Source organism: Paenibacillus sp. FSL H7-0716 (assembly GCF_038002705.1).
GTDB classification, from domain to species: domain Bacteria; phylum Bacillota; class Bacilli; order Paenibacillales; family Paenibacillaceae; genus Paenibacillus_AQ; species Paenibacillus_AQ odorifer.
Window position 1 is genome coordinate 173014 of the sequence record NZ_JBBODA010000009.1, and the last position, 57671, is coordinate 230684.

The window sequence follows — 57671 nt, forward strand, 5'->3', positions numbered from 1 at the left end:
TGAGAATAGACGAAGAAGAAATTGCCGCAATGGTGAAAGACAAGATCAAGGCTGTATTTTTGGATCGGCCGCTTAAGAACGACACAATGGGAAGCGTGATTTTTGATTCCTTTGAAGCGGGGTTTGAAGCGACCAAATATTTAATCAGTCTAGGGCATAAAAAGATTGCTTACATATCTGGTGTGGATGAGATGTACGACAGTGTTCAGCGGAGAGAAGGATACTTAGCTGCTTTGCGTCAGTACCAGCTACCCACGCATGAAGAGTATATTATACAAGGATATTTTGAAGAAGAAAGCACTTACAATGCTATAAAATCTTTCCTTCATTATAGTCCTGATAAAATACCTGATGCCTTCTTGGCAGGGAACGACTTGAGTGCGATTGGATGTATTCAAGCTTTGAAATCGCATGGATACGAAGTTCCGCTAGATGTTAGCGTTATGGGGTTTGATGATATTGATATTGCGCAGTATTTCTCACCGCCTTTAACTACTGTAAGAAATCAAATTGCTAGACAGGGTATTTTGGCTATTAATCACCTAGTTCGCATGATCCAGAAGAAGGAACAGGGCGAGATGATGAAATTGGCGGGTGAATTAGTCGTAAGAGGTTCTAGTCAAGTAAAGATTGGTCGGTAAGAACACATATATGTAATGGGTTCAAGATTTCACCCGATCATTTTTTAAAATTTTGTTGTTTTGGGAGGGTTTTTTTTTCAAAAAAATAAAAACGTTTTTATTGTTTGGGGATCATGATTTGGAGGGGAGAAGAAAAAGTGGATAAATTAGCCGTAGTGCCAACAAACGGAAAGAATCCAATGAGCGGGAAAAAGCCTATGGGGCAGAGGGTCAAAGAATTTGTAATTGATTACAAGAGACAATGGGAAATTCAATCCATGGTCATCCCGGGAATTATTTTTATGATTATCTTTTGTTTTATTCCGATTTACGGATTGACGATTGCTTTTAAAAGCTACACCGTAATTGATACGCTCGATTCTGCACCTTGGGTAGGGCTCGATAATTTCAGAATTATTTTATCTGATAAATATTTTTGGGACGCTGTAGTCAATACATTAGGGATCAGCTTTCTGAAATTAGCCATAGGGTTTGTTATTCCTATTATTTTATCCGTAATGATTTACGAGTTAAGTGGTGGACGCTTTAAAAAGATAGTGCAAACCATCTCTTATTTACCACACTTTTTGTCCTGGATCGTTCTCGGCGGGATGCTGATTGCCTGGTTTTCCTCATCCGGTATGTTTAATGAGATTATGCTCAGTCTGGGACTGATTTCGAAACCGGTAAATATTTTGCTTGATGCGAATAAATACTGGTGGATTGCAACGTTATCCGATATTTGGAAAGAGGCTGGTTGGGGAACGATTCTCTACTTAGCCATTATGTCGAAAATTGATCCTACTTATTATGAGGCTGCCAAAATAGATGGCGCAAGCCGTATGAGACAAATTTGGAATATCACACTTCCTAACATGAAACCGATTATCAGTTTAAATCTGATTCTCACTGTAAGCGGTTTATTAGGATCAAATCTGGATCAAACCCTGGTATTGATGAATTCTCAGAACCGCGTTAAGGCGGAGGTCATTAATTCTTATGTATATCGTATGGGTATGACGCAAGGTGACTTCTCTTATGCTACTGCTGTTGGTTTAGGTGTCTCCATCGTTTCAGTCATCCTACTGATTAGCGCCAACAAAGTATCCAGTAAATTAAATGATAATCAATCAGTTCTGTAGAAGGAGGCATTTCAGTGAATCGTACGGTGGCTAAAGAAGATCTTGATAGTCGAATCTTTAATACCTTAAATATTATCCTGCTCTGTATTTGTACAATCATTATTGTCGTTCCTTTATGGAATGTAGTCATATCCTCTCTAAGCTCGGGCAAGGCGCTTGCAGAAGGCGGATTCATATTTTGGTCTCCAGAGTTCTCCTTGGAGAATTATCGTGCTGTATTTCAAGATGAGACCATTGGTTTAGCATTCGTAGTATCGCTTGCCAAAACATTTATTGGTGTCATTACCCACGTATTCTTTTGTGCCATGATCGGTTATGGCTTGAGTAAGAAATACATACGTGGACGTAAGCTGTATGTTGCCATGGGTGTAATCACTATGTTTTTCTCTGGTGGAATGATCCCTACGTATTTATTGATTAAATCATTAGGCCTCTTAAACAGCTTCTGGGTTTATATTATCCCGGCCTTGTTCAGTTATTATGATGTAGTTATTCTAATGAACTTCTTCAGAAATGTACCGGATTCACTTGAAGAGTCAGCCAAAATTGATGGTGCAGGTGATTGGCGCATTTTCCTAAAAATCTTTATCCCTCTTTCCATGCCGGCTATGGCCACCATTGCGTTATTTAACGGGGTTGGGCAGTGGAACGACTTTATGACTACCAAGTTATATATTACCGATCAATCGCTCTACCCGCTGCAGATGAAGCTCTATGAAATTATTGTTCAGTCGCAAACACAATCCATGCAAAATGTGGGTGGATCTGCGATTATCGAAACTACGACTAAAGGGGTTCAACTAGCAACAATTGTCATTACAACTTTGCCGATTGTTGTGATGTATCCAATATTACAGAGGTACTTTATCTCAGGCATGATGATGGGGGCGGTGAAGGAATAGTAAGTAAATCTCCAAGTAGTGAATGCTTACAAAACATTTTAGGGGGAAACAAAAGATGAACAAAGCATTTGGGAAAAAAGGACTCAAACTTTGTACGGCACTTATGGCTGTTGTATTAGTATTTACAGGTTGTGGATCGAAAGGTAATTCTGACAGCTCCAGTAAAGAGTTAAGCTCCATTGAAGGCCGTTATACTATAGATCCGGAAACACCGGCATGGAAGTTGGATACAAAAAAAGAGACAACAGATCTGACTTGGTACGTGAATGCAGACTGGTGGAATACTGATTTCGGAAAAGACCTTGTCACCAAGAAAATTAAAGAGGATTTAAACATCAACATTAAATTCATTACAGGCGATGACACTAAGCTGAACACGATTTTTGCCGGCGGTGAAATGCCAGACCTGTTGACTATTTTTGATTCCAACTCTCCAGTCGTACAAAAAGCTGCTACATGGGCATTGCCTTTAAATGATCTGGCAGATAAATATGATCCGTATTTCAATAAAGTTGCAGAAAAAGATACGATGAACTGGTTCCAGTTAGCAGATGGCAAGACCTATGGATACCCTAACTATTCCAATACGCAAAACGATTATGATAGCGGTAACATCCCTGCTAAAACAGCCTTTGTCATCCGTAAGGATGTTTACGAGGCCATTGGAAAACCAAGCTTTGGAACTCCTGAAGAATTCAAGAGCGTTATGCAACAAATCAAAAAACAATTCCCGGACATGATTCCTTTTGGTTTTAACTCCATTGGTTCAGGCACTGGTTCTTTGGGAGATGTATTGGAGGACTTCATCGGAGTGCCGATGGAAACTGAAAATGGCGAATTCTACAACCGTAATCTGGATGAGGATTACTTGACTTGGTTGAAAACGTTAAATGAAGTCTACAGAAATGGTGACATCAGTGATGACAGCTTTGCTGATGACGGTACTGCCTTTGAAGAAAAAGTGAAATCCGGTAAATATGCAACAATACTTTTGGATGGAACACCTCAACAAAGTGGTAACCTGCAAATCTTCATGACAGAAAATCCAGGCAAGGAATATATCGCTATTGATGGCCCACAAAGTACTGTTGGACATGAACCAACGTTGAATCAATCAGGAATTACAGGTTGGATGATTAGCTATGTTACTAAAAAGGCTAAGGACCCTGCCAAAGCGATTCAAATTTACACTTATTTGCTCAGCGACGAAGGACAAAAGCTCATGAACTACGGTATTGAAGGAGAAACCTATAAAGTTAACGACAGCGGTAAAATTGAATTCTTGCCTGAAATCAAAGACCTGCAATTAAATAATGCCGATAAATTCAAAAAAGATTACCGGATGGGCGAATTTATGTTCTTTGGACATGACCGTGATAAGGCGCTGAGTAACGACGCATTTGCAGATTCCATTAAACAAATGCAAGAGTGGGGCAAAGGAAAGCTAAAACCACACTTTATTCTTGAAAACATTAACCCGGCTCAAGGAACGCCTGAAGCTCGTAGTCTTACTGCAATTGATACTACTTGGAACACTACGCTTGTAAGTATGATCCGCGCTAAAGACGATGCTACATTCGACAGCACCTTGGCTGCTTACAAAGCATTTTTGAATGATAACAACTGGGATAAGATTGTAGAAGTTCGTTCTGAAAAAATGAAAAATAACAAAGAAAAATTAGGTCTTAAATAAGTTAGATAATAGAATGTGGCCCCTTCACTGGGGCCTCTTCATAGAAAGATGGAGGGAAACAACATGCCAGAGCTTAAAATTTATCAATCCACCGGGGAGAATACATTGTTTGTAGAGCAAAGTCTGCAACAATTAACTCCAATTGCTGATGCAGAGGCGACCACTACTGTAACTATTGACGAGAATCAAACCTTTCAGGAAATGGATGGCTTTGGAGCATCCTTTACGGATTCATCCGCTTATTTGATTAATCAAGTCCTGGACAACGAACAGAAAGAGGAAGTCATGAGCAAGCTTTTTGACGCACAAGATGGAATTGGTTTGTCCGTATTAAGAAATCCAATGGGGGCATCGGATTATGCTAGAGATATTTATAGCTATGACGATAGACCTGCACAGGAAACGGATACGGAATTAACCCACTTCTCTATCGCACATGATGAAGCAGACATTATCCCTTTGTTGCAACAAGCTCTGGAAATTAACCCTGAGATCAAACTGATGGCTTCTCCATGGAGTGCACCAGGTTGGATGAAGACTAGCGGATCGATGATTGCTGGAGAACTTAAACAAGAATATTATCAGGCTTATGCCGATTATTTTGTTCGATATATTCAAGCTTTTGAAGGGCACGGATTGCCAACTTATGCTGTAACACCACAGAACGAGCCTTTATTTGAACCAAAACACTACCCTAGTATGTTAATGTTGCCTGAGGCGCAAAAAGATTTCATTAAAAACTACCTGAAGCCAAGCTTTGTTAAGCATAACATCGCTACAAAAATTCTCTGCTACGACCACAACTGGGATCGTCCAGACTATCCGTTAACCGTGCTCGATTATGCAAAAGATGAAGTGGATGGTGTAGCTTGGCACTGGTATGGTGGCAATGCGTCAGCACAATCAGAGGTTCTGAAAGCTTTTGCTGATAAAGAAGTGCATTTTACAGAAGGTTCTGGTGGAGAATGGATTCCTCCGTTTGAACAAGCCTTCTCCAATGTAATGAGAACAGGGATTGATATTCTTAGAAATCATAGTAAATCCTTTGTGTTATGGAATATGGCCTTAGATGAAAAGAACGGCCCAACCGTACCGGGTTTTGGCAAAAGTACTTGTCGTGGTGTTGTGACAGTTAACCAAGAGACCAAGGAGCTTACGTATACGCTCGACTATTATGCGCTGGCACATTTCAGTAAATTTATTCGTCCGAAGGCTGTGCGTATTGACGCTTCAACCAATCAAGAAGTGATTCGTTCCGTAGCTTTTAAGAATACAGATAACTCTATTGCAGTTGTTCTGTTCAACGATAGTGAAAAGGCTGAGAATGTGGCTTTGAACTTGCCGGGAGCGGATGAATTATCTTTCCGTTTGGCGTCAAAAAGTGCTTTATCCATTCTGATAAAATAATTAGAGGACCAAAAAGACCAACTGCAATCCTAATAGGAACAGTTGGTCTTTATTGATTATTTATTTTACATTGTCGAAGTTTGGTTGTTTGAAGAAGTGAAGTGTTCTTTTTGTTTGTGAACAACTAAGGCAAGGATTAGAGTTAAGTTAAATAGAATAGCAAATGAAGCAAGAGTTAGAATGCAAATTGTGAAGACATTAGAGCCTTGGCTGGAGTATACCGTCTGACGGAATCCTTCAACAGCGTATGTCATCGGTAAATAAGGATGAATAACGTTGAAAAAGCCATTGGTAAGCTCCATTGGGAACGTACCGCCACTAGCTCCGAGTTGGAGTACGAGTAGAGCCATGGCCAAGAAGCGGCCCGGATTCCCAAGTGCAATCGTAAGAAGCATGACAAGGGACATAAATGTTATGGAAATCATGATGGAAAGTAGAATGAATTGCCCGATATGATCCACTTGGAGCCCCATACCTAGAATCATGATAACATCAAGCACTAATGCTTGAAATATGGCTTGAGCTAAACCAATGGAGAACTTACTGCCCCACCATGCGAAACCAGAAGTAGGTCGTATGGAAGGTGTATCTATTGGGAAAATCAAGTTAAATGCGAGACACCCCACAAACAATCCAAGAGCTAATACATATGGAGCTAATGAATGTCCATAATTCGGTACTATGCTTATCTGTTCTTGAGTTAAGTTAATAGGAGATGCTATCATTTCATAATTTGCAGTGGTTAATTGGTTATCCCCAATTTTTGCCGCGCCATCACTAAGTTTGGCAGAGAGTTCGGTAGAACCTGATTTTAAGGTTCCGAGACCTTCTTCAATCTTAACAGAACCCTCAGCAAGGGATTTAGAACCCTCACTAATATGAATAGCACCGTTTGAAAGTTGCCCTGCTGCTTCATTTAGTGCTGGAAGATTATTTGCTAGTGCACCTGTTCCTGCAACAAGAGTCTCAGCGCCAGCTTTAAGGGAGTTCGAATTTGCAGAAAGTTGTTCCGCTCCCGTAGTGATATGAACAGCACCATTGTTCAACTCGGTAATTCCAGCTGAGTATTTACTCACACCCTCAACAAAAGATGCGGAGCCAGTTTGGAACTGCTTTGTAGCATCAGATAGCTGGCTTGACCCTGCATTTATTAAGGTAAGACCTTCTGTTAATGATAGACTACCAACGTTTAATTGTGTAATTCCCTTAACTAAAGGCAAGATCTGTAGATTCAAGGTTGTAGTTCCTGTCATTAATTGAATGCTGCCCTGATAGATGTTAGTAAGCCCCGTATTCAAACCTGTTGCTCCAGGGATGAGTTGTAGCTCCAGACCTTGCTTAATCGCAGTATAGCCATTTATAATATCAATTGCTTTGGGATGAACTATGTTTACTGTCTGATTCAACTGATGTACCTGATCAGGAAGTGTGCCAAGTCCTCTTGCTAATGGGATCAGGTTATCCATTAATTGCGTTGATAAATTATTAAGATCTGTGGAAAGGCTCATGATGATTTGTTGTTGCGCAGTAGCTTGTTTGGTAAGTTCTTGTCCTACACTTTGTATAAGCTCCGTTTGTTCAGTGCTACTCAGTCCATTTTTAAAAGCATTCGTATCCTGAATAACGTTTATTGTACTTTGGTTATTGGTTGGAATAGTAGCACTTAAAGCGGAGATTGCAGACTGCATATTCGTAGAATTGCTACCCAAATCGGCAATCATAGCAGATATATCACTTCCGGCAGGAATCGATTTAGCAAGTTGATTTATAGCATTTTGAATATTGGTAAGTCCGTTAGTAAGCTGGGCAAGTTGCTCTTCAGTAGGAAGACCTCTATTCATTTGCTGTAAGCCTTGTTCTAATTCGTTACTACCTGCTGATAATTGTTTAATACCTTCGTTTAGATTATTTTGCCCAGTAACTAGCTTAGGGACACCATTTGCTTCATCTGTTAATTTTGCTGCATTAACCTGCAATTGCTTCAGACCATCACTGAGTGTTGTACTGCCCTCTAATGAAGCAGCTAAGCCATTATGCAAGCCCTCAATTCCAGGGGTGATTTTAGTAACTCCCTCACTTAGAGCGGTTGAACCACTAATAAGAGCTGAAGAACTATTGGATAACTGTGTCGCTCCGACTGAAAATTTATCCACCCCTGTTTTCAACGCATCAACACCAGCTGTGTATTCGTGAATGCCGTCATTCAACTGCAGAGCACCATCATTTAAAGCATTCGCGCCAGTCAGTACTTCACCAACAGCGATCTTCATTTGCTCTACACCGTCCTTGAAGGTCAATGAGCTGGAGGCGAGTTTTTGTAGATTGATGGATATATCCCCGCTACCCTGTTCTAATTGATCAATGCCTTCCGTAAGCATGTTTGATCCATCAGCAGCTTCGCTGAAACCATCTCCAAGCGTAGTGATTTGTGCAAAGATAGCTTTTGCATACTCTTGGGTAAGACTTGTTGCTACTGAAGATCTTATATTTGTTGCACCCTGTTTGGAAACTGCTTCGGCAAAAAAACTACGGCCCGGATTCGTTTTATAGATAAGATTCATTTCCTTTGGACTCTCGTCAAGAACAGTAGAAGCTCTATGGGAGAAATCTTCAGGCACAGTGATGACCATGTAATAATCGCCATTCTCTAGTCCGTTATCGGCATCCTCTTGAGTTACAAAATGCCACTGAAGATCATGATTATCCTTTAGCTCAGCCACAAGTTTGTCGCCAAGAGCTAAAGTTTGGCCTCCATACTCAGCAGGATTATCGAGATTAACTATAGCTACAGGCAGGTCCTCGGTTCTAGAATAGGGATCCCATACAGAACTGAGGAAGATGCCCCCATACATAATCGGAATAAACAGCATAACCACTATACTGACAAGTAATATTTTATTAGAAAAGAAATTTTTCCACTCATGTTTAATCATCTGCATGTTCTTTCATCTCTTTCGCTAAGAAATCTTTTAAGGATGTATTATTCCAGTCTAGGGAAGGAATCTGGGAAAGAGACATACTTTTCTTCAGAAGATCTGCAACGGTAAATTTAGAGAAATATGCTCTTAAAACATCGTTTGCTCCATTAAAGAGGTCATTAAGAACTTCTATCCCTTTAGAAGCATGTATACCATCTTCAAAAGCTTTCGTTAATAAATCATTGTCCGAGTAGATAGAGATTCGGCCTTCCATGGCTTCAATGATTTCAAGCCCTGTAATTTCCTCTGGACTTTTAGCAAGTGAAAATCCGCCGTTATTTCCGGGGATTGAGGTAACTAATTGTTTTACAACTAGTTTACGCATGATTTTCTTTAGATAAGATGGAGATACATCCAATCTTGCACTAATATGATCAGAAGCAAGTGGAGCTTTATTATCCTGAGTTGACAATAAAACAATGATACAAATGGCTTGTTCAACGCCTGCTGTTAATTTCATTTGATTATTCACCTCCTAAACTTAATAAATTTTAATGGGGATGTTAAATATCCATGATGGATATCGTTTATCTACAATAAAACATTTGGTGAAAAAATGCAACTATTAGTGTACAGAGAAATAAAAATGGCAGTCCAGAGCTGATGTTCAGCGTCTGGACTGCCATTTATTTTTTTGTGTAATTGGATTGCGAGTTCTAACGTTCTAAACGGTAACCACCGTGAAATACAGGACCCACATATTCATTAAACGCAAATCCATTACGAATGGCTGCGGAGACAAAATCTTTAGCTTTTGCAACAGCTTCATGAACCGTTAAGCCATTAGCTAGACCGCCTGTAATTGCTGCGGCAAAAGTACATCCAGCTCCATGATTGTGAGCGGGTTCGATTTTGGCTGTTTGGAATACAGTGTACTCAGAACCGTCGTAGAAGATATCAATCGCTTGATCACCGCCGAGTGCTTTGCCGCCTTTAACCACGACATTACGTGCACCGAGCTTATGAATCAGATGAGCAGCTTCTTTCATTTCCTCAAGGGTAGTAAGTTTGCCAAGACCTGAAAGAACACCTGCTTCAAACAAGTTTGGGGTGACCACAGTTGCTAGTGGTAGCAATAAGTCACGAATAGCCTCAGCGCTGTCAGGGTTCAAGACTTCATCTTCACCCTTGCACACCATAACTGGATCAATAACTACATTAGTCTGAAGATTTTCTTTGATCGCTTGCTCAGCAACGCGCACAATTTCAACACTTCCAAGCATACCTGTCTTCATGGCATTAACCGGGCCACCAGCGAAAATAGTTTTTAACTGCTCAGCAACAATGGAGGCATCAATTGGATAAACATTATGGTGCCAGCCGTTGTCCGGGTCCATAGTAACGATAGTGGTCAAGGCACTAAAGCCGTAGGTACCATACTCTTCAAATGTTTTTAGATCCGCTTGGATGCCTGCGCCACCACTGGAGTCGCTGCCTGCAATAGTTAGAGTTTTAATAATTTGAGTCATGGTTACGTCCCCTTTATATATGTCTGAATTCATAAACAACGCATTGCATTGATTATAACAAAAAATAGCACCTACGTCTTTCTAAAAGCAAGAGCAAGGTTGAAAATACCTTCCTCTAAAAATTCCCACCCTTAGTCCAGCTTCTCTGCGTTTGGGTCAGCAATGAAGAGCGGTCCATGATTATCTGTAAAGAACTTCATGAGGGTCTCCACTACTTCCTGCTGTGGGGATGTTTGAGCTTGATGTATTCCGATACTGCGGAATAAATAACCCCATTCTCCCTTATCGTAATAGGCAGCACCCTCGTCTTGATAGCCATTCGCGTCTGCTTGAAGCGTATATCTCACCGTTCTTGCTTCAGCTCCTGCAGTACCTAAAATATGCTGTTCGCTAAACTTAAGCGGATTATTAATGGTAAATCCCAGCGCGTCAGCCCATTGGGCTTTTTCCGGGAAATAGGCTCCGATTGCAGTGATAGCACAGCCTATACAAGTCCAAGCCGTATCTGAATAGTTCATGTTTTGTTCCGGATGGTTCGGATCCTGAAAGGTAACTCCATAAGAACCGTTAGCGCCGACAACCGCGGTAGCCTGCCATCCGGCAGGAGCGAGTAGAAGATAACCTCCACCGATATCAGGGCGGTAGACCAGCGTTGCTTCTACTTGGTTTTTCATGTCTTGAGATAAAGCAAAGGTCATTTCAGGTATGGGGGGTATTTCTGTGTTTACATATTCGCTGCCACTATCAATATTTAGCTGCGCGAGCGTGGTATGCAGTGGAATGATGACCTGCCCATTATCGGGATCACTGCTAGGAAATTCGAGCATTTTTTGAGTGGAGCTGGGTTCGTTATCTGCTTCATTATTAGTTTGTGCGTTGGTGGACGGGGGTGGTGTGGTGGGCGTTCCCCAGTCGAGCCCTTTATATCCAATCAGCAGCACTAGTACAATTACGACGCACAATATTGAAGTTAAGATCCAGCTGTTTCTAACACCTCTTCGTTTGGATTTCATATATTTTGTACCTCCTTTGATCTTACTTATATAGACCTAAGAATGGAGTGGAAAGTTTCTTACATAACCTTTATATTTCTGAAGTTCTTCATGATCGGGCGGGATAGAGAGGGAGTCCGTTTCTTAAACCCTGCATATCAATATAGAAAGAATTTCAAACAAAGCGTGTAGGAGGGCGAGTATGGTTACGATTAGTTTATGTATGATAGTACGAAATGAAGAAAAAAGCTTGCACCGATGTTTATCTACCATTGCAAGTCTCGTAGATGAAATTGTTATCGTGGATACAGGCTCGACGGATAAAACAAAAGAGATTGCGTTGTCCTTCGGAGCTGTAATTTATGATTTTGAATGGATTGATAATTTTAGTGCCGCACGTAATTTTGCCTTTAGCAAAGCTACTCAGGAGTACATTTTGTGGCTTGATGCGGATGATTATATAAAGGAAGAGGATCAGATTCTTTTAAAAAAACTAAAAGAAATCCTGCCGGGACATATTCACAGTGTGAACATGCAATATAATCTGGCTTTTGACGAAGCGGGAAATGTCACAGCTAGTTTACGCCGCAACAGGCTGGTTCGGCGCAGCTGCAACTTTCAATGGATCGGGCCTGTTCATGAGTATTTAGAGGTAAGTGGTCCTTCTTTTAGTAGTGATGTCTGCATCACACATGAGAAAGATAAGGAATACACAGATCGTAATTTGCGGATTTATCAAAAACGTGTTGCACAGGGTGAAGTATTTTCGCCGAGAGACCAGTATTATTATGCGAATGAATTAAGGGATCATGCTATAAATGAAGAGGCTTGCAAATACTATGAGATTTTCTTAGCGGGTGGGCAGGGCTGGATTGAAGATAATTTCCAGGCTTGCCTAAAGCTTGCCGAATGCCGGGAACGGCTGGGGGATAAAGAAGGTGCATTTGAAGCGTTATGTAAAACCTTGCAGTATGATAAACCACGTTCAGAGTTCTGTTGCCGACTGGGGTCACTTCTGCTGGATAAAGGCCAGTTGCATCCAGCCGCATACTGGTATGAGCTAGCGATTAAGCTACCGCGGGATAACGATTCGATGGGGATGAAGAATGGGATCTTTTATACCTGGCTGCCGCATCTTCAATTGGCACTTTGTTATGATCGTCTCGGCCAACACGAGAAGGCGAATCATCACAATGAAACGGCGTTGAGTTTTTATCCATCCCATCCTAGTATGTTATACAATCGCACCTATTTCAAAAATCGGCTTGGTGATAAATATGTAGCGCTTCAGGCTTAATTTAGTAAAAGAGATGCCCCGGCCGTTCTGATTATGACTGCTGGGGTATTTATGTGTTTTTTGGAGCTTGCAAGATTACTGGCGGTGGGGAAGCTTCCCGTGATCCCCGGCAAGCTTCGCTGATTGGCTACAGATTTCCGCGTACGAAGTAGCTATCGGACCCAGCTGACCTTAAACGCTGCTTTATGGCACATTTGGAATTCTAACGGACCGCATAGTCGCTATTGACCAGAAACACACTCGATTTGGAGCAATATCTCAGGAATAGCTGCACTGGAGTCCGAAACTGTGCTCAAAAGGCGATAAATGGGCAAACAGCGTCATCTGGGTCCGGAAGCACCTGGGGCGGGTGGTTACTGGATGTAAGAGTGAGGCGGATAGTTACTGGTGGTCTTGGGATTTTCTATGATCCCCGGCAAGCTTCGCAGATTCGATTAGATTTCCGCGTACGAAGTAGCTATCGGACTCAGTTGACCTTAAACGTTGCTTTATGCCACATTTGGAATTCTAACGGACCGCATAGTCGCTATTGACCAGAAACACACTCGATTTGGAGCAATATCTCAGGAATAGATGCACTGGAGTCCGAAACTGTGCTCAAAAGGCGATAAATGGGCAAATAGCGTCATCTGGGTCCGGAAGCACCTGGGGCGGGTGGTTACTGGATGGTTACTGGATGTAAGAGTAAGGTCGGGGTAAATGATTCCCGGTAGTGTAGGAGTAAAGGCGTGGCGGATGATTACTGGGTGTAAGAGTAAGGTATGAGGGGTAAGATTCCCGGTAGCGTAGGAGTAAAGGATTGGCGGATGATTACTGGGTGTAAGAGTAAGGTATGAGGTGTAAGATTCCCGGTAGCGTAGGAGTAAAGGATTGGCGGATAATTACTGTGTGTAAGAGTGAGGCGGATAGTTACTGGTGGTGTTGGGCTTTTCTTTGATCCCCGGCAATCTTCGCGGATTGGCTCCAGATTTCCGCGTACGAAGTAGCTATCGGACCCAGCTGACCTTAAACGCTGCTTTATGCCACATTTGGAATTCTAACGGACCGCATAGTCGCTATTGACCAGAAACACACTCGATTTGGAGCAATATCTCAGGAATAGCTGCACTGGAGTCCGAAACTGTGATCAAAAGGCGATAAATGGGCAAATAGCGTCATCTGGGTCCGGAAGCACCTTGGGCGGTGGTTACTGGATGTAAGAGTAAGGTCGCCGGTAGTGTAGGAGAAAAGGCGTGGCGAATAATTACTGGATGTAAGAGTAAGGTCAGGGGTGTAAGATTCCCGGTAGCGTAGGAGAAAAGGCGTGGCGAATAATTACTGGATGTAAGAGTAAGGTCAGGGGTGTAAGATTCCCGGTAGCGTAGGAGTAAAGGCGTGGCGGATGATTACTGAGCGTAAAAGTAAGCTCGGAGTAAATGACTCCGGCAGCGTAGGTGTAAAGGTGCGGTGGATGATTATTGAGCGGAAGAGTAAGCTCGGCGTAAATAACTCCGGTAGCGTAGGAGTAAAGGCGTGGCGTATGATTACTGGGCGCAAGAGTAAGCTCGTAGGTGGAGCATTATCAGCAGCGTAGGAGTAAAGGTAGACAGTAATTAATATGCAGAAGATATCCCAAATAGGGTAACCCAGCATCCATGAACTAGATGCCGGGTTACCCTATTTTAGTAAGCTGGATTGAATTGTTGTTCCTTTTTATAATCGTTTGGAGGGAGACCTACCTCTTGTTTGAAAAGCTTGGAGAAATAGGAGTAGTTGCTATAGCCGACTTTGTTCGCGACGGTATATACAGACATATTTGTGGTTTCCAATAGATGTTTTGCAGCCGCGATTCGAACGTGGATGACGTAGCTTCCTAATGAAACCCCAGTTTCTCGTTTGAATATCCTTGCCAGGTAATCAGGATTGAGATAAACAATTTCAGCCAAATCATTTCGGGTCAGGTCATCGCCGTAATGTGAATGAATGTATTGTTTGATTTCTTCTGCAACGGACTTAGGTTGGGCAGCAAAGTCACGATATTTCATGGCTGTAGTGACAAGGTATTTAAGATATTCTTCCATATCCTCGATTGAATCCAAAGAGTGCATAGATAATTTATCATTAGTTTTGCCAGAGTATAATTTGTGCGATCGTATCCCTTTCAGGTTGAGAAATGAATAGACTAGCTGAACTACATCTAAACGGAACAAGCTAAGGACAGAGGTCTCAAGTGTTCTATTGTTAAGCATGACCTTTAAATATTGTGTAACTTCTTCAAGAAAAGCAGTGAATTTATTCTGGTTCAGCAGCTCTTCCAAATAGGCAAGATCCGGTGGTGCATAGCCCGGTTTATTTTGCTGCAGATAAGCCTCCACCAAAAAGGTCTGATTTCTACATCTCGTAATTTCTTCATCCATAGTCAGGGATTGTTTTAGAACATTCCCTACATTACTCAGTTTATCGTATAAACCAATATTGCAGCAGACGTCACATTTTAAATAGGGATTCGCCTTTTGAATAAAAGAAGAACATAATGCTTCAAGCAGTTGCGTGTCTGGTGCCTGGTTCCATTTTAAAATGGCGATCCAGTTATAATCTTTGTATTCCAGAATGCTTTCGATGGTAAAACAAGGGTGCTGAAACAATTCGTACAATACATTTAGCAGGGCAAAATCAAACAGATCCTTTTCTTCTTTTCCCATGCTGCCATTGTAAGGGAATAAGTTAAAGATCAAAGGCTGTAGAGTATCGCTCATTTGATAGGAAAGGTTTTGTTCTTCAATGGCATGTGTGATGTCTGCCAGCTTAATCGGAAATGATGTGCTGCCACTAACTAGCTTTCGCCAAAAATGCTCAAGAATCTTCGCCTGATTTTTTTGCCAAAAGTAACCGCCCTGAATGGCTTTTTCGTTTTTTTGCTGCTCTTTTGCTTGGGTGACCGCCTTTTGGATGATCAACATCAGCTTGTCAAATTCAATGGGCTTAAGGAAATATTCAAAGCTCTGCAATTCGATTGCTTTCTGCGCATAGTTGAAATCTGCATAATTGGTAAGAAGAATAGTCTGAATACTATAATTTCCCTCGCGAATCCATGCTAGTAATTCCAGTCCGCTGCCCTGCGGCATTTCAATATCTGAAATCAGAATTTGAACAGAATGCTTTTCTATTATTTCACGTGCTTGAGCGACATTATTAGCCGTATAAACAGTATCAATGTGGAGTGATTCCCAATCTATTTTCTTTTGCAATGCGGCAATAACATAAAAGTCATCATCAACAAGCAGTACATTCATAGTTTGCTCTCCATTCATTTAGATTTATTAGGAAGCTTCGGAAGATATAAGATTACACTAGCGCCGCCGCCCTCCAAATTGGAGAAGGTGATGGTTGCTCTTTTTAAATATAGATACTCTAGTCTTTTAAGCGTATTCATAATGCCGATTTGCGTACCTTTACTTTGATCCAAGGGCTCTCCAAGATTAAGTTTATCTAACACCTGAGATGGAAAACCGGGACCGGTATCGGTGAGCTGGATAACGAGCATTTCTTCTTCCTGCTCCATCTGTAATCGTTGTACTGTAAGTCTGATCTCGGCTTCATGTTCGCGTGAAATCGCATATTTAATTGAATTTTCGATAAAGGTTTGCAGCACTAACGGTGGAATTTCCACACTGCCTGCCTGATCCTCTTGTTCGATGTAATAAATAAATGCGTCCTGATAACGTTGCTTTTGAATCTCCAAGTAGGTTCGGACATGCTCGATTTCATCCTCCAACCGGACAAAATTCTCTCCATTCTGAAAAATGTAACGGAAATACTTAGAGGTAGACAACGTCATATTTTCAATTTCTTTATACATATGAATTTGCGCCATGCTATAGATGCTAGTCAGACAGTTTAAGAAAAAGTGTGGTTTGATCTGTAGCTTCATATAGTCCAGCTGTATTCTTTGTTTCTCCAGTTCCTGCTCGTACATAGCGATTTTAAAGGTTTTGATTTGTTCAACCAAGCCTTTAAACTGAGTGTTTGCCTGTTCCAGCTCTATAATCTCACTGCTTTTGAAATCTGCGGGTTGCCCAGACTCATTAATGAAAGCAAGGTTATCGGAGAAGCTTTGAATCGGACCTAACACTCTTTTTTTGAAAAAGAGCAGAACAATGCATAACGTGGAGGTCACAATGAAGAACAATAACATAATAAGCAGCTGGGCAATCATGATTTTTTCGAATATGCCATATTTAATGACCATTTTGGTGCTGAAGGTGGTGTCTGAGAATGCGCTGTTGATTGTTGTACGCGATTGCAAAAGATTAGTGAATCCCCCATTTTCCGTTATTAACGTTCCGCTATTGGAGATCGGACTGGTTAAAGGCTGTTCATTCTCATCTACTAGAGAAACATAACCATTGGCGCCAAGATTAATTTGGCGTAGCGGCCGGATCAGATTATCTGCGGAGATCAGTCCAATTAAATAGCGATTGTAATAGGGCACGATATTAATTACATAATAATGGTTGTTCACAAGAATAGGCGTCCATTTGGAATAAAACTTCTCATACATCTCCTTATCATCAATATAAGAAATAATCTTCTTTTTCAGCTCCCTGTAATCCGTATAGGTTACGCTGATCGGCGCGCAATTCAAAAAATAGGTCTCATTTTTCAAATAGTAGAAGAAGTTATACTCATGCCCGTAGTTTTTTTGCAGCTCGGTAAAGCGTTTGAACAGATTATCATTTGCCTTTAAGAACTCGATACTGTTGACCCCGTAAGTATTCATCGTTAGTAAGCTCTCATCGTTCCCAAGCGTCCAGCCCATATAGTGATTAATGTAGGCAAAATCATGATTAATACGATTGATGTAAAGCGCCGCAGTATCCTGCAAGTTTCGAGTGGACTGCTGCTTAACGATGGAAATGGAAGCGATGCTGATTCCTAAATCCAGAATAAGGACTGTGAATGAAACCAACATCATGACTTTTATATAATGGCGAATGGGGTAGGTTTTGTGTTTCGCTGTTTTTTTGATCATAAAGTCATTATAAAACCTCTGCGTGAAAAAAACATAAGAACTCGCTATCGATTTCCCTCAAAGTCCGGATAGCACATACAGAAGTCGGGATACTGTTATTAAATCTCCCCAAGCAGAGCATTTAGCTTTTGCATTTTTTGTAAGCGAATTCAAAGGTCTGGATAACCGTCTTAATGTGTCCGGAATACGAAAAAATAAGAAGTTATTATAAAGCTATTCAGATGCATTTTGATAAATTGAAATGGGGGATTAAGAGATGAGTCAACACAGTAAGAAAAAAACTGCAAAGAAATGGACTGTGGGTCTGCTGGCGGCTGCGATGGTATTTGGAATTGCTGGCTGCGGCGGTAACAACGGGAATAATGCAGCGACAAATGAAACAAGCAGCTATAACAAAGAAGGTCTGCCGATTGTGAATGAGCCTGTGACACTTAAAGTGCTGACTGTCCGTTGGGGGAGTATGGGGGACACCTTTACGCAAAACCAATGGCTGAAGGATCTGGAGAAAAATACGAATGTCAAAATCGATTGGCAAGTAATGTCCTCCAATGACTGGGGTGAGCAGAAATCGATTATGCTGGCAAGTGGCACGCTTCCGGATATCGTCTTGGGAGATCAAACCTTTGGGGATGCCGATATCGTAAATAATCTGAGCTTTTTCCGGCCGCTTGATGATTATATCGAGCAAAATATGCCTAATCTCAAAGCAGCTATGGAAGAAACCCCAGAAATGAAAAAAATCAGCACGTTTCCTGACGGGAAAATCTACTCCCTGCCAACAAGACTTCCTGCACGTCCAAAAAGCTCACGTCAGCCTGTGATTAACAAGACCTGGCTGGACAAATTGGGCTTGAAGGTGCCTGAAACGATTGATGAGCTTTATAACGTGCTCAAAGCTTTTAAAGAACAAGATCCGAACGGGAATGGAAAACAAGATGAGATTCCTTTTATTGAAATTGGTAATGACTTGATCAGTCCTTTCGGAATTGCCGATTTGAATAACAATAATATGATCATCAAGGACGAAAAAGCGGTATATTTCCCTGTTTCGGAGGAGTTCAAAGAAGGTCTCAAATGGGAAAATAAATTGTATGCGGAAGGCTTGCTAGATAAAGAGGTATTCACTCAGGACGATACGATGAGATCGGCTAAGTTCCAGAATCCGGATGCTCCAATTGTAGGCTTTACGTACCAGTGGACTCCAGACGCCGTGTTTGGAAAATGGAGCGATCAATATGTGACGATTCCACCGATTGCCGGACCAGATGGTAAACGTTATACGATCGGGAATCCGATTGGGATGAATCTTAACCGTAATGAGCTGCTGATCACCACATCCTGCAAATATCCTGAGGTTGCTGCACGTTGGGCAGATCAGTTCTACACTGACGAAGCGAGCATTCAGAATTTCTGGGGCGCGATTGGAACGGTTATTAAGAAAAACGATGATAGCACTTATACATTGATGGATCCACCAGCTGGAACCAGCGCAGATGCTTGGTATTGGGATCAATCCCTACGTGATTTTGGACCGAAATATGTAAGCCCATCCTTCGAGTCGAAAATCGTCCTGAACCCTGAAAGTGGAGATGGACTGAAGCTGCAGCTGGATAAGCTGGGCAGTGAATATGTAACCACACCTTTCCCTAACGTAATGTACACTTCTGAGGAGTTCGAGGAGCTGCCAACCTTGACTACGGATATCGACAGCTATGTGAATACTATGCGGGCGCAATTTATTAGCAAAGGTGGAATTGACGAGGGCTGGGATGCTTATGTGAGTAAGCTTAATAAAATGGGACTTGAAAAGTTAGTTAAGATTCGCACGGATGCTTACAGCCGTTATATGAACGTGAAATAACCTATTCGTCTTTCGAAAAAGGTGCTGCCCTACAGGATAGCTGTGGGGTAGCATTCTCTATTTTAAATAAGGAGGGGATGTCATGAAATCTGGTCCACTTCATTTCGGGCGGAAATTCGGACAAATCAAACAAAATTGGGGTCTCTATCTATTGCTTTTTCCTGCTGTAGTTCTGACGTTATTATTCGCGTACAAGCCAATGTACGGGGTGCTGATTGCCTTCAAGGACTATAGCCCGGCGTTGGGAATTGGAGGCAGCCCATGGGCTGGATTCAAATACTTCGAGAAATTCTTTCATTCCTATCAATTTTCATCAACGATTAAAAATACATTGATCATCAGTGTGTACAGTCTGATTACCTTTCCGATTCCAATTATACTGGCGCTGATGGTTAACCAGATGAGACCTAACCGGTTCAGACGTTTTTTCCAGACGGTGTCCTATATGCCGCACTTTATCTCCACGGTAGTAATGGTGGGTTTAATGATGATTTTGTTCTCACCTAGCACCGGACTGCTGGGCAATATATATAGTCTTTTTGGAAAAGAGGCTCCTGATCTGATTGGCTCCGCTGGATTATTCAGCAGTGTATATGTTTGGTCGGATGTGTGGCAGCATGTCGGCTGGGACAGCATTATCTTTATCGCTGCGCTCTCCGCAGTTGATCCTAGCTTGTACGAGGCGGCAACCGTAGACGGAGCAAGCCGGATGCATAAAATTCGTTATATCGATATTCCGATGCTGATGCCAACAGCGATAACCTTGCTGATTTTGCGGGTTGGAGGATTGCTTGGGGTTGGGTTTGAAAAAGTATACTTAATGCAAAATGACTTGAACATCACTTCAAGCGAAATTCTTTCTACTTATGTCTACAAAATTGGCCTGCTCAGCAGTCAATACAGCTTTTCCTCGGCGATCAACCTGTTTAACACCGTTATTAATTTTATTTTATTGATCATGGTCAATCAGATTTCTAAAAAACTAAGCGAAAATAGCTTGTGGTAGAAGGGAGGAGAATTGAAATGGGAGGTTTAGAGACAGTTACTAAAGGGAATGTGGGGAAAATAAAGAAGAATCGTTCCTCGGATACTATAATGGAAATAGTGATGTATGTTATATCAGCACTTTTTCTAATTATCTTGATCTATCCGCTGTATTTTATCGTCATTGCTTCGTTCAGTGATCCTTCCGCGGTGGCGGGGGGGCAGGTTTGGTTATTTCCTAAAGGGTTCACCTTCGATGGTTACAAAGAGCTGCTGCGTCATGAAAATATTTGGATTGGTTACTGGAATACCATCATGTATACGGTGGTAGGGACGGTAATCGGTTTAATTGTAAATATTTCTGCGGCCTATGCGTTGTCCAGAAAGGATCTTGTGGGACGAAAATATCTTTCCCTGTTTTTCATCTTTACGATGTTTTTTAATGGAGGGTTAATTCCGACTTTTCTAACGATCCGTGATTTCCATCTGTACGACACATTTCTGGTGATGGTACTGCCTTTCTCCGTTGGGGTGTTTAACATTATCGTTGCCCGCACCTTTTTTCAGTCGAGTATTCCGGGAGATTTATGGGAAGCTGCACAGATCGATGGATGTGGAAATCTTCGTTATTTTCTACAGATCGTTTTACCACTGTCGAAGGCGATTATTGCCGTGCTGGGTCTATGGATCGCCGTTGGTTACTGGAATTCATATTTTAATGCCTTGATCTATCTGAAAAATCCTAATATGTATCCTTTGCAGCTGATCCTGCGAAATATTCTGATCACCAATCAGATGCAGTCGGGGATGGGAACCGGTGAAGCTGCGCAAATCGCACTACGACTCGCCAATATGATGCGGTATTCTGTTATTATCGTGGCAACGGTTCCGATCATGTGTGTGTACCCCTTTGTACAAAAATACTTTAACCAAGGGGTTATGATCGGTGCAGTGAAGGAATAGTACATTCAGCTATTCTACTAACATTCGTAAGGGAGCAAGAACGTTATGAAAAAGCAACAAAAAAACAGGATATATAGAACAATCACCGTCATTCTTTTAGTGACAACGTTGCTTGCTAGCCTTACAGCTTGTAAAGGGAACAGTGGGATTAATTCTGTTGAACCTGAACCGGGTGAATTTAACAAAGAAGGATTGCCGATAGTGGAAAAGCCTGTGACGCTGAAAGTACTCACTGTCAGGTGGGTCAGCATGGGAGAGTCTTTTACCGAGAATCAATGGCTCAAGGATTTGGAGAAGAACACGAATGTCAAAATCGAGTGGCAGGTGATGTCCTCCAATGATTGGAGTGAACGGAAGTCTATTATGCTGGCCAGCGGCACACTTCCTGATATCATTTTAGGGAGTCAGACCTTCGGAGATGCGGATATCGTCAATAATTTAAGCTTATTTCGGCCGTTAGATGATTATATTGAGCACAACATGCCTAATCTCAAAGCAGCTATGGCAGAAACACCGGAAATGAAAAAAATCAGCACCTTTCCTGACGGGAAAATCTACTCGCTGCCTGCAAGATTACCCTCACGTCCTAAAAGCTCACGTCAGCCTGTGATCAATAAAACCTGGCTGGACAAATTGGGTTTGAAGGTACCGGATACGATAGACGAGCTTTATAACGTGCTAAAAGCATTCAAAGAACAAGATCCGAATGGAAACGGAAAACAGGATGAGATTCCTTTTATCGAATTAAGTAATGATCTGATCAGTCCCTTCGGTATTGCAGATTTGAATAATAACTTCATGGTGGTCAAGGACGGAAATGCGGTTTATTACCCGATTTCAAAGGAGTACAAAGAAGGGCTCAAATGGGAGAGTAAGTTGTTTAAAGATGGATTACTTGATAAAGAGGTATTCACTCAAGACGAAACGATGAGATCGGCAAAGTTTCTAAATCCGGATGCCCCAATCGTAGGCTTCTCTTATCAGTGGACTCCAGACGCTATGTTTGGCAAATGGAGTGATCAATATGTGACCATTCCGCCAATTGCTGGACCAGACGGGAAGCGCTACACCGTTGGGAACCCATATGGGATGAATCTGGAACGCAACGAGCTGTTGATCACCACATCCTGCAAGTATCCAGAAATTGCTGCACGCTGGGCGGATCAGTTCTATACCAATGAAGCCAGCATTCAGAATTTCTGGGGTGCCATTGGAACGGTGATTAAGAAAAATGACAATGGTACGTATACATTGATGGACCCTCCAACCGGCACCAGTGCGGATGCTTGGTATTGGGAACAGTCACTCCGGGATTTCGGGCCGAAATATGTAAGCCCAGCTTTTGAAAAGACCATCTTTCTAAATCCTAAAACCGGAGATGGGCTGAAGCTACAACTCGATAAGCTGGGAAGTGACTACACAACACCACCTTTCCCCAACGTAATGTACACTGCAGAAGAGTTTCAGGAGCTGCCGACCTTGACCACCGATATTGACAGTTACGTCAATACAATGCGTGCTCAATTTATAATCTCAGGTGATATTGACGAGCAGTGGGATGACTATGTGAAGCAGCTGCGGGGGATGGGCCTCGAAAAGATGGTGAAAATTCGGACAGATGCTTTCAGCCGTTATATGGGCGTTGAATAACAAGAAATGAGGTTTTTACTTGATGGGAAATACGATGAAAGAGCCAACCCCTTTGGCGGCCCAATTAAAGCTGCATTCTGAACCAAACAGTAATGCTGACGCGATTATTCAGGGGGAGTGCTATCGGTTCACTGTCTTAACTCCGGAGCTTATCCGGATGGAATATAGTGAGAAAGGTTATTTCGAAGATCGGGCGTCACAGACCGTTGTGAATCGCAATTTTCCGGTTCCAGAGTTCCGTGTAATTGATCTGGGGAATAAACTTGAGTTGATTACGGAGCGCCTGCATTTAACTTATGACAAGCAGCCTTTCTCCCGGCATGGTCTCAGTGTTCGGGTGAGAAACGAAGCGGGTCACCTAATGAGTGTCTGGAATTATGGAGATACAGTCCAAGATTTGGGAGGAACAGCACGTACACTGGATAATGCAGATGGTGCAATTCCGCTGGAGCACGGACTACTTTCACGTAGGGGGTATACGTTAGTTGATGATAGCACCTCCCTAGTACTGGAAGAGGATGGACGGGTAGAGCTACGGGCGTTGGCTGGCCTCGATGTTTATTTTTTTGGATACGGTCATGATTATTTGCACTGCTTGAAGGATTTCTATCACCTTTGCGGTCGTACGCCCCTATTGCCACGTTATGCCCTTGGCAACTGGTGGAGCCGTTATTACCGATATTCAGAAGAAGAATACAAAGCGTTAATGGAGCGGTTTGAACTCGAGCGAATTCCGTTTTCCGTCGCTGTTATAGATATGGATTGGCATCTCGTCGATATTGATCCGCAGTACGGCAGTGGTTGGACGGGTTATACCTGGAACCGGGAATTGTTTCCGGAGCCTCAAAGATTTTTGGCATGGCTGCATGAAAAAGGCCTTCGAGTAACGCTCAACGTACATCCAGCAGACGGTGTACGGGCCTTTGAAGATCCTTATCTGGCCATTGCTGCAGAGATGGGTATGGACCCGGAAAAAGGAGATGCTGTGGAATTTGATATCACGGATCCGAATTTTTTGCGGGCATACTTTAAGTTTCTGCATCATCCGCTAGAGAATGAAGGTGTGGACTTCTGGTGGATTGATTGGCAGCAGGGTGGAGTGACTAAAGTACCGGGACTAGATCCGCTCTGGATGCTGAACCATTATCACTATCTGGATAGCGGCCGGCGAGGCAACCGGCAGATTACTTTCTCCCGTTATGCAGGTCTTGGCAGCCATCGTTATCCTGTGGGCTTCTCTGGAGATACCATTGTCACTTGGGAGTCGCTGGATTTCCAGCCTTACTTCACAGCCAACGCCGCTAACGTGGGATATGGTTGGTGGAGCCATGATATCGGGGGCCATATGAATGGTTATTTAGACGATGAGTTAGCAATGCGCTGGGTGCAATTCGGTGTGTTTTCGCCTATTCTGCGGTTACATAGTTCTGCTAGTGCCTTTAACAGCAAGGAGCCATGGCGATTCAATAAGATTGCGGAGGATGTGATGAAGGATTGCCTGCGCTTGCGGCATAGTTTACTTCCCTATCTGTACACCATGAATCGCTACGCCAGCCGCGAAAGTCTTCCGCTAATCCGACCGATGTATTATCATCATGCGTTGTCGAATGAAGCCTATGAAGTGCCCAATGAATATTATTTTGGAACGGAACTTATTGCCTGTCCGATTACACAGCCGGTCAATCCAAAGGTAGGCGTTGCCGAATTTAAGGCTTGGTTACCTGAAGGGGTTTGGATAGATTTTTTTAACGGAAGAGTGTACGACGGTGGCAGAAAGCTTTCTCTTTATCGCAATCTTGAGAATATCCCTGTATTAGCTAAAGCGGGTGCTATCGTGCCTATGGCAGATCTGACGCAATATACCTCTTCAGTGGATAATCCGGGGCATATGGAGGTCCGTGTATTTGCGGGAGGAAGGGGTCATTTTCATCTCTGGGAGGATGAGGGCGATACTGCGGAGGATCAGGACGATCAATGGTGTGATACAGAAATGATCCTGGAAATGGGGGATAGAGCCAGCTTCAAGATTCTCTCTGCTCAGGGAAATACAAAGGTTGTGCCTGAGCGGCGATCATGGAAGCTGTCCTTTGTCGGTTTTGCTGATACGAAGGTACAGGTATTCGCTGGCGGCACAGAAATCGAAGCAAACATGGACTATGATGAGGCTACACATACGCTTACGATCATGATTTCGGATCAAGCGGTAGAGCATTCCTTGGAGGTAACGTTCACAGATGCCCGGATTGCGGTGAATTCGGTAGATGATGAGGTGTTCAGCCTTCTGAACCGTGCGCAAATTCTTTTCCAATTGAAAGAGCAAATTTACCATGTAGTCAAAGCAGCAGTAACGCCGATGGCGGCCCTGGCTTCTCTTGCCTCGTTGGATCTTGAACATACACTGTATGGAGCGTTATGTGAAATACTATCGGCAAGACTTTAAGCACTATTTCATTTAATTTAATAAAAAGGAGGTTCTCTCTGTGCGCTGGCATAAAGAGAACCTCTTTTTTATTAGGAATGAACCGCTGCTACTTAATTAGCAGTGTTTGAATGGCATGAGCCGGAATCATGTTCTCAGCCAGTTCGTCATGGAAGCGCAGGGTGAATGGAAGCTCTTGCTCTGTGCGGTTCATAACGATAACAGCAATAGTGCCATCAGGGTTGCGGAAAGCTGTTGTTTCAAGCTTATCTGTATATTTGGAGAAACCAATGCGTTTAGCACCCGGACGAATATATTTACTGAAGTGCCCGATGTAATAGAATGAGCTCTCAAAAGTAATTTCATCGTTTTTGGTATCTCCGATAATTGGAGCGTCGCAGTAATTTCCTACATGATTAGGTCCACCTTGCTCATCCAAGACAATGTTCCAGTCTGTCCAGCTCGACATCCAGTTGTTCAGATTGCCGATGATATCATGTCCGTAACGTTCACCAGTGTTCCATGAGCCGAGATGAACGCCACCTTCTTGGCAGCCTTCGCTGAAGAACAGCTTTTTATCAGGGAAACGGTCATGTACAGCAGAGAGGGCTTCGAAGTGATCACCGGAATACCAGTGGAAGCAGATTCCCCATATGTATTTGGACGCTGCTTGATCTTCAAAAGCAACCTTAGCACGGTCATACACCCGTTCTTTGTTATGATCCCAGATCATAACTTTTACATGGCCCAAGCCCGCTTGTTCCAGAGCAGGTCCCAAGTAGTCACGCACAAAATCCTTTTCTTCTTCAGCGGTATACAGGCAGGAATCCCATCTTTGTACAGCTTTGGCTTCATTCTGAACACTGACAGCCCAGATATCAATCCCTTCTGCAGCGTACGCCTCAATATATTTAACGAACATGTTAGCCCAAGCCTCACGATATTCAGGCTTAAGAGCTCCGCCTCCGTTCATTTGGCCGTTTGTCTTCATGAACGCTGGAGGACTCCATGGGGAAGAGAACAGACGGAAATCTTCACCTACTGCTGCGGCAGCATTTTTTATGAGGGGGATAATCGATTCGTGATCTCTGGAAATATCGAATGAACGTAGCTCCGCATCGCCTTCCTCTACATAAGCATAGTTGCCTAGTGAGAAGTCGCAGCTTTGGATATGTGAGCGGCAAAGGGTGTATCCAATGCCGTGCTCAGGATGAAAATAAGCGTCGATGATTTCTTTTTGTTTAGCTGCACTAAGTTTAGCGATAGTAACGGCAGAGGACTCCGTAAGGGCTCCACCAAAGCCTTCAATTTCTTGATACTCCAGATCATCATAGATATTGATTAGCTCTGATTCGACTCCTGACGTATCGGGAAGGAAAATCAGAGGGTCCTTTTCTGTTAAACGATCCGTGGTTTCTTTAGCGGTTTGAATGACGCGAATAGTTTTACTCATAATGGTTGGTAACCTCCTACATATGAATTCTGTCTTTATTATAGAAGGAGATTCACTGCACTTTGAAGAAACTATATGGCTAAGAACCTCAACAATCTGGTCATCAACTACTATAGAAAGAGGAGCGAATGCGATGGAAACAAACAGCGTTCAAATTAGTCTGTGTGGATTTATCCGCCATACTCAGCCTTTTCGGCAACTATATCGCAGTGGGTTGGATACCTATATCATCAGGCTGCAAGCCGAAGGGGAATGTGAAGTCCTCATTGATGGAGAAATGACTACCGTAATGCCTGGGGATCTACTATTATTTAAGCCCTATGATATATATGATCTGAGAATCGGCGAAAAGAAAAGTCCTCTGGGACATAGTGTGGACTATTTTGTAATGTGTACAGGGGAATGGGTGGACCACTGGTGGAACCTGCGTGAGCGACCCAAAAAGGTTAGAATTGCGGATGATGGTAAGCTGCAAAGTATATGGCAACAGCTTGATCTGGAGAATAGAAGACTAGACGGGGGTAGCCCTGAAATACTTGAAGCACTATTTAAAGCATTATGTTTGCTGTTAGATCGGGCTATGGAAGAGGCACCTGCATCATCTTCGGCTTCGCTTCTACACGGACTTAAGATGAAGAGTTATGTGGAGGAGCATGCTACTTCAGAGATTAGACTAAAGGACGTAGCCGCTCATGCTGGAATTAGTGTGACAAGGGCTGTACATTTATTCAAGATCCAATTCGGTTATTCTATTATGCAATATGCGGGGCAAATCCGGCTTGCGATGGCACTGAGATTAATGGACAATACCAATTACACCTTAGAGCGTATAGCAGAGGAGACGGGGTTTGGAAGTTACACCTATTTTCACAGGGTGTTTCGGGAGCGTTATGGTGTCTCGCCAGGGATCTATCGAAAGAGAGAGTAGAAGGTTTATCAGTAAAAAGAAGCTGCCCCATAAATCACAGAGTAGGACTCAGGGGCAACTCCTTGATTAGACGTTAATTATAGTAAGGCCAGCCAGCAGAATCCCATTCGAGATCACTGATTAACAATTTGGGTGCGCCATTCTCGGCGACACTGTAAGCATGGCGGACGATAACGTTGGTTCCGTATATATCCTGTCCACCAGGACCCGCCCAAAAACTGTTGCCGCTATCGATGACCGTAGCCCCGCCATTTTTCATATCGGTACCGTCCTTCGCATAGAAAGGACCCAGTACGCTGGTTGAGCGTCCCACTGCAATTTTATAGGTGCTGTTTACACCTGAGCAGCATTGGCCAATGGATACGAATAGATAATAATATCCGGTATTTGGATTGTAAACCATGCTGGAGCCTTCAATCCCTCCGGATTTAGTCGCAATGCGATACGAGTTGCCCGTTGGCTTCATGGTTGTTTTGTTGATGGAGGTAATGTAAATTCCGTTGCTCCAGGAACCGAAGGTCATCCATAGGTTTCCGTTAGCATCTGCCGTAATGTTAGGATCAATGGCGTTATAATTGGAGGCGTCATTAGACGAGATAACGACACCTTGGTCCGTCCATTGTCCCCCGGAGATCGATTTAGTAGTTACTAAACCAATAGCAGACACTCTTGAGCCGAATGTGGAGATTGAATAATAGAGGTAATAGGTACCGTTATAGTAGAAAATTTCTGGGGCCCATACATCTAGCCCTTCTTGATTGGGAACGTAAGAGCTCCACCAGGAGGGTTTCGAGTTATAAATCGGAAGGGAGCGAATATAGTTTGTTCCATCGTTTGAAAACATCACTTGGAGACCTGATCCTGTGCTGAATACCCAATGTGTGTTTCCCTCTTTGATATATGAAGGGTCGTGTACGTTAGTATCTCCAGTCAGATTCCAGGTTGCTGCATGAGCTTGCGATCCTGCTGAGAAAACAGTTGTAAAAAGCATTAAAAAAGACAACAATAACAACCGATAACCTTGCCTACCTTTTTTCGCCATATTCCTTCTCCTTTTAGTTTAGATTTTTCTAAAGTGTTTCATCATTTTGCAATTGATAACGCTTACATATTATCTTGTATTATTTCTCTAGTCAATGATTCTTTTGGATCAATAAAAAAGCAAATCTCAGCCATCGGAGACTTGCTTCTTTATATTTTTATAATAAATCTGTGATCGCTTGTTCAAATAATCTAACACTATTTTCCCAAGTCCATTTGCGCGAATATCTTTCCCCCTGCTCCGCTAATTTAGTTCTTAAGTTGGGATTACGTATTAAGCGGATGACATCTTCACCGAGCCGGTTCTCATATCGATAAGAGAGCAAACAGTTTTTTTTGTGATGGGCGTATTCCATATTCCCACCCGAATATACACAGACTAACGCTGCTCCACAACGCATGGCTTCAAGTCCCGGTAAAGAACCTGTATCAAAAATACTTGAGCTAACAAAAATATCCGCGCCGTTATAGTGATAGCAGAGCTCCTCATCATTTGCTGGCGTAAAGAACCGATATTTGCCAGTAGCCTTCATTCTTTGGAGAATTTCTGAGGTGTTGAACTCGTCAGGCGGACTGATGAAGTTAATATTTACATCGGGATATTCGCTTTTTACGTAATCCAACTGTTCTATAAGGTAATCTTGCTCGCGGTGCCAGGAGAAACCTCGTTCTGTTTTTCTTAATATAGCTGTTATGTTTAAAGGCTCTTGAAGACTGTGACGGATATTCATATTTTTAAAAGAGGAGCTAATGCCAATGGGCACGATACTGCCGGTGATGCCATGATTTAAACGGATCAGCTCCTGCTGCCAACGTGATAAAACGATTAGATGCTCAGTGATGTGATAGGAGGGGAAGGAGCGTCCGTTATCCGGTAAAAAAGGTGGCTCATAACATAAAGATAATCGTACATGAACCCCTTTTCCTTGTTGGCTTGCTGCTTGGGCGATGGGGACAGTTGTATAATAATTAGAAACAATGACGTCTCCGGGAGGAAAGTCATGCTCGTGAATATTCATATGTGAGGAGCGGATTACGTTTGCGCGCACATCATAAGAAATAGCGCCATCCACAGGCAAAAGGAGATTGACCTGATGACCCAAGTCTGTCAGCCCATTGGTGAGCTCTACTAGCATACGTTGTGCTCCGCCATGAGATAAGGTCAGAATAGGGAATGTGAATCTCATTGATAATCCCGTCCCTTCCAAGTTAGAGCTATAATAGTGAAACAATATGATTCAATCGTTCTATTTCTTATTTTATTCAGCTCCTATAGAAAAGTACCATTTATCAAGCTTATAAACAAAAGGAGAAGGAAGAGGGGTCAGTATGAGTGAAATCATTATCGAATGTATGAGAAGGCTCGATCAATCCTTGGGGTATGTGGAGCAAGCTGTAAATAAGCTATCGACCGAAGCGATATGGTTTCGTCCAAAGTCAAAAATGAATGCCATTGGTAACCTATGCCTGCATATTGCGGGCAGCGAATATCAGCATCTGGTCAGCGGAATCGGCAATAAGCCAATAGAAAGAGATAGACCTAATGAATTTTTGACCAGAGGCGGTTATTCATCACAGGAATTATTGCAGTATATGCGGAAGGTCAGGGAAGAAAGTCGCTTGGTTGTGGGCAATTTGACGAAGGCTGATCTAGAACGGGAGGTCACCATTAGTTTCCCTGAGGGGGCTGGAATGGAGAATTATACTTGGAGTATTCAAAAGATTATGATCGGAGCGGCAGAGCATTATTCCTATCATACAGGTCAAATCGTATATGCCTCTAAATTGCTGCAGAAAGAGGATGATCATCTGCTCAATAACTGGAAGCATTATTTTTGAGTATAGATAAAGCTGGGGATAGATGCGCAGCTGCTGCTAACACCTATCCTCAGAAGTGGGTTTTTATTGTGTTATCGGAGCAAGCTTCTTCAGTAAAGCAACGGTATCATTAACCTCCAGATCCTTGATATCTTCTAATGACACATCGATCATTGGCTTATATTCTTGGAGTTTGCGCAGGAAAGCTTCGGTATGGAATAATCCGCTGCCTGCTTTTCCGTGGTATGCTTGTTCACCATCTTGATAGATATCTTTTAAATGCGCCAGAATGATGCGGTCGCCGAATAATCTGAAGGAATCATCGACAATTTGATCCTGCAAATGCGCAGCCGTGCCAATAAAATTACAAGGGTCCAATACAACACCTATACAGCTTGATGGGACTTCATCTAAGATGCGGCGCATCTTGTCTGGTGTAGAAAGTGTATGTGTGCAGACCCCCTCTAGTCCTATAAAAACGCCCCATTTTTCAGCTTCCTCTGCAAGTTCTTCTACAGTTGCCCTTAACGTATCCCAGCCGATAGCCTCGTAATGGACCGGATCTTGTGCTTGAAAAGTAGTCAGAGCGCCTGTCTCTGTTGCCACCATAGGTGCGCCGAATTGGCGGGCATAACGAAGATGCTCTTTAAAACGATTGATCTCAGCTCTTCGGATGACAGGATCCGGATGAACAGGGTTGATGTAACAGCCCAAAACACCGATGCGTATTCCTGCTTTGTCAAATTGTTCGCCAATATAGCTGGCAAGACCTGGACTTAGTTTACCGGTAGAAGTGTCGATGTCCTGAATGGCTTTGGATAATGCAAGCTGAACAAAATCGATATCATAATTCTGAAGGGTTGCAGTTAACGACTTGAGCGGCAGGCAGCCAAATGTGTGGGCTAGAGTTCCGTATCTGATGGGTAACCTCTCCTTTAATAGAGTAAGTATGAGTAATAACCTTCATAATAGTAACGCTTTCATAAGGATGCAAGTGATTTATCGTGATCGCCGGTCAGAAAATTGATAATTTCAGTGTTGACTCTATCCGGTTGTTCATGATTAATGCCGTGTCCCGCACGGGGGATGACTTGGTAATGAAACTTTCCATCCTCTAAAATATCTATGAAATCCTTTGATTGTTTTAACGCGTGTTCTCCTACTAAAAAATAGAGCTTATCTCTGACGGCAACAGCGGCGTTTTTATCGTATTTTTGAAGCTTATGAACAAACATAGCTTGCTGATTATGAGCTCGCATTAAAAGGATTAAATGAGCAGCTACTTCTGGGTGATCGTCAAATAAAGGGGAGTCAGGCGCACTTAACTTCTTCAGCACTTTGAGTAAATTGCGATCCGTGGGAATCAGAATCTCTGGGAACATCATCATTAGCGTTTGCAGCATGGCTTTGATTGGTGTGGTGACCATTCCGCCTTCTAAACAAATCACACGGTTCACTTTGTCCGGTTGCTTGGTCGCATAATTAAAAGCAATATAGGCGCCATTTGACACCCCTGCAATATTAAAGACGTCTATGCTTAGATGTTTGGCTATTTCATTAATCCATTCCACCTGCTCAAACTTTTGTTTATTAAAGTACGCATTAGGAATGCTTTTTCCGGGTCCGCCCAGAGTATCAATAGCGATGCAGTAAAAATGCCGCGATAATTCCTCGATGTTAAGGAGCCACATGACCGCCGAGTTATCACCAACGCCATGAAATAGAAATAAGGGGGGATTACTCTTTTGCCCGGTAAGGATACAATGCGTCAGCCCATATGTGGTTGGGAGATCGAGCTCTTCAAGAGGAATAAGCCACTGATCAACTAGCTGTTGGTAGGATTGCCACACTCGATCTTGCACCTTGGCATTTTTAAAGCTATTTACCATCACAAACCTCCTTAGTGAAAAATACAACATCTGTATCTTATTCCAATAAGTATACTACGAGAGTGCGGAAGGAGGAGCGAGAAATAGAAACATTCCTGTGAAAAGAGGGGGCAGAGGGTTAGAAGATGGGGATTAGATAGATTAGTTTAGATACCTGTTGCTTGATCACCTAGTAGTCACAAGGAGCCAGATAAGTGTATTTCATACAACTAAATTGCTACTTTACTCTCACTTCGGTGATATAGATGTACTTTGTACAACTATATCTCTCGTAATTAGCTGATTTAGCTAAATTGGGCGAATTTAATTGCACAAAGTACACTTAATACATTAAGCGTGAGCATTGAAGTTCATTTTAGTTGTAGAATGTGCAATTAAATAATGCATGCCGGTCTCTTTTGCGGTAAATTTTTGATAGGGAAGTTATTAATAACGTTCTAGGTGGGGATGATTATGCTCGTTGAGCTAAAGGAAGCTAGTGTTTCAGATGGACGCGATATTTTTGAGCTGATTGTGGAGATAGGTCCGGGGGAGAATGGATTCGTCAATAACGGATTTGATCTGGCTTACAGTCAATTTCCTGATTTCATACAGGATCGGATAGCACTTTCACGAGGGGTTAATCTTCCGCCACAGTATGTAGCACAAACCAACTACTGGTTACTGATTGACTCTTATCCCGTTGGTGTCGGAAAACTAAGACATTCCTTAAATGATCAATTGAGGAAGTCAGGTGGACACATCGGTTACAGTATCAGACCCAGTGAAAGAGGAAAGGGTTATGGCACGATTTTTTTGGCAGAGCTGTTAAAAAAAGCTGCGGACATGGGGATTGATAAGGTCATGCTAACTTGTGAGCCGGACAATATATTTTCGAGAAAGGTTATTGAAGCGAACAAAGGAATACTACATGGTATTGAGAATGAAAAATGTAACTACTGGATCACCCTTTAAGCTGGTGTGAACAATAGGGGAGGAGTTGCCAAGAGGCAGCTCTTTTTTGTTATTCGCGATGTTATTGTAGTTCATCCAATAGAGATTCGTCTAAAATGTGAAAATAATTTAAAACTTTGTTGAAAGCGCTCTATTCAAACACAAACAAATAGTTTAAAATCAAAACAAACAAAAATAAACAAAAAAACAAACATTCAAAAACGGAGGTATTCACAAATGGTACAAAACTTATGGGATTCATCTCGGGAAACGAAATTAAACGGGGGATTGGATGCATTAGTGTTCCGCTCTAATCTGCTGGGCGAAGATCGCAGAGTCTGTAACTTTGGCGGAGGGAATACCTCCAGCAAAACGATAGAATTGGATTTTCGCGGGCGCGAGGTAGAAGTAATGTGGGTGAAGGGCAGCGGCTCTGACCTCGCTACGATGAAAGCAGGCAATTTTACCGGACTAAGGCTTCAGGATATTGCCCCGTTATTTGAACGTGATGAAATGCCAGATGAAGAGATGGTAGCTTATCTCGCAAATTGTATGATTGATCCAAAACATCCGCGTGCTTCTATCGAAACGTTGCTGCATGCATTTTTACCTTTCAAACATGTGGATCATACGCATCCAGATGCCATTATCAGCTTATGCTGCGCTCATAACGGTAAGGCAATTGCCCGTGAGATTTATGGGGATCGTTTCGTATGGGTGCCATACATCCGTCCAGGGTTCACTTTATCCAAAATGATTGCCGAAGGTGTGCTCGCAAACCCGAAAGCTGAATTAGTGCTGATGGAGAAACACGGGCTCGTGACTTGGGGGGATACACCTGAATCTTGTTATGCCAAAACAATCTCCATAATTAACGAAGCGGAAAGTTATATTGAAGAAAGAATTGAAGATCAGAACCTATTTGGCGGCGGCAAATCGGAAGTACTTCCGGAAGCAGAGCGGCGGGCTGTAGCAGCGGCAGTGATGCCACTGATCAGAGGCGCGGTCAGTGATGAGCGTAAAATGATTTTGACCTTCGACGATGCGGAGGATGTGCTGCGTTTTGTAGGAGGGGCTGACTCGGAGAAGTTATCCGGTGTAGGCGCAGCTTGTCCAGATCATTTGGTACATACCAAAATGAAGCCGCTTTTTGTTGCGTGGGAGCCGAATACCAATGATATCGATAGCTTGAAGGCGAAGCTGAACGAAGCGATTAGCGAATATAAGGAGCAGTACAAAGCGTACTTCGACCGTAATAAACATGAAGGCGATGTAATGTTCGAGGCTGCGCCACGTGTGATCCTGATCCCTGGCGTGGGCATGATCAACACAGGTAAAAGCTGGAGCAATGCTAAGATCAGCGGAGCCTTGTATCACCGGGCGATTGCTGTTATGCGCGGAGCTACTTCGCTGGGAGATTTCGTCTCTCTTAGTGAGAATGAATCGTACAATGTGGAATATTGGCCCCTGGAATTATATAAATTATCACTGGCTCCGGCAGAAGCGGAGTTCTCCCGTAAAGTTGCCTTTATTACAGGTGGTGCCGGGGGAATTGGGAGTGAGACGGCTCGTCGTTTAGTATCAGAAGGAGCGCATGTTGTATTGGCAGACCTCAATCTGGAGGGTGCACAAAAAGTAGCAGAAGAGATTAACGCTAAGTATGGTGAAAATCGTGCATTCGCCGTTAAAATGGACGTAACTGAGGAAGATCAGGTAACTGCAGCTTATGCGGAGACAGCACTTTTTTATGGCGGGGTCGATATTATTGTTAATAATGCTGGGCTTGCAACCTCCAGTCCGTTTGATGAGACTTCATTGAAAGAGTGGAATTTGAATATTTCTGTACTGGGCACAGGATATTTCCTCGTTGCACGCGAAGCTTTTAAGGTGATGAAGGAGCAAAAAATCGGAGGTAGCATGGTGTTCATCGGCTCCAAAAATTCTATTTTTGCAGGAAAAAGCGTTTCGGCTTACAGTTCTGCCAAGGCGCTCGAAGCCCATCTGGCCCGCTGCATAGCAGCTGAAGGCGGAGAGTTTGGCATCCGTGCCAATACGATTCTGCCCGATGCAATTTTACAAGGATCAGCCATCTGGAATTCGAACTGGCGTAATGAACGGGCGGCTGCTTACGGGATTGAGCCGGATCAATTAGAGGAGCATTACCGTAAACGCACGACGCTGCTAGTTAATATTTATCCACGTGATATTGCCGAAGGCGTTGCTTTTTTTGCTTCTTCCAAGTCAGAGAAAACTACGGGTTGTATGCTGACAATCGACGGTGGAGTGCCAGCAGCTTTTACTAGATAAGAGGTAGCTTGAATATAGATAGGGATAACGGAGGGAAATCATGCTGATTGCAGACAGATATGAACGAATCGTAGAACTAGTGAATGAACGCGGCAGCATCCGAGTCTCAGAATTGAGTACATTATGCCAAGTGACGGAAGAAACCATTCGCCGCGATCTGGATCGATTGGAAAAAGCGGGGCGGCTGCTGCGTTCGCATGGCGGAGCAGTTAGCCTGCGTGACCGGCAACCGGAGACCCCTTATGCCGAACGAGAAATCATGAATGCAGCGGAGAAACAACGGATTGCCCGTGAGGCGGTCATGATGATTAAGCCGGGCGATCGAATTCTGCTGGATGCCAGTACAACGGCTTGGTATATGGCTTCGCATTTGCCGGATATGCCGCTTACTGTGTTGACCAATTCTACTAGAGTGGCAGCAGAGTTAAGCGGGAAGGAGCGGATCGAGGTCTTTTCTACAGGCGGACAGCTGAGCCGCAGATCAATGTCCTATGTTGGTCATTTAGCAGAACGTTCGCTTGAATTGTATCACGTGGATAAGATGTTTTTTTCCTGCAAAGGGTTTCATCTCGAACGAGGCGCTAGTGAATCAAATGAGCTGCAAGCTATGGTGAAACGAAAGATGATTTCTATAGCTGAGCAAGTGATCTTATTATGTGATTCCAGTAAATTTGGAATACAAGCGTTCACACATTTTGCGGCTCCTAGTGATGTGGATGTCCTAATAACGGATTACAGCCCTGTTGGAGAACAAATGAAGCAGTTGCAGAAGCTGAACATCGCAATAACGACGGTGTAGTAAATAGTTGTGCAGGAGGTGAAGGCATGAAGGTATCGATGTTTATAACTTGCGTCAGCGATGCCGTGTTCCCGAAGGTCGGGGAAGCCATGGCTCGTCTGCTGGCCAGGTATGGCGTACAGCTGGAGTTCCCGGAGGTGCAGACTTGCTGCGGACAGCCTGCGTACAACAGTGGATATTGGAATGAAGCGCGGCAAGCTGCACTTACGATTCTACAGGCTTTTGATGACAGTGATTTTGTCATTGCACCTTCCGGATCCTGTACGGGGATGCTTCATCATTACCCTAAGCTGTTTCAGGATGATCCGGTTAATCTGGTCAAGGCGCAGAATTTGCAACGCAAATCCTATGAATTCAGTCAGTTTATGGTGCAGGTACTTGGCGTAACTGATCTTGGAGCAGTGTTTCCGCATAAGGTTACCTATCATCCTTCCTGTCATGGCACAAGGATTCTAGGGATTCGCGACGAACCTATGCAGCTTATGCAAAATGTGAAGGCGATGGAGCTGGTACCACTGCCTTTTGCTGAGGACTGCTGTGGGTTTGGTGGAACCTTTGCCGTGAAAATGTCTGATATCTCCGGGGCGATGGTCACTGAGAAGTCAGATCATGTGCTGGAGACGGAAGCAGAAATCCTAACGGGTCTGGATATGGGTTGTCTGATGAATATTGCCGGTAATCTGCGTTACCGCCGCGAGCCCGTTCGAGTTATGCATTTAGCAGAACTGCTGTATGAGGGGGTGACTGATAAATGAGCCAAGCCACCACCAATTCCACGGCGAGTTCAGAGAATGGAAAGCCAGCAACAGTAAAAGAACGTGCAGAATTGGCGCTGAATAATGACTTTTTACGCAAGGCTGTTCGTTTTACCACGGAGAGACTGCGTGATGGAAAACAAAAAGCAGCTAACGATCATGGCCACTGGGAAGAGTGGCGTGAACGTGGGCGGCAAATTCGTCTACACACGATCGCCCATCTTGATTACTATTTGAACCTTTTTGCAGACAAGGCAAGAGCAAACGGGACACATATTCATTTTGCAGCAACGGGTGAAGAGGCTGTGAAGATTGCCCTTGAAATCGCGCAGCGAAAACAGGCAGCTTCTGTGGTCAAATCCAAATCAATGGTTACTGAGGAGCTGCATTTAAATAAGGCGCTGGAATCCATTGGCGTGGAGACCATAGAGACGGATCTGGGGGAGTATATTATCCAGCTTGCCGGGGAAACCCCGTCACATATCATTATTCCGGCGATTCATAAGAACCGCTACCAGATTGCAGAGCTGTTGTCCAAAGAGGCAGGGGAGGAGCTTTTGCCTGAAACTACTATCCTTGCTGGATTTGTACGGCGAAAGCTGAGAGAGAAGTTCCTTGATGCGGATATTGGAATGACTGGCTGTAACTTTGCTATTGCAGAGACGGGTTCGATGGTGCTGTTCGAGAATGAAGGCAACGCTCGTATGGTCACCACTTTACCGAAAACACAAATTACCCTGATGGGGATGGAGCGGATTATTCCTTCGTGGAGTGATCTTGAAGTGATGGCTACATTATTGCCTCGTTCGGCAACAGGGCAGAAGTTAACGGTATATATGTCGGGTATTTCTGGTCCCCGCAGGGATAATGACGGTGATGGGCCGGAAGAGCAGCATATTATTATTCTTGATAATGGTCGATCTGAGCAGCTAGGCGATCCTGAGTTTCAGGAGCTGCTGAACTGCATCCGCTGTGGAGCTTGTCTGAATGCTTGTCCTGTCTACCGTCATATTGGCGGTCATGCATATGGGGGAACGTATAGCGGACCTATAGGAGCGGTGTTGACTCCGGCGTTGAATAAAAATGTAGATCAATGGGATGACATCGCCTCAGCCTCTAGCCTGTGCGGAGCATGTTATGAAGCCTGTCCGGTCAAAATCCCTCTGCATGATATGCTCATCTATTTACGGCGGCGGAAGGTAGAACGTGGTTATGGGGATAAGGCAGAAGGTCTCGGCATGAAGGGTTTTGGGGCGATCATGGCGAAGTCACAGCGATTTAGTAATGTGATGAAGGTAGGTAGAATCGGGCAAAAGCTGCTCGTGCGAGACGGAGGAATTCCGTCGAAACTGGGGCCGCTGAAAGGCTGGAACAATTATCGGATCGCCCCGAAGCTGGCAGATCAATCCTTCCGTGAGAGCTGGAAGGGGCTGCAACAGGAGCTGGATAAGAACAGTCGCGAAATGGAACCGGCGATACAGAAGCGAATGGAAGATTTACTGGCGAAGCGGAAGCGGGAAGCGCTGGAAGGAGGGGCCGGACATGACTGAAGTGACGCACAGTAACTGGTTGGAACGTATGGAGCAGGATTCACGTGAACAGCAGCAGGCATTCATGAATGATATCGCTCGCCGCCTGAAGCGGCCGAGAATTACTGAAGCTCCGGCACATCCTTTTCGCGGCCCACCGCAGTACTGGCAGCAATTCCAGTGGAGTCCGGAGGAAAGGATTGAACAATTTACGGCGAACTTTCAAAGCGCCGGTGGTCATGTATTTCGTGTGCAGGATATGGAGGATGCCAAGGCTTTCATCGTCAGCAAAGTCAATGAGATGCTCGCACGGTATATTCTCCGGCAAAATGTCACCGAGCTGGCAGTACTTCGACTAGAGGAGGAACTCACAGATACACAGGTCTCTGTCTGGAATACAGATGATCAGGAGGCATGGAAAGCTAGGGCGGCCGAGGCTGATATTGGAATTGTGATTGCGGATTATGCAGTTGCCTATACAGGCTCCATTACTGTGCTGTCCTCTGAGGATAAAGGCCGTTCAGTCAGCTTATTGCCTACCGCATTAATTGCCATCGTTCCATTGGAGCGGCTGAAGACTCGTCTTGGTGAGGTGCTTATTGATTTTGATGAAGCTGGTCCATCGGGGCTGCCGGCGGGCATTCATTTTATCTCCGGACCTAGCCGTTCAGCGGATATTGAGAATGATCTGACGATAGGCGTGCATGGTCCAGGAATCGTATTTGCTTTGCTAGTAGGCTGATAGGAGATAAGGAGTGTTGTATGGTATGAATACACAAGCTCATAATCAAATTCAGAATCATATTGCTGTTGATATCGGAGCCTCTAGTGGGAGAGTGGTTTGTGGAACCTTGCAGCAGCCGGGAGGAACCCTGTCTATAGAAGAAATTCATCGCTTCAGTAATGGATTCGCTGAACAAAATGGTAATCTATATTGGGATATAGATTATTTAGTTGCTGAAATCGTCAAGGGCTTACAGCAGGCCAAGGCTAGAGGGATCGAGCGCTGCACTGTGGGCATCGATACTTGGGGTGTCGATTATGTACTTCTCGATCAGGAGGGGGCACGGATCCATGAGGTTTTTTCTTATCGTGACTCCCGAACGGATGGAGCGATAGAGAGGCTGCATCGTAACATCTCAACTGAAAGCGTTTACGAAAAAGTGGGGATACAATATCTCCCGATAAATACGTTGTATCAGCTGTTTGTGCATGATCAGGCGGAGCTGGAAGCAGCACATTCCATCCTCTTGGTCCCTGATTATCTTTATTATCGGCTTACGGGTCGCAAGATTAGTGAAGTGACGATAGGTTCCACCTCTGGGATGCTGAATCTTCACACTCGTGATTACGATGCGGATCTTCTGTCGGTGCTTGGTCTTTCAAAAGAGCAATTTCCTCCCTTAACAGAACCTGGGGAATCCGTTGGGCGGTTGACGGAGGACTTGGCGGCTCGCGGCGATCTTCCAGATTGCGAGTTCATAGCAGTAGCCTCTCATGATACAGCATCAGCTGTATTAGGGGTTCCGGCAAACAGCGAGAAATGGGGATTTCTCAGTAGTGGTACTTGGTCACTTATCGGGGTGGAACGGGTTTCAGCCATCACAAGTCCAGAGGCAATGTTACGAAACTATACGAATGAATGGGGAGCCTACGGCACATTCCGGTTTCTTAAAAACATTATGGGCATGTGGTTAATTCAAAAGGTTCGTGAGGAGTACGGCGGACAATACAGCTTCGGCGAGCTGGTAGAGCTGGCAGCACAAGAAATCCCTTTTAGATCGATCATTTATTGCAATGATGAACGCTTCATGAATCCACCGAGCATGGTTGACGAGATCCGCAGCTATTGTGTGGAAGCAGGACAATTGGTTCCTCAAACGCCTGGGGAAATGGCTCGATGTGTATTTGATAGTCTTGCTTTATCTTATTATTTCTACATTCAGGATCTCCAGCAATTGACGGGTGACAGCTTAGAGAGATTGCATATCGTTGGCGGAGGTGCGAATAACGGTCTGTTGTGCCAGATTACGGCAGATCTGCTGGAGATGGAAATTCACGCCGGACCAACGGAATCTACGGCTTTAGGCAATCTGGTGGTGCAGATGATCAGCACGGGTGCTGTAACTGATCTTCAAGAGGCGAGAGAAATTATAAGTCGTTCATTCCAAGTAACATCTTATATACCGAAGGGGATGGACCCCACGACCAAAGAAGCGGCTTTGGCACAGTTCGCCCGGCTGCAGGTCGTTAATTAGTAGCTAAGTATAGTGGAAAACGAGCCAAAGAGAGGCAAAAGTGCCTCTCATCGAGCGCAATACGCGGAAAACGAGATAAAGAGAGGCATAAATGCCTCTCATCGAGTGCGATACGCGGAACGCGAGCTAAAGAGAGGCAAAAATGCCTCTCATCGAGTGCGATACGCGGAACGCAAGCTAAAGAGAGGCAAAAGTGCCTCTCATCGAGCGCGATACGCGGAACGCGAGCCAAAGAGAGGCAGAAATGCCTCATCTAAAACAAACTAAGTTAAAAATCAGGAGGCTCAACATGGAGCAGAGTAAAGAGAGCTTACAGAGCATTCAGAACAGCTACAATGAAGCGAAAAAGCTTTACGCACAGCATGGGATCGACGTAGATAAGGTGTTGGAGCAGCTAGCGGAAATTAAGATTTCTTTGCATTGTTGGCAAGGTGATGATGTGAAGGGTTTTTTGAATAAGGAAAAAGAACTGAGCGGCGGGATCGCAGTCACCGGAAGTTACCCGGGGCGGGCCGGGAATCCGGAGGAGCTGCGCCGGGATTTGGAACAGGCTCTAGCACTCATCCCAGGGCAACATAAAATAAATTTACATGCTATTTATGCGGATACAGAAGAGACTGTAGATCTCGATGCGTTAGAGCCTAGGCATTTTGAGCGATGGGTGAGCTGGGCCAAGGAGCAGGGACTAGGATTGGATTTCAATCCTACCTGTTTTTCTCATGAAAAAGCAAACGATGGCTTCACACTGAGTCACCCAGATCCTGAAATCCGCAACTTCTGGATCGCTCATTGCAAGGCCTCACGTCGAATCGCCGAGTCCTTTGGCCAAGCATTAGGTCAGCCTTGTGTTACTAATTTTTGGGTTCCAGATGGTTATAAAGATACGCCGATTGACCGCTTGTCACCAAGGGTACGGCTTCAGCAGTCACTCGATGAAATCTTCAGCGAGGAAATCGATCAGCAATATAACATTGATGCCGTAGAAAGTAAGCTGTTTGGTATTGGTTCGGAAAGTTACGTAGTTGGCTCACATGAATTCTATATGGGTTATGCGCTAAGCCGGGGCAAGGCGGTGTGCTTCGATGCGGGGCATTTCCATCCAACCGAAATGATTTCGAATAAGCTGTCTTCCTGGCTGCTATTTGGGGATCAATTGCTGCTGCATGTTAGCCGTCCAGTACGCTGGGATAGTGATCATGTGGTAACTATGGACGATGAGCTGCTCGAGATTGCCCGTGAACTGGTTCGTGGCCGGTTTCTGGACAGAACGCATATTGGATTAGATTTTTTTGACGGAAGCATTAATCATATTGCTGCTTGGGTGATCGGAACACGCAATACATTAAAAGCTTTGCTTCGTGCCATGCTGGAGCCAATCGGGCAATTAAAGCAAATTGAGCTGGATGGAGATTACACTTCAAGACTTGCTTTGGTTGAGGAATTTAAATCGTATCCGTTTGGAGCCATTTGGGATTATTATTGTGCGAAGAATGGCGTACCGGTCCGGGAAAGCTGGCTAGATGAAGTAAAACAGTATGAGGCTGAGGTTTTATCGAAAAGGTAGAAGTAGAAGTGAAGCAGAACGAGCTTTAACAATATAAGTAGATAAAAGATAGGCGGTTACCGGCAGGTAGCCGCTTTTTTATATTTATGAATCGTACATGATTTGAATTCAGCTCTGATCTCTGCTATGTTTTATCCAAAAGAGAGCGAGGCGCAAACTATGAAACAATATGGACCGAACCCGGATACGCTCTATCCCAATGAACAAATTAAAAGTATCTGCTATATAAAAAATGCGATTACAAGAGACAATATCATTGTTGGCGATTATACCTATTATGATGATATAAACGGTGCAGAGAAGTTTGAGGAACGTGTGACTCATCATTATGATTTTATTGGCGACAAGCTTATTATTGGAAAATTCTGCGCGATTGCCAAAGGCATTGAGTTTGTTATGAATGGTGCCAACCACCGGATGAATTCGGTTTCGACCTATCCGTTTAATATCATGGCCCATGGCTGGGACCAGGTGGTCCCGGATTTAAAAGATCTGCCGCTAAAAGGTGATACAGTCATCGGAAACGATGTTTGGATTGGACAAAATGTTACGGTTATGCCAGGTGTGCATATTGGAAACGGAGCAGTTATCGCAGCCAATTCTACAGTTGTAAAGGATATCCCGGCGTATAGTGTAGCTGGAGGAAATCCCTGCAAAGTGATTAGACAACGTTTTGATGATGAAATGATCGAATATCTTGAAGCGCTTAAGTGGTGGGATTGGGATGCTGAGCGGATTTTTAAGAATCTTGAAGTGTTATGCAGCAGCGATTTAACGAAAATCAAAGCGATCAATTAATTGTAAGTAGGTTCAGGATACGGACTTTAGTTTATCTTAAAGATATAAACATCAATTGAGGGAATACTTTAGGTATGTACGTCACATGAACCTTTCGGAGGGAACCGGCAATGAAGAAAGATAAGGTCAAGACTAGCATGGAGCTCACTGCAGAGGAATTTCCATATAGCAAAGAAAATGAGGAAATGGTAACGCAAAATTTTTGGACGAAAACTAAAAAGTTTGCAGGCAAAATTCCATTTACTAAAGATGCTATCGCAATGTATTATTGTGCCGTCGACGCTAAAACACCTTTATGGGCGAAAGGAATTGCTTTCGGTGCATTGGCTTATTTTATTTCTCCTATAGATGCTATACCCGATGCGATTCTAGGCCTTGGATTTACAGATGATGCAGCGATTATCGCAGCAGGCATAAAAGCGATATCCGGTCAGGTAACCAACGAACATAAGGAAAAAGCTGAAGCGTTTTTTAATGGGGAAAAATAAATGGTGCAGCATTAAGCTACACCGTAATATCTGTACCTTCAGGACAGCTTTCTGCGGAAAGCTGTTTTGTTTTGTACACCTCGCCCCAATCTTTCATGAGTTTAATAATAGGAATCAGTGTCTTGCCGAATTCAGTTAAAGAGTATTCGACTTTTGGGGGAACCTGATGGTAGACCTCACGGTGTACAACCCCATCCTCTTCCAACTCTCTTAGTTGCAGGGTCAGCATACGTTGGGTAATGCCCGGGCAGATCCGGCGGAATTCGTTAAAACGTTTCGTGCTATCAATCAAGTGATAGATGAGAATTCCTTTCCATTTGCCGCCTATAACGTCCAGTGTAAATTCTACAGGGCAAGCTTCTTTATTGCTTTCTGGGAAATTTCCGAAGCCACCTTTTCGGTCACGCATAGCTGTTCAACTCCCATGGTATCATTTTGTATACTACATAACATTATTGTGCGTACTTTTAAAGAAGTGATATATACACTAATATTAAGCATGTGATCGGCAAACAGTCAAATGCCCGTCGATTCTAACCAAGTAAAGGGAGTGTTACTCATGGATACTTTATCGTTAAACAAGAATGAAATCCTGTCTGCATATCAGTTTAGACATGCAACTAAAGAATTCGATAGCCATAAAAAAATTAGTGAATCGGACTTTCAATTTATTCTGGAAACTGGACGATTGTCACCAAGTTCATTCGGATTGGAGCCTTGGCGTTTTGTGGTAGTGCAAAGTCCGGAAGTACGTGAGAAATTACGTCCTTATGCCTGGGGCGCACAAAAGCAATTGGCAACCGCAAGCCATTTTGTGCTCATTCTCTCACGTCTTCCTAAAGATATGGCTGCTGACTCTGATTATATTAAAGGGATCATGGAGAATGTGCAGGAGTTGCCTCCGCAAGGAATGGAAGGAAAACGTAAAGTTTTTGATAAGTTCTTGAAGGTTGATTTCGGACTGATGGAGAATGAGCGGGCAATGTTCGAATGGAGCTGCCGGCAGACTTATCTGGCGCTTGGGAATATGCTGACTTCAGCTGCGTTAATCGGAATCGACTCTTGCCCAATGGAAGGTTTTGATAAAGTTAAGGTGGAGCAGATTCTGGAAGAAGAAGGGATTATGGACGCTGAGCACTTTGGAATCTCCTGTATGGCAGCTTTCGGATATCGCCTGAATGAACCACGTGGTAAGACCCGTCAAGGTGCAGAGCAAGTAATTCAGTGGGTTTAACGAAAATGAATTGTTAGCTTTTAGCCTGTAAAGTCTCTGTATTCTGGAGATTTTGCAGGTTTTTTTTCGATATTTCTTATAAGATTCAAAAAGTAATTGAAAGTTTCATGAAAACTCTGATACCCTTATGAAGGTGACTCAATATTAGCGCTATCGCTTTAACTTAATAATGAAGGGATCCTGCATCATGAAAATCATTCGCATTATTATCCAAGTGTTCCTGCTATATTTGTTCTACCTGGCTGGGGACTATCTGCAAAAGCAACTGCATCTCCCCGTTTCCGGGAGTATCGTAGGATTACTGTTACTTTTTGTTCTATTGCTATTTAGGGTCGTGCCTGTGAAGTGGATTGAAGAGGGTGCAACAACGATATTAGCTTATCTTCCGTTATTTTTTATTCCAGCGACAGCTGGGATCGTGAATCATATGGATATCTTTAGTGGTAGAGGTTTACTATTAATCCTAATCCTTATCGTTAGCAGTGTTCTCACGATTGCCGCAGCTGCACATTCTAGCCAATGGCTTACTAGCGTAAACAACAAGCTGAAAGCGGGATGGAGCGGCAAGAGACTAAGCGAAAAGGGGAAGGAATTATAATGTTTTTTATCGCAACAGGTATTGTACTGCTTAACGTAGCTATTTATTTGATGATGTCAGTAGTATATAGACGATTTCGTATTCCTGTACTTATTCCCGCGCTTACAGCCACAGTGATTGTTGTAACTTTACTACTATATTTTCATATTCCGTATGATACATATATGATAGGCGGCCAATGGATTAACCAGCTGCTCGGTCCTGCTGTAGTATCATTAGCCTACCCATTATATAAACAACGTAATGTGTTGATTGAGAATCTCCCGGCGATTCTGGGCGGAGCAATTGTAGGACTGCTTATAGGGATGTTTAGTGGACTGCTTTTGGCGGCAGGTCTAGGCTTCTCTAAATTATATGTTTTATCTTTATTACCTAAATCGATCACTACGCCTGTAGCGATACAGATCTCGAACGGCTTAGGTGGGGACTCTTCTTTAACCTCTGTATTTGTTATGATTGCTGGATTTACAGGTGCGATTGGCGGACCTTTTATCATCAAGCTGTTTAGAATTCGAAGTGAGGTTGGAATCGGAATTGGTCTAGGAACCGCTTCTCATGCTCTAGGAACAGCAAAGGCCTTGGAATATGGTGAACAATCCGTTTCGATGAGCTCGGTTGCGATGACTGTTTGCGCGATAGTTGGCTCTTGTATCGGCCCACTAGTAGCGTGGATGATGTACCCCTAAATTATTCTTTTAATTGGACTATGTTTGCAAAACACTCCATCGGGTAACTATAACTAAGGAACAAAAAAAGCAAAGCACCTGAGGAGGATTTCACATGTCCGATCACACACAAGATGAAGCGGAAATCCGCAACAAGGAAAATAAAGAAGGCGATTCATTAGCTGAAATTAAGAAGATGGAGAACGGTGTAGACATCGAGCCAGAGGCAGATGAGTGGGTAGCCAAACCTGCTGAATCTTCACACCCAGATCCGCTTCCCGATAATTTGGAGTAAATGATTCGGAAGACAGACTGTCCTTTAGGGGACAGTCTGTTTTTGTTGATGATTATAGTAAGTATTGTATAATAAATAAAAGTACAACCTCATCAGAGTGTTTTCTCCAAGTTCGTCTTAGCTTTTCGCAAATTTCACAGATCTTTGCCAACGGGGAGGAAATGAAATGCGTAGTCGGAATGAGAACAGCCGTTACCGGCAAAAACGTGGTGAGGCTCTCGCAGGAAACTTTGAGAAAAAGTATGGTTCAAACTTTGGCGTACGCAGTGAGCTTAAGATGGATGCACTGAAGAAACAGAACGACGATCAGTTGCTGACGACACCTCATGAAGAAGAGCATAAATAATTAGAAAGTAACAAGTGGGAGACTTTTACTCCTGGCATTCTGGAATGGAGGCATAACCTTTTGGGTTATGTCTTTTTTTGTGCGCATATTTCCAGAACGATCAAGACATAATAGGGCCGGATGGACAACTAAGAAAATAATGACAACGGGAGGCGTGATTAGGTCATGATTATTCCTATATTTTCGTTAAGTGGTGATATAGCAGTTACTGTGGTGGGCCAATACTTTTTTTATTTTATGGTCTATTCCTTTTTAGGTTGGGTATTGGAAGGGACCTATAATCTATACAGTAATGGAAGCTTTCGTAAAGAAGGATTTCTAAAAGGTCCATTTAAGCCGATGTATGGCTTTGCTCCACTATTGCTATTGATTGCTAGAGATTTGACGCTGCCACTTCCGCTTTTCCTATTTCTTGCGCTAATCATTCCTTCTGCTGTTGAATTTATAAGCGGTTGGCTGTTAAAAACAGTATTCCATAAGCAATGGTGGGATTACTCAGGAATGTCTTATCAACTGCAAGGGCATATTTGCCTGCGTTTTTCTCTATATTGGTGGGGGCTTTCAGTAGCTAGTGTGTATGTAATTCAGCCGCTTATGGAGCTTTTATATTCGGGTGTTCAGCCTATTTGGAAATTCGTGCTTCCAATCGTGGGGTTCTACTTTTTGGCAGATTTATTATGGACCTGCTGGAGCCGGTACCGGATGGAGAAAACGCCGCAATATCAGAAATAATGATTTTCTATATGTATACCACGAGTCTTCTTTTGTGTACCAAGCACAAACATTTCGTGGACAGGCATTTCGATATTGCATATCCGTTTCTAGTCATAAATAATATAGCAATATATTAAATACTAGACGGACTGGTGGCGATAACGATGACAGGGAAGATTCTAGTGAGCGCATGTCTGTTAGGGCATAAAGTACGTTATGATAATGGCGATGTTCCGTGTCTCGATGCCCGATTCCTAAAGTGGTATGAGGAAGGGCGTTTTGTCCATATTTGTCCTGAGGTAGTGGGAGGTTTGCCAACCCCTCGTCCTGACGCACAGCGGCAAGAAGATCGGGTTGTGACGGGGGCAGGCATCGATGTTACGGAGCCATTTATGAAGGGGGCTCAAGCCACACTAAAGCTGGCCATGGAGCATCAGGTTGCATTAGCTATTTTAAAACAAGATAGTCCTTCATGCGGAAGTCTGTATATTTATGATGGAACCTTTAAGGATACGAAAGCACCGGGAGAGGGTACCACTACGGAGCTGTTGAGGAAAAATGGGTTTAAAGTATTTGGCGAAGATCAGTTGGATGAGGTCGAGCAGGAACTCGCACGTATGGACGGGTTCATTCTTTAAGTAATAAATAGGCTGTAGGATACATAGTGTGTATAAGGGGAACGAAGCAGTGTCCTTGGGAGAGGAAATGCCGTCCGATGAGCCATCCTTCATTTGGGATAGGAGGCGGACGCAGATGAGTATTGATCAGCTCATTGCTTTGCTCGTTCTTGTCATTATGATCGTACAGCTTGCTGGCACAAAAGGTAAACACTAAGTCTCACCTCATTGTAACTGCTTCCGGAGCTCAGGATTTTTTGAGTTCGGAAGCTTTTTTTGTCCACGGTTATGCATATTGTGAAATCTAAAGGATTCTTTCATAGTGATGTCTAATATACATATAGTGGGTTTTCGGGAAGTCCAAGGAAAGAACTTAGGGGGAACTATGAAATTTAGAACATGGATAATCATTGTGCAGTTGTTTATGATTGCTGTGCTTGTAGGCGTGTTGGCGGCCGATCTAGGTGAGACAGGCTCAGATGAGTCTAAACATGATGATATTTTAATACATTTTGATCAAAAAGATTTAAACAGGATGAAAGAAACCGTTCAAAGGTTTAGTGAAGGTAAAGGGGATAACCTGATGTTGATTGAACCAACCACGGATAGTGGACGGTTAATTCATGATTTCTATTCTAATGGTAAAGAGCTTCATTGGGTAAAGGATGATACAAGAGATGCATGGAGTAGTAGTCCTGGGAAGATCGAATATGTATGCAAAGCGATTGAACTAATAGAGACAGGTGAGCGATTTAATGTCGAGTTATCCCAATGTAATGTTCAGCCAGATGGTGAGAAAATAAACGTGATCAGCTTTTTAAAAGAAAGATTATAAACCCATTTACGGAGAGGATGGATGATCAATATGCCGATGTCTGAGTACTATCAAGGGATTCGTGGGAAAGTGGGCTCAGAATTATTAATGATGCCTTCCGTAGCTGCAGTAATAAGAAATAAAGAGGATGAGATTCTGTTCATCCGCAAGCCAGGGGAATCTTTGTGGGGATTGCCTGCGGGAGCGATTGAGCCAGGGGAGCGTCCCGGAAGAACCTTACGCAGAGAGGTATATGAAGAGACAGGGTTGATGGTTCATCCTACGTCGATTTTAGGTGTTTTTGGTGGAGCAAAATATAGATACGAATATAATAATGGCGATCAGGTAGAATATACGGTTATTGTATTTGAGTGCTCTATCATCAGAGGAACGCTTAGAGCTATAGATGGGGAGATCGAAGAATTTAAATTTTTCAAAGAGAACGAGCTGCCAGAGATTGCAATTCTTTATCCTAGAGAGATTTTTATAAAAGACCGAGAGAAGACTGCAACGATATTTGAGTGACTGAGAGGAGTGCCTCATGAAGACATACATTTATATGGTTAGACATGCAGTATCACCTTTTGTATTAGGGAATGAGCGGGAACGGGGATTATCCGAAAAAGGACACGCCGACGCTTATAGAATCAAAGAGCTTTTGGCGGAGGAGAAAATTACACATTTTGTCTCTAGTCCATATAGACGAGCCGTAGAGACAATTAAGTATTTGGCAGAAGCTTCGAACCAAGAGATTGAACTGTATGAAGAACTCAGAGAACGAGCAATCGGAAGTGTCGAGATTGAAATCAGTGAAGATGATTTTCTGCAGGGCATTCGGACATCGTTCAGCGACAAGCAATATAAAATGCCGGATGGAGAGAGTACCCAGGAAGCACAAGAGCGTGCAATTCCTGTCATCAAGCAATTAATTCAACAGCATAAAGGCGGCAATATCGCATTAGGTACGCACGGGAATATCATGACCATTATCCTAAATTACTTTGATAAGAAGTATGGATATGAGTTCTTTGAACAGACGTCCAAGCCGGATATTTATAAGCTGGAATTTGAAGAATTGGAGCTTTCCCATGTGGAGCGGCTGTGGGACTCCGAAGTGCTGAACAGATGAAATATTTTATAAAGCTGAATGCACTAAGCGTACTTTATGCCTTTATGTTGTTTATTGTAATAGAGCTGCCATTGAATATTTATCGAATCAGCAGAATTTCCGGCTTGGTGGTTCCCAATGATAAACCTGCACCGGTAACAGGACTGATCATAATAGGAGCGATGATTATTTATCCGTTTTATATCGCAATGATTAGTATTATCGCAAGCATCAATTTTAAGTCAGAAGCTGGATAGAGGTTGGACATGAGGATCAATGATCTGAAAGAAAGACTTTTTTATACTTGTATCTGCCTCGTTGTTATTGTATTGGGGTTAAGCTCTAGAGTGTTCACGGATCAGCTGCCGTTGTTTGTATCTAGACATTTCGGAGATGCGCTTTGGGGCAGCATGGTTTATTTTATGTTTCGGGTCCTACTGGTAAATCAAAAGCTAAGGCTCGCCTTTATATGGAGTTTGGTGTTTAGCTTCGGTATAGAATTTAGCCAGCTGTATCAAGCGGAATGGATCAACAGCATCCGTTCTACAGTATTGGGTGGTCTAATTCTCGGAAAAGGATTCCTGTGGATCGACCTTGTTAGATATTTAGCGGGCATTGGCCTTTGTTATGGATTGGATCAATACTTTCACCAAAAGGTGCACCGAAATAATAAATAGTGTTTATTGGAGAGGAACCTTTAAATGGTAAATAGTTTGATTGTGGTATGCTTGCTTACGATGATTATTCACACGGCAGAAACCTTATCGTATTCGGTACGATACGCCGGAGTGAAGCTGAACAAGATAGCCATTGCGTTATCTCTCACAGGCATTATTGTTCTCGTCTCAAGAACTGCAAATATGATCCAAGCTCCACTGACGGCTAAATTCGTAGATTATGCCAAAATACATTCAGATTTTCCACTTCTTAATTACTTGAGAATTATATTATTGGCTTCTTCATTAGGGACTTTAATTGCCATTGCGGTGTTCCCTACCTTTGTAGGCTTGTTTGGGAGAATCATCTCTAAGCTTGAGATCGAGGGTTCTATCCCAAAACTGCTTACCAGTGTGACGATCGGGCAACTAAAGAACACAAGAAAATACATAAGAAAACCAAAAGTGAATCTATATAACTTCAGATACCTGGGGATTCCTAAACGTTTTATTGTGATGAATGTTTTTGTTACAGCCTTTTACACCGTAGGTGTCATATCATCTTTGTATGCTGCTCATCTAATGCCTCAATATAGCACGACTGCTTCTCAAGCTTCCGGACTGATTAACGGTATGGCGACTATTCTGCTGACCATATTTATCGACCCACAGCTTGGTCTTATTACCCATAAGGCTACTGAAAATGTAGAATACCGTGATCAGCTAGGAAAAATATATGTGGTATTGATGGGTTCACGATTTGTAGGCACTATATTTGCTCAGCTCCTAATTGTGCCCGCAGCTCAACTAATTAGTATGTTAGTGAAGCTGATTTGAGCCGGTGGGGGCGAATTATTAGGGAAGTTTAGATTCTGCTGCTCGTAGTGCTAGCGAAATCTTCTGTTCCCAGCTGTAAATATTCTGCTGCATGGAATGAATGCGTTTCATTTGCTCATAGGATGATTTCAATTCTGTGGCGGCTCTAACTGCATCTCCTTGCTTAACAGCTGCTTTATATTGTTTGTCAGCTTCCGCGCGTACTTTCTGCGTGGCAGTGAGATTCTTACTCTCGGCAGTTATTTGTTTCTTTAAAGCAGTGATGGATGCCAACGCATCTTTGACGGGTTTAAGCTTAGCAGCAGTTTGCTTGCGAGCGGCTGCCAAAGTGGTTGTCTTTGTCTTAATTTCGGCTCGTGCGAGGGTTACAGCAGCCTTTAGTTTATTACGCTTCAGGTCCAGCAATGTGACTGTTTTCAAGTCTTTTGCTTTCTTGGCTGCGGTAGACTGTTTACTGAGTGTGCTGTATTGTTCCAGAAGGGGAGCGTGTTTCTTCTGAACTGAGCTAGCTTCTGAAGATAAGCGGCTTAACAGTGCTTGATCTGTTGACTGTATGACGGTACGAATAGATTTCAGAGCGTCATTATTCTGTTTGCGTAACTTCTGAATTTTTGAGTTATCTGTCTTGAGGGTGGCTTGAAGCGCGGTATAATTACCATGAAGACTGTTAATATCATCCAGCGCAGAATCCCAGACAGTAGCAGACGCAAGTGTGAGGTTACAGGTTAAGAAAGCTGCTACCAGCACTACTTGAGCCACCCATTTTAAATCTCTAATTCTGAAAATGTTCTTTCTACATCTGACGGTGCTTTTTGGCTTAAACATTCCTCTCAGCTCCTTAATGGATTAGTTAATATACGCAAAAAAGCACCTCCAAGATAGGCATAGACGCCTGTCTTGCGAGGTGCTTCTCCCGCACAGAAATATAAAAGATGCTCTTACTATAACTTGAAATTAATGGATAGTCAATGAATAATAGAACGTTTGTTTGCTTGTTTTTATAATTGTGAAATACAAAGGGGAGTAAATATGAGTTCACATCTAGAGTATGGGCATGATCGAGTGGCCCTGATTACCGGAACCTCCAGTGGATTTGGACTGCTGACAGCGCTCAAATTGGCTGGGCAGGGGTTTAAGGTGATAGCAACCATGCGTGATTTAAGCCGTAAAGGCGAGCTGGTGCAGCAGGCAGAGCAGGCAGGGATCCTAAAGCAGCTTCATTTAATGACCATGGATGTAACTGACAGCGATTCTATAGAGACAGCAATATCTTCAGTACACGAAACATTTGGAAGAATTGATGTTCTAGTCAATAATGCAGGTTTTGCCATTGGCGGTTTCATAGAAGAAATATCTATGGAGGAATGGCGGCGGCAAATGGAGACGAACTTTTTTGGATTAGTGGCTGTGACAACAGCTGTGCTGCCCATTATGCGAGAACAGCAGAGCGGCACGATTATTAATGTGGGAAGTGTAAGTGGATTATCCGGATTTCCAGGTTATGCGCCTTATGCAGCTTCTAAATTTGCTGTTGAAGGCTTCAGCGAAAGCCTGCGTCATGAAATGTCCCCTTATGGAATAAAGGTGGTATTAATTGAACCAGGCTCCTTCCGTACACCGATATGGGGAAAAGGTATGGAGCAAATTCAACGTAAGGAGGATTCTCCGTATAAAGCACGTCTTGACGCTGTGCTACGATATTCCAAACATACTGCTGAGACAGCGCCTGACCCTAGTCAAGTGGCTAATCTTATCGGTCGTATTGCCGAAATGAAAGCACCACGGCTACGTTATCCTATCGGCAAAGGTACGCGAATCTTAATCTTAGGCAAAACGCTGCTTCCATGGAAGTGGCTGGAGAGAATTATTGCGAAAGAATTGAGGTGATAGGATGGAGTCATCCATAAATTTAACAATCATTAAACTAATAGGTTATGTGTCCAGTTTGATGACCGTTTTTTTATGGCTAATTTTTATATTCATCAATCCTTATGCTGAGATTACGAATCGCTCCACTCTTGTGATTAGTATAATCATGTTGTTATTACCGGCGGGGTTATTAGCAATAGGAGTCTTTTTAAACAGAAGTCGGCTAATGCTGCTTGCATTTATCTGGAGTTTTCCCTACAGTTTATATATGTTATTAACGCCCGGAATCTTTAGGTTGTTCGGGATTACGAGCCTAATGTATTTACTTTGTTTTGTGTTATTTAGAATGAACAAGATTAGATATTGAACAAGAATAGAGGTGTGCCGATGCTAGAATCGTCCGGAATCCATATCTGCTTCAACGCAGATGGCCGTGAAATAGAAATCCTCGATGTTACTCCATTTGGCAAAGATAAATTTCGAATTGAAGAGACACCGATTTTTAATCCAGCTGTTACAATGGGAGATATTATACAGGTGAAGGAAGAAAATGGAGTCTATTATTACCAAGAGACGGTTCAGAAATCTCCTTTCAAAAGATACGCTTGGCTGCTTAGTAAAGAAGCGGTGGATTCAACGGCCATTGCAGCTTTTAAACATAGAATTATAGAGAATGAAGGCAAATGTGAGTTGATCTTTGGCGGTTTGTTCGTCATTCATATTCCTAAGAATACTTCGATTGATGTTGATGGGGAAATGAATCGGATTATTGAGCGGTTCGAGATTTGAATACTAAGAAAAAAATGCTGCGTCATGAAATGCAAGGAAACTTGCACATGATGGCCGCAGCATGGAGAATAGAAGAAACGCTTTTTATTTTATTTCTTCCATAAACGTCTTGAAATTTTCAGCGATATCTTTTGATTTGGTATGGTGCAGATAATGTCCTGCATCAAGTTTTACCAATTTTCCTTGTTTAGAATTTTTGACTTGCTCTTCATGCAATGATATCCAATCTTTTAAGAGAGTATCATCCCCTTGTACAAAGAGCAAAAGGGGAAGATCCTTTGGAAAAGTTGAATTTAGAGCCCCTTTATAATTAGAAGCCATATGTCCCATTTCATTTAAGTGAGTGTAATTATAAGTGTTTCTAAGCGTAAACAATCTCAATTGTTCTTTAGTTTCATCATCAAACGGCAATCCATCGTAAGGGTTTCCGCTTGATTTCAATACCAATCTGCCCAAGCCTGATTTTCTAAGAAATTTTAATTTTTCTGAAGGTATTTTAACATTTGTTCTGTCTTCCGTTGCAATACTGTTATCAATCCCGACAAATGCACTCACTTCGTTTGGATATTTGTTCACATAATTCAAACTGTACATACCGGAAATAGAGTGTGCCATTAGAATATAACGGTCAATATTAAGCTGTTTTACAGCTTCATGAATTTCACTTACAATATTTTCTGTAGTTCGTTCTTTTTCAGTTCTATCACTTAATCCATAACCGAAAGGCTCAATCGTGACAACTTTGTAAAATGGAGATAGTTCATCTATTAGCAGCTTAAAATCAAGTCCCGGTGCCACCGTTCCATAACCAGGTAAGAGCACGACTGTCTCTTCGCCATTTCCTTGAATCAAAACATTCATATTTTTACCATCGACGCTTACAGACTGACCATAGGGTTTTATTTTAGCTTGGTCCGATTTATTGAGGAAAATATTAGCGACAAAAACAGTCACTAGAAAAAGTACTATTGCAGTAGCTAAAGCCCCTAAGGAAATAAGTGTAATTTTTAACGGTTTATTCATTCTTTTTTTAATAACCTCTTCTTCTGGTATCACTCGCATCTTCTCCTGTTCTAATCGCTTTATTCTAGCTACCTAACGAATGGCTAAAGGAAGCTTACCTGATGAAGATGAACTATACATGACGACATTATGAACTGAATATGAACCAGCTGAAAAAAGTTTGACTCTATAAAATGAATGTGAGGTGAGCAATAATGTTGAAATTTATGAAGCAATGGTTGCCGAGTATTGTGATCGCAGTGGTTATTTCTTTGTTTGTTAGAACCTATGTTGCTGAAGCCATGAGAGTTCCAACGGGCTCTATGATCCCAACGATTCAAATCAATGATCGCTTAATTGTTGAGAAAATGTTATGGATGACCACACTTGAGCATGGAGATATTGTTGTATTTACGCCACCTGTAGCTGGTGATGAAAATAAAAGATATGTAAAAAGGCTAATGGGGCTGCCTGGAGATACCTTGGAAATTAAAGATGGCGCACTTTACCGAAATGGAGCGAAGGTTAACGAACCTTACCTCAATGAACAAATGGATTACACTTTTGGACCGGTTACGGTACCCGCCGATCAATATTTTTTTCTCGGAGATAACCGGAATATAAGCTATGATGCTCATCTGTGGGATACTCCATTTGTGTCGAAGGATAAGCTGATTGGGAAAGTGATCGCTGAATTTAGCAATCCCTTTTAGGTAGTGTGTAAGACGGATAAATGTAAGGCTTAATCTCTAAAAATAGATTTAGGGGTGCTGAAGTCGCGGGGGTCTTTTGAACTAACCGAGTGGTTTAATGAGTCTTTAACCATATTGTTACTTTGGAAGAATTTAGCTATCCTTAAGGTAAAATATACCTACATATAGTAAGGGGTGCTGAATTTTGAAAGCTCATGTCACAGATCTAAAACATGGCGATTGTCTAATAGCAGATACATTCAATAGTGTTGGCCTACACGTGCTTCCGAAAGGGACAGTGGTCTACGGAGAAGAAATCACCATCCTGATGAGGCATCAGATTGATTATGTCGATATTGAACCACGCATGATGGCGCTGGATAATGATGAAATGAATGTGGCACAAGGGATAGATGGTAATTTTGATCAAGCCATCCAAAACTATGAATCTATATTTCTGGAAGCACTCAGCAAGGGTAGCTTTACGCAGTCGGATGTTGATAATACGCTGCAGCCATTGTTGGAGAAATTGGATGAACAAAAGGATGTCGTTTCTTTATTATTGCTGCTTGAACGTGATGATATCAGTACATACAATCATTCATTGCAGGTCGGACTGTTATCTTTTTACATAGCGACTTGGTTAGGTCATACAAAAGCCGAAAGATTTGAGATTAGTAGAGCCGGTTATTTGCACGATATCGGAAAAAGCCAGATTGCTCCACATATCTTAAATAAGACGGATAACTTAACTCCCGAAGAATCAGAAGAACTAAAACGTCATACTACGTATGGATACGATATTATCCTTAAATCGATGAATGACGAAAAGACCGCACTAGTGGCGCTTCAGCATCATGAATTCGAGGATGGTACAGGTTATCCTAACAATCTCCGTAAACAGGACTTGCATCCGTATACGCAGATTGTTGCTGTCGCAAATACTTATGTAGGCATGACCTTAGGAAGAGCGAACCAACCAAAACAAGGCCTGATTAACGTTCTGCGCAAGGTGCATGAGCTTGGATTTGGCAAACTGAATGGAAATGCGGTACAAGCCCTGATCGGACATTTATTGCCGAATTTTGTGGGTAAGAGCGTTCAGCTTAGCAATGGTGAGCAAGGTACGATTATTATGAATAATCCGTTGGATATTTTCAAACCTCTGGTAAAAATAAATGAGACTACGTTCAGAGACTTATCTAAAGAGCGTAATTTGACTGTTGAGGAAGTATTTATTTAACGAATATTTTTGTGGCGATAAATAGTAGGCTATCTCCCTGATCCGCAAAATCAGGGGATAGCTTTTTTGTGTTATAATCGAAATTGGGTTAAAAACCCTTCAATATGGAATAGGAGAGTGCTTATTGTGATTATCAAATTCATTCGTTTACGTTAATTTGAGGTGCAATTCAATGATGACATCATCCATTTTTTCAAAATGTATTGAGTCTTATTTAACTGTGCATTCATTGATAAAATTCGAA

General features: G+C 42.9%; 56 protein-coding genes (1 of these 56 running past the window's edge). 42 read left to right on the plus strand and 14 right to left on the minus strand.

Annotation, left to right across the window (positions count from 1 at the left end):
* From MHH60_RS14505 to MHH60_RS14525, 5 genes are all read left to right on the plus strand, one after another.
* Window positions 1–641, plus strand: the 3' portion of a protein-coding gene (locus MHH60_RS14505; protein ID WP_036689737.1) for a LacI family DNA-binding transcriptional regulator. The gene continues 367 nt to the left of window position 1, outside the view; only the last 641 of its 1008 coding nucleotides appear in the window; its start codon lies off the left edge, out of view; its stop codon occupies window positions 639–641.
* A gap of 179 nt (window positions 642–820) precedes the next feature.
* Complete coding sequence (locus tag MHH60_RS14510) at window positions 821–1762, plus strand: ABC transporter permease (RefSeq protein WP_036689816.1); 942 nt, start codon at window positions 821–823, stop codon at window positions 1760–1762.
* 14 nt (window positions 1763–1776) lie between these two features.
* Window positions 1777–2664 carry a carbohydrate ABC transporter permease gene (locus tag MHH60_RS14515; RefSeq protein ID WP_036689738.1) on the plus strand — a complete coding sequence of 296 codons (888 nt, stop codon included), beginning with the start codon at window positions 1777–1779 and terminating at the stop codon, window positions 2662–2664.
* A gap of 55 nt (window positions 2665–2719) precedes the next feature.
* The gene (locus MHH60_RS14520) at window positions 2720–4357 is read left to right on the plus strand and encodes a sugar ABC transporter substrate-binding protein (protein ID WP_076133472.1); all 1638 of its coding nucleotides are present in this window, start codon (window positions 2720–2722) and stop codon (window positions 4355–4357) included.
* A 63-nt stretch (window positions 4358–4420) separates the two neighbouring features.
* A complete protein-coding gene (locus MHH60_RS14525; protein WP_076133470.1) occupies window positions 4421–5764 on the plus strand; it encodes a glycoside hydrolase family 30 protein in 1344 nt (447 codons plus the stop codon).
* Between the two features lie 65 nt (window positions 5765–5829).
* Here the strand turns inward: MHH60_RS14525 and MHH60_RS14530 are convergent, their stop codons facing one another.
* The 4 genes from MHH60_RS14530 to MHH60_RS14545 form a co-directional block, all read right to left on the minus strand.
* Window positions 5830–8703, minus strand: a complete 2874-nt coding sequence (locus tag MHH60_RS14530) for a YhgE/Pip domain-containing protein (protein WP_076133468.1) — start codon at window positions 8701–8703, stop codon at window positions 5830–5832.
* Window positions 8690–9202 (minus strand): Rrf2 family transcriptional regulator, encoded by a 513-nt coding sequence (locus MHH60_RS14535; RefSeq protein WP_076133466.1) that lies wholly within the window; start codon window positions 9200–9202, stop codon window positions 8690–8692. Before MHH60_RS14535 ends, MHH60_RS14530 begins: the two co-directional genes overlap by 14 nt.
* 196 nt (window positions 9203–9398) lie before the next feature.
* Window positions 9399–10211, minus strand: a complete 813-nt coding sequence (thiD, locus tag MHH60_RS14540) for a bifunctional hydroxymethylpyrimidine kinase/phosphomethylpyrimidine kinase (protein WP_076133464.1) — start codon at window positions 10209–10211, stop codon at window positions 9399–9401.
* 131 nt (window positions 10212–10342) lie between these two features.
* Window positions 10343–11224 carry a DUF4850 domain-containing protein gene (locus MHH60_RS14545; protein ID WP_076133462.1) on the minus strand — a complete coding sequence of 294 codons (882 nt, stop codon included), beginning with the start codon at window positions 11222–11224 and terminating at the stop codon, window positions 10343–10345.
* A gap of 181 nt (window positions 11225–11405) precedes the next feature.
* Here MHH60_RS14545 and MHH60_RS14550 point away from each other — a divergent pair, with 181 nt between their 5' ends.
* Both MHH60_RS14550 and MHH60_RS14555 read left to right on the plus strand, forming a co-directional pair.
* On the plus strand, window positions 11406–12500 hold the full coding sequence (locus tag MHH60_RS14550; RefSeq protein WP_076133460.1) for a glycosyltransferase: 1095 nt from the start codon (window positions 11406–11408) through the stop codon (window positions 12498–12500).
* A gap of 1381 nt (window positions 12501–13881) precedes the next feature.
* Window positions 13882–14073, plus strand: coding sequence for a hypothetical protein (locus MHH60_RS14555; protein WP_076138879.1), 192 nt, complete (start codon window positions 13882–13884; stop codon window positions 14071–14073).
* 88 nt (window positions 14074–14161) lie between these two features.
* Here the strand turns inward: MHH60_RS14555 and MHH60_RS14560 are convergent, their stop codons facing one another.
* Entirely contained in the window at window positions 14162–15772 is a 1611-nt protein-coding gene (locus tag MHH60_RS14560; protein WP_076138878.1) for a response regulator transcription factor, read from the minus strand.
* Between the two features lie 14 nt (window positions 15773–15786).
* Window positions 15787–17511 carry a sensor histidine kinase gene (locus MHH60_RS14565; RefSeq protein ID WP_076138877.1) on the minus strand — a complete coding sequence of 575 codons (1725 nt, stop codon included), beginning with the start codon at window positions 17509–17511 and terminating at the stop codon, window positions 15787–15789.
* 256 nt (window positions 17512–17767) lie between these two features.
* On the opposite strand from MHH60_RS14565, the gene MHH60_RS14570 reads away from it, so the two are divergent.
* The 5 genes from MHH60_RS14570 (at window position 17768) to MHH60_RS14590 (ending at window position 25409) form a co-directional block, all read left to right on the plus strand.
* Complete coding sequence (locus tag MHH60_RS14570) at window positions 17768–19372, plus strand: extracellular solute-binding protein (protein WP_076138876.1); 1605 nt, start codon at window positions 17768–17770, stop codon at window positions 19370–19372.
* Between the two features lie 82 nt (window positions 19373–19454).
* A complete protein-coding gene (locus MHH60_RS14575; RefSeq protein ID WP_036689753.1) occupies window positions 19455–20378 on the plus strand; it encodes an ABC transporter permease in 924 nt (307 codons plus the stop codon).
* A gap of 17 nt (window positions 20379–20395) precedes the next feature.
* Window positions 20396–21319, plus strand: coding sequence for a carbohydrate ABC transporter permease (locus MHH60_RS14580; RefSeq protein WP_076138875.1), 924 nt, complete (start codon window positions 20396–20398; stop codon window positions 21317–21319).
* 45 nt (window positions 21320–21364) lie between these two features.
* Window positions 21365–22969 carry an extracellular solute-binding protein gene (locus MHH60_RS14585; protein WP_076138874.1) on the plus strand — a complete coding sequence of 535 codons (1605 nt, stop codon included), beginning with the start codon at window positions 21365–21367 and terminating at the stop codon, window positions 22967–22969.
* Window positions 22970–22991: 22 nt separating this feature from the next.
* On the plus strand, window positions 22992–25409 hold the full coding sequence (locus tag MHH60_RS14590) for a glycoside hydrolase family 31 protein (protein ID WP_256715258.1): 2418 nt from the start codon (window positions 22992–22994) through the stop codon (window positions 25407–25409).
* A gap of 88 nt (window positions 25410–25497) precedes the next feature.
* Here MHH60_RS14590 and MHH60_RS14595 read toward each other — a convergent pair whose 3' ends face one another.
* The gene (locus MHH60_RS14595; RefSeq protein ID WP_076138873.1) at window positions 25498–26841 is read right to left on the minus strand and encodes a glycoside hydrolase family 30 protein; all 1344 of its coding nucleotides are present in this window, start codon (window positions 26839–26841) and stop codon (window positions 25498–25500) included.
* Window positions 26842–26974: 133 nt separating this feature from the next.
* Here MHH60_RS14595 and MHH60_RS14600 point away from each other — a divergent pair, with 133 nt between their 5' ends.
* Window positions 26975–27769, plus strand: coding sequence for an AraC family transcriptional regulator (locus tag MHH60_RS14600; RefSeq protein WP_076138872.1), 795 nt, complete (start codon window positions 26975–26977; stop codon window positions 27767–27769).
* A 73-nt stretch (window positions 27770–27842) separates the two neighbouring features.
* Here MHH60_RS14600 and MHH60_RS14605 read toward each other — a convergent pair whose 3' ends face one another.
* Both MHH60_RS14605 and MHH60_RS14610 read right to left on the minus strand, forming a co-directional pair.
* Entirely contained in the window at window positions 27843–28811 is a 969-nt protein-coding gene (locus tag MHH60_RS14605) for a glycoside hydrolase family 43 protein (protein ID WP_076138871.1), read from the minus strand.
* 157 nt (window positions 28812–28968) lie between these two features.
* Window positions 28969–29997, minus strand: coding sequence for a glycosyltransferase family 4 protein (locus MHH60_RS14610; RefSeq protein ID WP_076138870.1), 1029 nt, complete (start codon window positions 29995–29997; stop codon window positions 28969–28971).
* Window positions 29998–30139: 142 nt separating this feature from the next.
* On the opposite strand from MHH60_RS14610, the gene MHH60_RS14615 reads away from it, so the two are divergent.
* Entirely contained in the window at window positions 30140–30649 is a 510-nt protein-coding gene (locus tag MHH60_RS14615) for a DinB family protein (protein WP_076138869.1), read from the plus strand.
* 63 nt (window positions 30650–30712) lie between these two features.
* Here MHH60_RS14615 and MHH60_RS14620 read toward each other — a convergent pair whose 3' ends face one another.
* Window positions 30713–31579, minus strand: coding sequence for a sugar phosphate isomerase/epimerase family protein (locus MHH60_RS14620; RefSeq protein WP_332098360.1), 867 nt, complete (start codon window positions 31577–31579; stop codon window positions 30713–30715).
* 29 nt (window positions 31580–31608) lie between these two features.
* The gene (locus tag MHH60_RS14625; protein ID WP_076138867.1) at window positions 31609–32517 is read right to left on the minus strand and encodes an alpha/beta fold hydrolase; all 909 of its coding nucleotides are present in this window, start codon (window positions 32515–32517) and stop codon (window positions 31609–31611) included.
* A 453-nt stretch (window positions 32518–32970) separates the two neighbouring features.
* On the opposite strand from MHH60_RS14625, the gene MHH60_RS14630 reads away from it, so the two are divergent.
* The 10 genes from MHH60_RS14630 to MHH60_RS14675 all read left to right on the plus strand — a co-directional run bounded on the left by MHH60_RS14630 (window position 32971) and on the right by MHH60_RS14675 (window position 43948).
* Complete coding sequence (locus tag MHH60_RS14630; RefSeq protein WP_076138866.1) at window positions 32971–33471, plus strand: GNAT family N-acetyltransferase; 501 nt, start codon at window positions 32971–32973, stop codon at window positions 33469–33471.
* A gap of 216 nt (window positions 33472–33687) precedes the next feature.
* Window positions 33688–35757, plus strand: a complete 2070-nt coding sequence (locus tag MHH60_RS14635) for a bifunctional aldolase/short-chain dehydrogenase (protein WP_076138865.1) — start codon at window positions 33688–33690, stop codon at window positions 35755–35757.
* 40 nt (window positions 35758–35797) lie between these two features.
* Complete coding sequence (locus MHH60_RS14640) at window positions 35798–36556, plus strand: DeoR/GlpR family DNA-binding transcription regulator (protein WP_076138864.1); 759 nt, start codon at window positions 35798–35800, stop codon at window positions 36554–36556.
* Window positions 36557–36582: 26 nt separating this feature from the next.
* Window positions 36583–37311 (plus strand): (Fe-S)-binding protein, encoded by a 729-nt coding sequence (locus tag MHH60_RS14645; protein ID WP_036689769.1) that lies wholly within the window; start codon window positions 36583–36585, stop codon window positions 37309–37311.
* A complete protein-coding gene (locus tag MHH60_RS14650) occupies window positions 37308–38861 on the plus strand; it encodes a LutB/LldF family L-lactate oxidation iron-sulfur protein (protein ID WP_076138863.1) in 1554 nt (517 codons plus the stop codon). Before MHH60_RS14645 ends, MHH60_RS14650 begins: the two co-directional genes overlap by 4 nt.
* Window positions 38854–39582: a LutC/YkgG family protein gene (locus MHH60_RS14655; protein ID WP_076138862.1), complete on the plus strand. Its 729-nt coding sequence runs from the start codon at window positions 38854–38856 to the stop codon at window positions 39580–39582. The genes MHH60_RS14650 and MHH60_RS14655 overlap by 8 nt, the downstream gene beginning before the upstream one ends.
* Before the next feature lie 25 nt (window positions 39583–39607).
* The gene (gene rhaB / locus MHH60_RS14660) at window positions 39608–41098 is read left to right on the plus strand and encodes a rhamnulokinase (protein WP_256715257.1); all 1491 of its coding nucleotides are present in this window, start codon (window positions 39608–39610) and stop codon (window positions 41096–41098) included.
* A gap of 289 nt (window positions 41099–41387) precedes the next feature.
* The gene (rhaA, locus tag MHH60_RS14665; RefSeq protein ID WP_076138824.1) at window positions 41388–42662 is read left to right on the plus strand and encodes an L-rhamnose isomerase; all 1275 of its coding nucleotides are present in this window, start codon (window positions 41388–41390) and stop codon (window positions 42660–42662) included.
* A 159-nt stretch (window positions 42663–42821) separates the two neighbouring features.
* Window positions 42822–43460 (plus strand): Vat family streptogramin A O-acetyltransferase, encoded by a 639-nt coding sequence (locus MHH60_RS14670; protein WP_076138825.1) that lies wholly within the window; start codon window positions 42822–42824, stop codon window positions 43458–43460.
* 110 nt (window positions 43461–43570) lie between these two features.
* Window positions 43571–43948 (plus strand): YkvA family protein, encoded by a 378-nt coding sequence (locus MHH60_RS14675; RefSeq protein WP_081389201.1) that lies wholly within the window; start codon window positions 43571–43573, stop codon window positions 43946–43948.
* Window positions 43949–43964: 16 nt separating this feature from the next.
* Here MHH60_RS14675 and MHH60_RS14680 read toward each other — a convergent pair whose 3' ends face one another.
* Window positions 43965–44357 (minus strand): winged helix-turn-helix transcriptional regulator, encoded by a 393-nt coding sequence (locus MHH60_RS14680; protein WP_076138826.1) that lies wholly within the window; start codon window positions 44355–44357, stop codon window positions 43965–43967.
* A 150-nt stretch (window positions 44358–44507) separates the two neighbouring features.
* Between MHH60_RS14680 and MHH60_RS14685 the strand changes: the two genes are divergently transcribed.
* The 14 genes from MHH60_RS14685 to MHH60_RS14750 all read left to right on the plus strand — a co-directional run bounded on the left by MHH60_RS14685 (window position 44508) and on the right by MHH60_RS14750 (window position 51832).
* A complete protein-coding gene (locus tag MHH60_RS14685; RefSeq protein ID WP_076138827.1) occupies window positions 44508–45182 on the plus strand; it encodes an NAD(P)H-dependent oxidoreductase in 675 nt (224 codons plus the stop codon).
* Between the two features lie 169 nt (window positions 45183–45351).
* Window positions 45352–45780, plus strand: a complete 429-nt coding sequence (locus MHH60_RS14690) for a CidA/LrgA family holin-like protein (RefSeq protein ID WP_232061285.1) — start codon at window positions 45352–45354, stop codon at window positions 45778–45780.
* A complete protein-coding gene (locus tag MHH60_RS14695) occupies window positions 45780–46466 on the plus strand; it encodes an LrgB family protein (RefSeq protein WP_076138829.1) in 687 nt (228 codons plus the stop codon). The genes MHH60_RS14690 and MHH60_RS14695 overlap by 1 nt, the downstream gene beginning before the upstream one ends.
* 94 nt (window positions 46467–46560) lie before the next feature.
* Entirely contained in the window at window positions 46561–46740 is a 180-nt protein-coding gene (locus MHH60_RS14700; RefSeq protein WP_036689781.1) for a hypothetical protein, read from the plus strand.
* 166 nt (window positions 46741–46906) lie between these two features.
* The gene (locus tag MHH60_RS14705) at window positions 46907–47086 is read left to right on the plus strand and encodes a hypothetical protein (RefSeq protein ID WP_038570027.1); all 180 of its coding nucleotides are present in this window, start codon (window positions 46907–46909) and stop codon (window positions 47084–47086) included.
* A 165-nt stretch (window positions 47087–47251) separates the two neighbouring features.
* Window positions 47252–47818: a putative ABC transporter permease gene (locus MHH60_RS14710; protein WP_076138830.1), complete on the plus strand. Its 567-nt coding sequence runs from the start codon at window positions 47252–47254 to the stop codon at window positions 47816–47818.
* Between the two features lie 146 nt (window positions 47819–47964).
* Window positions 47965–48438, plus strand: coding sequence for a DUF523 domain-containing protein (locus MHH60_RS14715; RefSeq protein ID WP_076138831.1), 474 nt, complete (start codon window positions 47965–47967; stop codon window positions 48436–48438).
* A 49-nt stretch (window positions 48439–48487) separates the two neighbouring features.
* Window positions 48488–48634: a hypothetical protein gene (locus MHH60_RS14720; protein WP_155288116.1), complete on the plus strand. Its 147-nt coding sequence runs from the start codon at window positions 48488–48490 to the stop codon at window positions 48632–48634.
* Between the two features lie 168 nt (window positions 48635–48802).
* Window positions 48803–49252 carry a DUF4362 domain-containing protein gene (locus tag MHH60_RS14725; protein ID WP_076138832.1) on the plus strand — a complete coding sequence of 150 codons (450 nt, stop codon included), beginning with the start codon at window positions 48803–48805 and terminating at the stop codon, window positions 49250–49252.
* Between the two features lie 30 nt (window positions 49253–49282).
* Window positions 49283–49756, plus strand: coding sequence for an NUDIX domain-containing protein (locus MHH60_RS14730; RefSeq protein ID WP_076138860.1), 474 nt, complete (start codon window positions 49283–49285; stop codon window positions 49754–49756).
* 16 nt (window positions 49757–49772) lie between these two features.
* Window positions 49773–50360, plus strand: coding sequence for a histidine phosphatase family protein (locus MHH60_RS14735; protein ID WP_076138833.1), 588 nt, complete (start codon window positions 49773–49775; stop codon window positions 50358–50360).
* Window positions 50357–50596 carry a hypothetical protein gene (locus MHH60_RS14740; protein ID WP_076138834.1) on the plus strand — a complete coding sequence of 80 codons (240 nt, stop codon included), beginning with the start codon at window positions 50357–50359 and terminating at the stop codon, window positions 50594–50596. The genes MHH60_RS14735 and MHH60_RS14740 overlap by 4 nt, the downstream gene beginning before the upstream one ends.
* 9 nt (window positions 50597–50605) lie before the next feature.
* A complete protein-coding gene (locus MHH60_RS14745) occupies window positions 50606–51016 on the plus strand; it encodes a ribosomal maturation YjgA family protein (RefSeq protein WP_076138835.1) in 411 nt (136 codons plus the stop codon).
* A 24-nt stretch (window positions 51017–51040) separates the two neighbouring features.
* Window positions 51041–51832, plus strand: a complete 792-nt coding sequence (locus tag MHH60_RS14750; RefSeq protein WP_036689792.1) for a lipid II flippase Amj family protein — start codon at window positions 51041–51043, stop codon at window positions 51830–51832.
* Window positions 51833–51850: 18 nt separating this feature from the next.
* Here MHH60_RS14750 and MHH60_RS14755 read toward each other — a convergent pair whose 3' ends face one another.
* A complete protein-coding gene (locus tag MHH60_RS14755; protein ID WP_076138836.1) occupies window positions 51851–52657 on the minus strand; it encodes a hypothetical protein in 807 nt (268 codons plus the stop codon).
* Window positions 52658–52861: 204 nt separating this feature from the next.
* Here MHH60_RS14755 and MHH60_RS14760 point away from each other — a divergent pair, with 204 nt between their 5' ends.
* The gene (locus tag MHH60_RS14760; RefSeq protein WP_076138837.1) at window positions 52862–53719 is read left to right on the plus strand and encodes an SDR family oxidoreductase; all 858 of its coding nucleotides are present in this window, start codon (window positions 52862–52864) and stop codon (window positions 53717–53719) included.
* Window positions 53720–54064: 345 nt separating this feature from the next.
* Entirely contained in the window at window positions 54065–54490 is a 426-nt protein-coding gene (locus tag MHH60_RS14765; protein ID WP_143766806.1) for a DUF4265 domain-containing protein, read from the plus strand.
* A gap of 84 nt (window positions 54491–54574) precedes the next feature.
* Here MHH60_RS14765 and MHH60_RS14770 read toward each other — a convergent pair whose 3' ends face one another.
* Entirely contained in the window at window positions 54575–55552 is a 978-nt protein-coding gene (locus MHH60_RS14770) for an alpha/beta hydrolase (RefSeq protein ID WP_076138838.1), read from the minus strand.
* A 155-nt stretch (window positions 55553–55707) separates the two neighbouring features.
* Between MHH60_RS14770 and lepB the strand changes: the two genes are divergently transcribed.
* Both lepB and MHH60_RS14780 read left to right on the plus strand, forming a co-directional pair.
* Window positions 55708–56205, plus strand: a complete 498-nt coding sequence (lepB, locus tag MHH60_RS14775) for a signal peptidase I (protein ID WP_076138839.1) — start codon at window positions 55708–55710, stop codon at window positions 56203–56205.
* Between the two features lie 184 nt (window positions 56206–56389).
* Complete coding sequence (locus tag MHH60_RS14780; protein WP_076138840.1) at window positions 56390–57427, plus strand: HD-GYP domain-containing protein; 1038 nt, start codon at window positions 56390–56392, stop codon at window positions 57425–57427.
* Window positions 57428–57671: the final 244 nt, after the last annotated feature.

What these genes read in the sequence shown, in the direction of transcription:
- MHH60_RS14510 (WP_036689816.1), top strand. Translation starts at nt 821, where the DNA reads ATGAGCGGGAAAAAGCCTATGGGGCAGAGGGTCAAAGAATTTGTAATT.
- MHH60_RS14520 (WP_076133472.1), top strand. Translation starts at nt 2,720, where the DNA reads ATGAACAAAGCATTTGGGAAAAAAGGACTCAAACTTTGTACGGCACTT.
- MHH60_RS14525 (WP_076133470.1), top strand. Translation starts at nt 4,421, where the DNA reads ATGCCAGAGCTTAAAATTTATCAATCCACCGGGGAGAATACATTGTTT.
- MHH60_RS14530 (WP_076133468.1), bottom strand. Translation starts at nt 8,703, where the DNA reads ATGCAGATGATTAAACATGAGTGGAAAAATTTCTTTTCTAATAAAATA.
- MHH60_RS14535 (WP_076133466.1), bottom strand. Translation starts at nt 9,202, where the DNA reads ATGAAATTAACAGCAGGCGTTGAACAAGCCATTTGTATCATTGTTTTA.
- thiD (WP_076133464.1), bottom strand. Translation starts at nt 10,211, where the DNA reads ATGACTCAAATTATTAAAACTCTAACTATTGCAGGCAGCGACTCCAGT.
- MHH60_RS14545 (WP_076133462.1), bottom strand. Translation starts at nt 11,224, where the DNA reads ATGAAATCCAAACGAAGAGGTGTTAGAAACAGCTGGATCTTAACTTCA.
- MHH60_RS14550 (WP_076133460.1), top strand. Translation starts at nt 11,406, where the DNA reads ATGGTTACGATTAGTTTATGTATGATAGTACGAAATGAAGAAAAAAGC.
- MHH60_RS14555 (WP_076138879.1), top strand. Translation starts at nt 13,882, where the DNA reads ATGATTACTGAGCGTAAAAGTAAGCTCGGAGTAAATGACTCCGGCAGC.
- MHH60_RS14560 (WP_076138878.1), bottom strand. Translation starts at nt 15,772, where the DNA reads ATGAATGTACTGCTTGTTGATGATGACTTTTATGTTATTGCCGCATTG.
- MHH60_RS14565 (WP_076138877.1), bottom strand. Translation starts at nt 17,511, where the DNA reads ATGATCAAAAAAACAGCGAAACACAAAACCTACCCCATTCGCCATTAT.
- MHH60_RS14570 (WP_076138876.1), top strand. Translation starts at nt 17,768, where the DNA reads ATGAGTCAACACAGTAAGAAAAAAACTGCAAAGAAATGGACTGTGGGT.
- MHH60_RS14575 (WP_036689753.1), top strand. Translation starts at nt 19,455, where the DNA reads ATGAAATCTGGTCCACTTCATTTCGGGCGGAAATTCGGACAAATCAAA.
- MHH60_RS14580 (WP_076138875.1), top strand. Translation starts at nt 20,396, where the DNA reads ATGGGAGGTTTAGAGACAGTTACTAAAGGGAATGTGGGGAAAATAAAG.
- MHH60_RS14585 (WP_076138874.1), top strand. Translation starts at nt 21,365, where the DNA reads ATGAAAAAGCAACAAAAAAACAGGATATATAGAACAATCACCGTCATT.
- MHH60_RS14590 (WP_256715258.1), top strand. Translation starts at nt 22,992, where the DNA reads ATGGGAAATACGATGAAAGAGCCAACCCCTTTGGCGGCCCAATTAAAG.
- MHH60_RS14595 (WP_076138873.1), bottom strand. Translation starts at nt 26,841, where the DNA reads ATGAGTAAAACTATTCGCGTCATTCAAACCGCTAAAGAAACCACGGAT.
- MHH60_RS14600 (WP_076138872.1), top strand. Translation starts at nt 26,975, where the DNA reads ATGGAAACAAACAGCGTTCAAATTAGTCTGTGTGGATTTATCCGCCAT.
- MHH60_RS14605 (WP_076138871.1), bottom strand. Translation starts at nt 28,811, where the DNA reads ATGGCGAAAAAAGGTAGGCAAGGTTATCGGTTGTTATTGTTGTCTTTT.
- MHH60_RS14610 (WP_076138870.1), bottom strand. Translation starts at nt 29,997, where the DNA reads ATGAGATTCACATTCCCTATTCTGACCTTATCTCATGGCGGAGCACAA.
- MHH60_RS14615 (WP_076138869.1), top strand. Translation starts at nt 30,140, where the DNA reads ATGAGTGAAATCATTATCGAATGTATGAGAAGGCTCGATCAATCCTTG.
- MHH60_RS14625 (WP_076138867.1), bottom strand. Translation starts at nt 32,517, where the DNA reads ATGGTAAATAGCTTTAAAAATGCCAAGGTGCAAGATCGAGTGTGGCAA.
- MHH60_RS14630 (WP_076138866.1), top strand. Translation starts at nt 32,971, where the DNA reads ATGCTCGTTGAGCTAAAGGAAGCTAGTGTTTCAGATGGACGCGATATT.
- MHH60_RS14635 (WP_076138865.1), top strand. Translation starts at nt 33,688, where the DNA reads ATGGTACAAAACTTATGGGATTCATCTCGGGAAACGAAATTAAACGGG.
- MHH60_RS14640 (WP_076138864.1), top strand. Translation starts at nt 35,798, where the DNA reads ATGCTGATTGCAGACAGATATGAACGAATCGTAGAACTAGTGAATGAA.
- MHH60_RS14645 (WP_036689769.1), top strand. Translation starts at nt 36,583, where the DNA reads ATGAAGGTATCGATGTTTATAACTTGCGTCAGCGATGCCGTGTTCCCG.
- MHH60_RS14650 (WP_076138863.1), top strand. Translation starts at nt 37,308, where the DNA reads ATGAGCCAAGCCACCACCAATTCCACGGCGAGTTCAGAGAATGGAAAG.
- MHH60_RS14655 (WP_076138862.1), top strand. Translation starts at nt 38,854, where the DNA reads ATGACTGAAGTGACGCACAGTAACTGGTTGGAACGTATGGAGCAGGAT.
- rhaB (WP_256715257.1), top strand. Translation starts at nt 39,608, where the DNA reads ATGAATACACAAGCTCATAATCAAATTCAGAATCATATTGCTGTTGAT.
- rhaA (WP_076138824.1), top strand. Translation starts at nt 41,388, where the DNA reads ATGGAGCAGAGTAAAGAGAGCTTACAGAGCATTCAGAACAGCTACAAT.
- MHH60_RS14670 (WP_076138825.1), top strand. Translation starts at nt 42,822, where the DNA reads ATGAAACAATATGGACCGAACCCGGATACGCTCTATCCCAATGAACAA.
- MHH60_RS14675 (WP_081389201.1), top strand. Translation starts at nt 43,571, where the DNA reads ATGAAGAAAGATAAGGTCAAGACTAGCATGGAGCTCACTGCAGAGGAA.
- MHH60_RS14680 (WP_076138826.1), bottom strand. Translation starts at nt 44,357, where the DNA reads ATGCGTGACCGAAAAGGTGGCTTCGGAAATTTCCCAGAAAGCAATAAA.
- MHH60_RS14685 (WP_076138827.1), top strand. Translation starts at nt 44,508, where the DNA reads ATGGATACTTTATCGTTAAACAAGAATGAAATCCTGTCTGCATATCAG.
- MHH60_RS14690 (WP_232061285.1), top strand. Translation starts at nt 45,352, where the DNA reads ATGAAGGGATCCTGCATCATGAAAATCATTCGCATTATTATCCAAGTG.
- MHH60_RS14695 (WP_076138829.1), top strand. Translation starts at nt 45,780, where the DNA reads ATGTTTTTTATCGCAACAGGTATTGTACTGCTTAACGTAGCTATTTAT.
- MHH60_RS14700 (WP_036689781.1), top strand. Translation starts at nt 46,561, where the DNA reads ATGTCCGATCACACACAAGATGAAGCGGAAATCCGCAACAAGGAAAAT.
- MHH60_RS14705 (WP_038570027.1), top strand. Translation starts at nt 46,907, where the DNA reads ATGCGTAGTCGGAATGAGAACAGCCGTTACCGGCAAAAACGTGGTGAG.
- MHH60_RS14710 (WP_076138830.1), top strand. Translation starts at nt 47,252, where the DNA reads ATGATTATTCCTATATTTTCGTTAAGTGGTGATATAGCAGTTACTGTG.
- MHH60_RS14715 (WP_076138831.1), top strand. Translation starts at nt 47,965, where the DNA reads ATGACAGGGAAGATTCTAGTGAGCGCATGTCTGTTAGGGCATAAAGTA.
- MHH60_RS14725 (WP_076138832.1), top strand. Translation starts at nt 48,803, where the DNA reads ATGAAATTTAGAACATGGATAATCATTGTGCAGTTGTTTATGATTGCT.
- MHH60_RS14730 (WP_076138860.1), top strand. Translation starts at nt 49,283, where the DNA reads ATGCCGATGTCTGAGTACTATCAAGGGATTCGTGGGAAAGTGGGCTCA.
- MHH60_RS14735 (WP_076138833.1), top strand. Translation starts at nt 49,773, where the DNA reads ATGAAGACATACATTTATATGGTTAGACATGCAGTATCACCTTTTGTA.
- MHH60_RS14740 (WP_076138834.1), top strand. Translation starts at nt 50,357, where the DNA reads ATGAAATATTTTATAAAGCTGAATGCACTAAGCGTACTTTATGCCTTT.
- MHH60_RS14745 (WP_076138835.1), top strand. Translation starts at nt 50,606, where the DNA reads ATGAGGATCAATGATCTGAAAGAAAGACTTTTTTATACTTGTATCTGC.
- MHH60_RS14750 (WP_036689792.1), top strand. Translation starts at nt 51,041, where the DNA reads ATGGTAAATAGTTTGATTGTGGTATGCTTGCTTACGATGATTATTCAC.
- MHH60_RS14755 (WP_076138836.1), bottom strand. Translation starts at nt 52,657, where the DNA reads ATGTTTAAGCCAAAAAGCACCGTCAGATGTAGAAAGAACATTTTCAGA.
- MHH60_RS14760 (WP_076138837.1), top strand. Translation starts at nt 52,862, where the DNA reads ATGAGTTCACATCTAGAGTATGGGCATGATCGAGTGGCCCTGATTACC.
- MHH60_RS14770 (WP_076138838.1), bottom strand. Translation starts at nt 55,552, where the DNA reads ATGCGAGTGATACCAGAAGAAGAGGTTATTAAAAAAAGAATGAATAAA.
- lepB (WP_076138839.1), top strand. Translation starts at nt 55,708, where the DNA reads ATGTTGAAATTTATGAAGCAATGGTTGCCGAGTATTGTGATCGCAGTG.